Annotated in this window: 51 protein-coding genes and 1 pseudogene (1 of these 52 only partly in view); 14 read left to right on the top strand and 38 right to left on the bottom strand. The window is 72.6% G+C overall.

Going from position 1 to position 56,892, the window contains the following annotated elements:
- Positions 1-117, top strand: the 3' end of a protein-coding gene (gene uraH, locus DPA01S_RS07260; RefSeq protein WP_198150722.1) for a hydroxyisourate hydrolase. The gene continues 210 nt to the left of window position 1, outside the view; only the last 117 of its 327 coding nucleotides appear in the window; its start codon lies off the left edge, out of view; the stop codon is at positions 115-117.
- Between the two features lie 52 nt (positions 118-169).
- On the opposite strand, the gene DPA01S_RS07255 is transcribed toward uraH, so the two are convergent.
- From DPA01S_RS07255 to DPA01S_RS07200, 12 genes are all read right to left on the bottom strand, one after another.
- Positions 170-1,519 (bottom strand): amidohydrolase family protein, encoded by a 1,350-nt coding sequence (locus DPA01S_RS07255; protein WP_061915011.1) that lies wholly within the window; start codon positions 1,517-1,519, stop codon positions 170-172.
- Entirely contained in the window at positions 1,516-4,170 is a 2,655-nt protein-coding gene (locus DPA01S_RS07250) for a molybdopterin-dependent oxidoreductase (RefSeq protein ID WP_061914924.1), read from the bottom strand. Before DPA01S_RS07250 ends, DPA01S_RS07255 begins: the two co-directional genes overlap by 4 nt.
- Positions 4,164-5,036, bottom strand: a complete 873-nt coding sequence (locus DPA01S_RS07245) for an FAD binding domain-containing protein (protein ID WP_061914921.1) — start codon at positions 5,034-5,036, stop codon at positions 4,164-4,166. The genes DPA01S_RS07250 and DPA01S_RS07245 overlap by 7 nt, the downstream gene beginning before the upstream one ends.
- A gap of 6 nt (positions 5,037-5,042) precedes the next feature.
- Positions 5,043-6,416: an 8-oxoguanine deaminase gene (locus DPA01S_RS07240; protein ID WP_256386747.1), complete on the bottom strand. Its 1,374-nt coding sequence runs from the start codon at positions 6,414-6,416 to the stop codon at positions 5,043-5,045.
- Positions 6,413-7,822, bottom strand: coding sequence for an amidohydrolase family protein (locus DPA01S_RS07235; RefSeq protein WP_061914918.1), 1,410 nt, complete (start codon positions 7,820-7,822; stop codon positions 6,413-6,415). The genes DPA01S_RS07240 and DPA01S_RS07235 overlap by 4 nt, the downstream gene beginning before the upstream one ends.
- A 43-nt stretch (positions 7,823-7,865) precedes the next feature.
- On the bottom strand, positions 7,866-8,495 hold the full coding sequence (locus tag DPA01S_RS07230) for a pyridoxamine 5'-phosphate oxidase family protein (RefSeq protein WP_061914915.1): 630 nt from the start codon (positions 8,493-8,495) through the stop codon (positions 7,866-7,868).
- Positions 8,492-9,322, bottom strand: a complete 831-nt coding sequence (locus DPA01S_RS07225) for a creatininase family protein (protein ID WP_061914912.1) — start codon at positions 9,320-9,322, stop codon at positions 8,492-8,494. Before DPA01S_RS07225 ends, DPA01S_RS07230 begins: the two co-directional genes overlap by 4 nt.
- On the bottom strand, positions 9,310-10,638 hold the full coding sequence (locus DPA01S_RS07220; RefSeq protein WP_141763928.1) for an FAD-binding oxidoreductase: 1,329 nt from the start codon (positions 10,636-10,638) through the stop codon (positions 9,310-9,312). The genes DPA01S_RS07225 and DPA01S_RS07220 overlap by 13 nt, the downstream gene beginning before the upstream one ends.
- A gap of 46 nt (positions 10,639-10,684) precedes the next feature.
- Positions 10,685-11,884 (bottom strand): ABC transporter substrate-binding protein, encoded by a 1,200-nt coding sequence (locus DPA01S_RS07215; RefSeq protein ID WP_232303054.1) that lies wholly within the window; start codon positions 11,882-11,884, stop codon positions 10,685-10,687.
- A 143-nt stretch (positions 11,885-12,027) separates the two neighbouring features.
- Positions 12,028-12,981, bottom strand: a complete 954-nt coding sequence (locus DPA01S_RS07210; protein WP_239550511.1) for an ABC transporter permease — start codon at positions 12,979-12,981, stop codon at positions 12,028-12,030.
- Positions 12,981-13,778 (bottom strand): ABC transporter ATP-binding protein, encoded by a 798-nt coding sequence (locus DPA01S_RS07205; RefSeq protein ID WP_061914909.1) that lies wholly within the window; start codon positions 13,776-13,778, stop codon positions 12,981-12,983. Before DPA01S_RS07205 ends, DPA01S_RS07210 begins: the two co-directional genes overlap by 1 nt.
- Positions 13,775-15,214, bottom strand: a complete 1,440-nt coding sequence (locus tag DPA01S_RS07200) for an amidohydrolase family protein (protein ID WP_061914907.1) — start codon at positions 15,212-15,214, stop codon at positions 13,775-13,777. Before DPA01S_RS07200 ends, DPA01S_RS07205 begins: the two co-directional genes overlap by 4 nt.
- 214 nt (positions 15,215-15,428) lie before the next feature.
- Between DPA01S_RS07200 and DPA01S_RS07195 the strand changes: the two genes are divergently transcribed.
- Both DPA01S_RS07195 and DPA01S_RS07190 read left to right on the top strand, forming a co-directional pair.
- Entirely contained in the window at positions 15,429-16,022 is a 594-nt protein-coding gene (locus DPA01S_RS07195; RefSeq protein WP_061914904.1) for a helix-turn-helix domain-containing protein, read from the top strand.
- 370 nt (positions 16,023-16,392) lie between these two features.
- Positions 16,393-18,030 (top strand): HNH endonuclease signature motif containing protein, encoded by a 1,638-nt coding sequence (locus tag DPA01S_RS07190; RefSeq protein ID WP_084374721.1) that lies wholly within the window; start codon positions 16,393-16,395, stop codon positions 18,028-18,030.
- A gap of 13 nt (positions 18,031-18,043) precedes the next feature.
- Here the strand turns inward: DPA01S_RS07190 and DPA01S_RS07185 are convergent, their stop codons facing one another.
- From DPA01S_RS07185 to DPA01S_RS07155, 7 genes are all read right to left on the bottom strand, one after another.
- On the bottom strand, positions 18,044-19,579 hold the full coding sequence (locus DPA01S_RS07185; RefSeq protein ID WP_061914898.1) for an NAD(P)-binding domain-containing protein: 1,536 nt from the start codon (positions 19,577-19,579) through the stop codon (positions 18,044-18,046).
- A gap of 226 nt (positions 19,580-19,805) precedes the next feature.
- The gene (locus DPA01S_RS07180) at positions 19,806-20,984 is read right to left on the bottom strand and encodes an isopenicillin N synthase family dioxygenase (RefSeq protein ID WP_083324357.1); all 1,179 of its coding nucleotides are present in this window, start codon (positions 20,982-20,984) and stop codon (positions 19,806-19,808) included.
- Complete coding sequence (locus DPA01S_RS07175) at positions 20,974-22,191, bottom strand: XdhC family protein (protein WP_084374719.1); 1,218 nt, start codon at positions 22,189-22,191, stop codon at positions 20,974-20,976. The genes DPA01S_RS07180 and DPA01S_RS07175 overlap by 11 nt, the downstream gene beginning before the upstream one ends.
- 76 nt (positions 22,192-22,267) lie before the next feature.
- Positions 22,268-23,293, bottom strand: coding sequence for an allantoicase (gene alc, locus DPA01S_RS07170; protein WP_061914895.1), 1,026 nt, complete (start codon positions 23,291-23,293; stop codon positions 22,268-22,270).
- A complete protein-coding gene (gene allB / locus DPA01S_RS07165) occupies positions 23,290-24,690 on the bottom strand; it encodes an allantoinase AllB (RefSeq protein ID WP_061914892.1) in 1,401 nt (466 codons plus the stop codon). Before allB ends, alc begins: the two co-directional genes overlap by 4 nt.
- Positions 24,687-26,006: a DUF6986 family protein gene (locus tag DPA01S_RS07160; protein WP_061914890.1), complete on the bottom strand. Its 1,320-nt coding sequence runs from the start codon at positions 26,004-26,006 to the stop codon at positions 24,687-24,689. The genes allB and DPA01S_RS07160 overlap by 4 nt, the downstream gene beginning before the upstream one ends.
- A 93-nt stretch (positions 26,007-26,099) precedes the next feature.
- A complete protein-coding gene (locus DPA01S_RS07155) occupies positions 26,100-26,387 on the bottom strand; it encodes an ArsR/SmtB family transcription factor (protein ID WP_061914887.1) in 288 nt (95 codons plus the stop codon).
- Between the two features lie 95 nt (positions 26,388-26,482).
- On the opposite strand from DPA01S_RS07155, the gene DPA01S_RS07150 reads away from it, so the two are divergent.
- The 4 genes from DPA01S_RS07150 to DPA01S_RS07135 are packed head-to-tail and all read left to right on the top strand — an operon-like array spanning position 26,483 to position 31,443.
- Complete coding sequence (locus DPA01S_RS07150) at positions 26,483-28,195, top strand: ABC transporter substrate-binding protein (protein WP_061914884.1); 1,713 nt, start codon at positions 26,483-26,485, stop codon at positions 28,193-28,195.
- Positions 28,159-29,187: an ABC transporter permease gene (locus tag DPA01S_RS07145; protein ID WP_232303053.1), complete on the top strand. Its 1,029-nt coding sequence runs from the start codon at positions 28,159-28,161 to the stop codon at positions 29,185-29,187. The genes DPA01S_RS07150 and DPA01S_RS07145 overlap by 37 nt, the downstream gene beginning before the upstream one ends.
- Positions 29,180-30,811 carry an ATP-binding cassette domain-containing protein gene (locus DPA01S_RS07140; protein ID WP_061914882.1) on the top strand — a complete coding sequence of 544 codons (1,632 nt, stop codon included), beginning with the start codon at positions 29,180-29,182 and terminating at the stop codon, positions 30,809-30,811. The genes DPA01S_RS07145 and DPA01S_RS07140 overlap by 8 nt, the downstream gene beginning before the upstream one ends.
- Positions 30,808-31,443, top strand: a complete 636-nt coding sequence (locus tag DPA01S_RS07135) for an ATP-binding cassette domain-containing protein (RefSeq protein ID WP_061914879.1) — start codon at positions 30,808-30,810, stop codon at positions 31,441-31,443. The genes DPA01S_RS07140 and DPA01S_RS07135 overlap by 4 nt, the downstream gene beginning before the upstream one ends.
- Positions 31,444-31,454: 11 nt before the next feature.
- Here the strand turns inward: DPA01S_RS07135 and ccsB are convergent, their stop codons facing one another.
- The 4 genes from ccsB to DPA01S_RS16295 form a co-directional block, all read right to left on the bottom strand.
- Positions 31,455-32,495, bottom strand: coding sequence for a c-type cytochrome biogenesis protein CcsB (gene ccsB, locus DPA01S_RS07130; protein ID WP_061228001.1), 1,041 nt, complete (start codon positions 32,493-32,495; stop codon positions 31,455-31,457).
- On the bottom strand, positions 32,492-34,180 hold the full coding sequence (gene resB / locus DPA01S_RS07125; protein WP_061228019.1) for a cytochrome c biogenesis protein ResB: 1,689 nt from the start codon (positions 34,178-34,180) through the stop codon (positions 32,492-32,494). Before resB ends, ccsB begins: the two co-directional genes overlap by 4 nt.
- Positions 34,181-34,542: 362 nt before the next feature.
- Entirely contained in the window at positions 34,543-36,243 is a 1,701-nt protein-coding gene (locus tag DPA01S_RS07120) for a hypothetical protein (protein ID WP_061914877.1), read from the bottom strand.
- 218 nt (positions 36,244-36,461) lie between these two features.
- Positions 36,462-37,055, bottom strand: coding sequence for a DUF3558 family protein (locus tag DPA01S_RS16295; RefSeq protein ID WP_181366039.1), 594 nt, complete (start codon positions 37,053-37,055; stop codon positions 36,462-36,464).
- Between the two features lie 254 nt (positions 37,056-37,309).
- On the opposite strand from DPA01S_RS16295, the gene DPA01S_RS07115 reads away from it, so the two are divergent.
- Positions 37,310-38,686, top strand: a complete 1,377-nt coding sequence (locus DPA01S_RS07115; RefSeq protein ID WP_084374723.1) for an HNH endonuclease signature motif containing protein — start codon at positions 37,310-37,312, stop codon at positions 38,684-38,686.
- Positions 38,687-38,727: 41 nt separating this feature from the next.
- On the opposite strand, the gene DPA01S_RS07110 is transcribed toward DPA01S_RS07115, so the two are convergent.
- From DPA01S_RS07110 to DPA01S_RS07065, 10 genes are all read right to left on the bottom strand, one after another.
- On the bottom strand, positions 38,728-39,588 hold the full coding sequence (locus tag DPA01S_RS07110; protein WP_061227998.1) for a cytochrome c biogenesis CcdA family protein: 861 nt from the start codon (positions 39,586-39,588) through the stop codon (positions 38,728-38,730).
- Positions 39,585-40,193 carry a TlpA family protein disulfide reductase gene (locus DPA01S_RS07105; protein WP_061227997.1) on the bottom strand — a complete coding sequence of 203 codons (609 nt, stop codon included), beginning with the start codon at positions 40,191-40,193 and terminating at the stop codon, positions 39,585-39,587. Before DPA01S_RS07105 ends, DPA01S_RS07110 begins: the two co-directional genes overlap by 4 nt.
- A 3-nt stretch (positions 40,194-40,196) precedes the next feature.
- On the bottom strand, positions 40,197-41,105 hold the full coding sequence (locus DPA01S_RS07100) for a histidine phosphatase family protein (RefSeq protein WP_106385056.1): 909 nt from the start codon (positions 41,103-41,105) through the stop codon (positions 40,197-40,199).
- A complete protein-coding gene (hemL, locus tag DPA01S_RS07095) occupies positions 41,102-42,412 on the bottom strand; it encodes a glutamate-1-semialdehyde 2,1-aminomutase (protein WP_061914871.1) in 1,311 nt (436 codons plus the stop codon). The genes DPA01S_RS07100 and hemL overlap by 4 nt, the downstream gene beginning before the upstream one ends.
- Before the next feature lie 84 nt (positions 42,413-42,496).
- Positions 42,497-44,422: an alpha/beta fold hydrolase gene (locus DPA01S_RS07090; protein ID WP_232303052.1), complete on the bottom strand. Its 1,926-nt coding sequence runs from the start codon at positions 44,420-44,422 to the stop codon at positions 42,497-42,499.
- A 282-nt stretch (positions 44,423-44,704) separates the two neighbouring features.
- On the bottom strand, positions 44,705-44,947 hold the full coding sequence (locus DPA01S_RS07085; protein ID WP_061914868.1) for a hypothetical protein: 243 nt from the start codon (positions 44,945-44,947) through the stop codon (positions 44,705-44,707).
- Positions 44,944-45,495 carry a transport-regulating membrane protein Mce1N gene (gene mce1N, locus DPA01S_RS07080; protein ID WP_061914981.1) on the bottom strand — a complete coding sequence of 184 codons (552 nt, stop codon included), beginning with the start codon at positions 45,493-45,495 and terminating at the stop codon, positions 44,944-44,946. The genes DPA01S_RS07085 and mce1N overlap by 4 nt, the downstream gene beginning before the upstream one ends.
- The gene (locus DPA01S_RS07075) at positions 45,482-46,117 is read right to left on the bottom strand and encodes a hypothetical protein (protein ID WP_061914866.1); all 636 of its coding nucleotides are present in this window, start codon (positions 46,115-46,117) and stop codon (positions 45,482-45,484) included. Before DPA01S_RS07075 ends, mce1N begins: the two co-directional genes overlap by 14 nt.
- Entirely contained in the window at positions 46,114-47,154 is a 1,041-nt protein-coding gene (hemB, locus tag DPA01S_RS07070) for a porphobilinogen synthase (protein ID WP_061914978.1), read from the bottom strand. The genes DPA01S_RS07075 and hemB overlap by 4 nt, the downstream gene beginning before the upstream one ends.
- Before the next feature lie 51 nt (positions 47,155-47,205).
- A complete protein-coding gene (locus DPA01S_RS07065; protein WP_061914863.1) occupies positions 47,206-47,853 on the bottom strand; it encodes a maleylpyruvate isomerase family mycothiol-dependent enzyme in 648 nt (215 codons plus the stop codon).
- Between the two features lie 92 nt (positions 47,854-47,945).
- On the opposite strand from DPA01S_RS07065, the gene DPA01S_RS07060 reads away from it, so the two are divergent.
- Positions 47,946-48,383: a MarR family winged helix-turn-helix transcriptional regulator gene (locus tag DPA01S_RS07060; protein WP_232303051.1), complete on the top strand. Its 438-nt coding sequence runs from the start codon at positions 47,946-47,948 to the stop codon at positions 48,381-48,383.
- Positions 48,384-48,450: 67 nt separating this feature from the next.
- On the opposite strand, the gene DPA01S_RS07055 is transcribed toward DPA01S_RS07060, so the two are convergent.
- The 3 genes from DPA01S_RS07055 to DPA01S_RS07045 form a co-directional block, all read right to left on the bottom strand.
- On the bottom strand, positions 48,451-50,094 hold the full coding sequence (locus tag DPA01S_RS07055) for a bifunctional uroporphyrinogen-III C-methyltransferase/uroporphyrinogen-III synthase (protein WP_061914859.1): 1,644 nt from the start codon (positions 50,092-50,094) through the stop codon (positions 48,451-48,453).
- Between the two features lie 62 nt (positions 50,095-50,156).
- Positions 50,157-51,221, bottom strand: a complete 1,065-nt coding sequence (gene hemC / locus DPA01S_RS07050) for a hydroxymethylbilane synthase (protein ID WP_061914856.1) — start codon at positions 51,219-51,221, stop codon at positions 50,157-50,159.
- A complete protein-coding gene (locus DPA01S_RS07045) occupies positions 51,218-52,561 on the bottom strand; it encodes a glutamyl-tRNA reductase (protein ID WP_198150720.1) in 1,344 nt (447 codons plus the stop codon). The genes hemC and DPA01S_RS07045 overlap by 4 nt, the downstream gene beginning before the upstream one ends.
- Positions 52,562-52,957: 396 nt before the next feature.
- On the opposite strand from DPA01S_RS07045, the gene DPA01S_RS07040 reads away from it, so the two are divergent.
- Complete coding sequence (locus DPA01S_RS07040; protein WP_061914848.1) at positions 52,958-53,299, top strand: HNH endonuclease; 342 nt, start codon at positions 52,958-52,960, stop codon at positions 53,297-53,299.
- 45 nt (positions 53,300-53,344) lie between these two features.
- On the opposite strand, the gene DPA01S_RS07035 is transcribed toward DPA01S_RS07040, so the two are convergent.
- Positions 53,345-53,614: a glutaredoxin family protein gene (locus DPA01S_RS07035; RefSeq protein ID WP_061227988.1), complete on the bottom strand. Its 270-nt coding sequence runs from the start codon at positions 53,612-53,614 to the stop codon at positions 53,345-53,347.
- Positions 53,615-53,685: 71 nt separating this feature from the next.
- Between DPA01S_RS07035 and DPA01S_RS07030 the strand changes: the two genes are divergently transcribed.
- From DPA01S_RS07030 to DPA01S_RS07020, 4 genes and pseudogenes are all read left to right on the top strand, one after another.
- Complete coding sequence (locus tag DPA01S_RS07030; protein WP_232303050.1) at positions 53,686-54,765, top strand: HAD family hydrolase; 1,080 nt, start codon at positions 53,686-53,688, stop codon at positions 54,763-54,765.
- Between the two features lie 90 nt (positions 54,766-54,855).
- A pseudogene (locus DPA01S_RS17700) lies at positions 54,856-55,014 on the top strand (site-specific integrase); the annotation flags it as partial.
- Positions 55,015-55,098: 84 nt separating this feature from the next.
- Complete coding sequence (locus tag DPA01S_RS07025; protein WP_198150719.1) at positions 55,099-55,998, top strand: tyrosine-type recombinase/integrase; 900 nt, start codon at positions 55,099-55,101, stop codon at positions 55,996-55,998.
- A 218-nt stretch (positions 55,999-56,216) separates the two neighbouring features.
- The gene (locus DPA01S_RS07020) at positions 56,217-56,453 is read left to right on the top strand and encodes a helix-turn-helix domain-containing protein (protein ID WP_061914842.1); all 237 of its coding nucleotides are present in this window, start codon (positions 56,217-56,219) and stop codon (positions 56,451-56,453) included.
- Positions 56,454-56,610: 157 nt separating this feature from the next.
- On the opposite strand, the gene DPA01S_RS17275 is transcribed toward DPA01S_RS07020, so the two are convergent.
- Positions 56,611-56,892: hypothetical protein (locus DPA01S_RS17275; protein WP_232303049.1), on the bottom strand; the 282-nt coding region annotated here is incomplete at its 5' end.

Below are 56,892 nucleotides of genomic sequence, written 5' to 3'. Positions count from 1 at the left end.
GTCAGCGGCTTCTACCCCGAGGCCGTGGTGTGTTTCGAGGTGACGGACCCGGCCGCGCACCATCACGTGCCGCTGATCCTGTCGCCGTTCGGCTACAGCACCTACCGCGGCTCCTGACCTGCGGTGCCCTGAACGGGCCCGGCAGGGCACCGCAGGTCAGCGGCGCAGGTCAACGGCCGATCCCACGCCGCCCGCATTCCCTTCGCAGGCCGCCGGCGAGCTCGCGCTCGTCGGCGGCGACCAGTTCGAAGTCCCGCACCACCACGCGGCCGCCGACCACCACGTGCCGGGGTCGGCGCCCCGGGGCGGCCCACAGCAGGCCCCGGACCGGATCGGCCACGCCGGCGTCGGCGACCCCTGAGACGTCCCACACGACGAGGTCCGCGGCCGCCCCCGGCGTGAGCCGACCGAGTTCGGGACGGCCGAGTCCGTCGGCGCCGCCGGCGGTGGCCATCGTCAGCACCTCGAGGGCGTCGAGGGGCCGCCCGGCGAGCGGCGCGACCTGCATCGCCAGGCGGGCGTCGGCGAGCAGGTGGCCGGCGTCGTTGCTCCCGCCGCCCGAGGTCCCCAGCCCCACCGTCACGCCGGCGTCGAGCAGCCGGGCCACGGGCGCGACACCCCAGCCCATCGGTAGGTCGCAGGCCGGGGCGTGGGTCGCCGTGATGCCGCTTCGACGCAGGAGCTCGACTTCGGACCCGGTGATGTCGCACAGGTGCGCGAGCGTCACGTCGGGGGCGAGCCAGCCCCACTCGTCGAGCAGCTCGATCGGTCGGCGCCCGTACTTCTCGGCGGCCCGGGCCACATCGACCTGCTCGTTGGCCTGGGTGCGCCGCCGCAGACCGAGCCCGCCCGCGACCTCGCCCAGGGCGGCGAACGTCTCGGGGCCGTCCGCGTGCACACCCGACGGGCCCACGGCGAGCTGCCGCATCCCGTCGCCGGTGACCCCGCCGGTCGCGCCGGGCAGGTGCGCGGCGTGGATCGCCTCCACCGACGCGGCGGCCGCGTCCGGATCGTCTCCGGCGGTGCCGCGGACGAAAGCCACCCGAGCGCCGAGCGCCTTCGCCCCGGCGAACGCGGCCCCCGCGATGCGCACCGGGTCGGCGCCGGCCGGCCACGTGAGGTGGTGGTCGGCCACGGTGGTGACGCCGCACAGCAGCGACTCGGCCAGCGCCACGCGGGCGGCCGCCTCGACCAGCTCCGGGTCGACCCGCGCCGCCACATAGGCCTCGCGCATCCGGGCCAGCCACACCGCCATCTCCACGCCGCGCGTACCGGGCAGGGTGCGGAACGCGCTCTGCAGCAGGTGATGGTGGGCGTTGACCAGGCCCGGGGTGACCACGCCGCCGGCGGCGTCGAGGGTCTCGACAGAGCCGTCGGCGGGGACGGCCGCAGCCGAGCCGTCGGGGCCGGGGCCCGCGACCCGCCCGTCCACGCACTCGGTCACCACGGGATCGATGCCGGCGCGGTCCGGGGACCACACGGCCGACGCCCCGGTCACCCGGAGAACGCGGGCGCTCACGCGCTGACCCCGGCCGTCTCGGGGGACCCGACCGGTGCGAACGACCGCATCCACACCTGGTCGGGCGTCAGCGGGATGAGGTCCTGGCGCACGCCGGTGGCCCGCCGCACCGCGATCCCCACCGCGGCCGCGACCGGGCAGTACGGCGCCTCGGACATCGATTTGGCGCCCAGCACGCCCCGGGACTCGACGGTGTCGGCGAAGAAGACCTCGGTGCGCGGCACGTCGCCCATCCGCGGCGGGTGGTAGTGCCGCAGGGTCCCGTTGGCGACCGCGCCGGACTCGTCGAGCATGACCTGCTCGTACAACGCCGCGCCCAGCGCCTGCGCGACGCCGCCCTCGACCTGTCCCCGCAGCTGCTGCGGGTTGAGGACCCGCCCCGCGTCGACGGCGTGGACGCTGTGCAGGACCTTCACCGTCCCGGTGTCGGGACAGACGGCCACGCGCACCCCCTGCACGGTGAACGCGGCCTGCCGGGCCAGCCCGTCGGCCGAGCCCTCGGCAGAGACCGGCAGGCTCGCGCCGGCACGCAACAGCTCGGCCACCCGGGTCGCCGCCCGGTGCAGCGCGCGCCCCCCCACCACGGTGCCGGCCGAGCCGAACGCCCCGGTGTCGTGGGTGAGCAGCGCGGTGTCGGCGGCGTGCAGGACCACCTCGTCGGACGGCACGCCCAGCACCTCGGCCACGATCTGCGTGTGCACGGTGGCGGTGCCGTTGCCGAACTCGGCCGTGCCGACGTAGGCGTGGACGGTGCCGTCGGCGTCGATCTCCACGCGCGCAGACCCGTGGTGGCCCCCGGGCGGGTTGGTGGCGATCATGCACAGCGCGACACCGGTGCCCTCGGCCCAACCGTCCGGAGCTACCTCCCCGCGACCAGAGGCCAGGGCCCCTGAGACCAGGTCCAGGCAGTCGTCGAGGCCGTAGGAAGAGAGATCGAGCTCGTCGTCGTCGCCACCCGAACTCACCAACGCCTCACCCGGGCGCACCACGTTGCGCCGCCGCAGTTCCACCGGGTCCAGACCGGCGGCGTCGGCGAGCTCGTCCAGCGCACTCTCGAGCGCGAACCCCACCTCCCCCAGCCCGTACCCGCGGAACGCCCCCGACGGCACGGTGGTCGTGTACACGGCCTCGGCGGTGACCCGCTTGGCCGGGCAGCGGTACAGCTCCACGGACTCGGTGATGGAGTGGAACATCACGCCCGCCGAGTGCCCCCCGTAGGCCCCGGCGTCGGACAGCACGTCCAGGTCGAGGGCGGTGAGCCGCCCGTCGTCGTCGCAGGCGACGGTGACCGTCGTGCGGTACGGGTGCCGCACGGTCGCGGAGGTGAACTGCTCGGCTCGCGAGTACTCCCACACCACGTCACGGCCGGTGCTCAGGGCGGCGAGCACGCCCAGGTCCTCGACGATCATCTCTTGCTTGGCGCCGAACCCCCCGCCCACGCGGGCGGCGTGGACGCGCAGGTCCTCGCGGTCGAGGCCGAAGATCCACGCCAACTCGTCTCGGACGAGGAACGGCACCTGCGTCGACGAGCGCACGTCCAGCGTGCCACCCACCCGCGGCCCGCCGTCGACGTGCCGCACGATCGCCGCGTGCGTCTCCAGGTGCGTGTGCTGGACGCGCGAGGTCCGCCACGTCCCGGACACCACGTGCGCCGCGCGCCGCACCCCGGCGTCCACGTTCCCCACGTGACCGCGCCACCGCGCCACCACGTTGCGGGACGGGTCGGCGATCCGCGCCGCCCGCCCCCGGTCGCCGCGGTCCTTGTCGCCGTGGATGGCCGGAGCGCCGGGAACGCGCGCGGCCTCGGGGTCCAGCACCGACGGCAACACCTCGTACCGCACCTCGATGAGCTCGCACGCCCGGCGCGCCAGCGCGGCGGTCTCCGCGACGACGGCCGCCACGCGCTGGCCGTGGTAGCGCACGATCCGGTCGAGGACGCGGGTGTCGTCGGGGTCGTCGGTGCGTCGCTGGTGGCGGGCGGTGGAGAACAGGACGCCGGGGTCGTCGCGATGCGTCAGCACCGCCACCACGCCGTCCAGCGCGAGCGCCCGTGAGGCGTCGATCGTCACGATCCGCGCGTGGGCGTGCGGTGACCGCAGCACAGCCAGATGCGCGCACCCGGTGGTGTCGGTGTCCAGCGTGTACGGCTCGGCGCCGCGGACCACGCGCTCGGTGGCCGGCGCGGCGACCGGGCTGCCGGTCCGCCCGGCCTCGCACGTGTTGCTCACGCCGTCGAGGGCGTCGGAGATCGCCCGGTAGCCCGTGCAGCGGCACAGGTTGCCCTTCATCGCGGCGGTCCGCGGCGCCGGCCCGCCGTCGCGGGCGCACGGGGCGTGGCCGAGCCCGGTGACGGTGGTGACCATGCCCGGAGTGCAGTACCCGCACTGGAACCCGGCCGCTCGCGCGAACGCGGCCGGCACGGCGTCGGGGACCCCGGCGGCGGTGCGCACGTCGGCGCCCTCCGCGCGGTGGGCGGGCAGGACGCACGAGTGGGTGGGCACGCCGTCGACCAGCACGGAACACGCGCCGCAGTCGCCGGTGTCGCAGCCCTTCTTCACCGCGTGCACCCCCGACTCGCGCAGCAGTGTCCGCAGGCACTGTCCGGGGCGCGGGTCGGTCTCCAGCGCGCGTCCGTCGACGGTGATCAGCATGGTGCCTCCCGGTAGATGGGGTGGGTGAGTTCGGCGACGACGGCGAGGGCCGCGATCCCCGCCACGTGTCGCCGCCAGCTCGGATGGCCCTGGGGGTCGTCGTGCCACAGGGGCAGTCCGCGGACGGCGGCCGCGGCCGCGTCGGCCATCGGGGGCCGGTCCCAGGTGAGCACCTGCGGCGCCGGGACGGCGGCGGTCACGACGAGGGTGCAGCGGCCGGCCGGATCCAGTCGCCCGGTGACCACCGAGCCCGAGCGGCCGCTGGGCACCAGCGAGTGGCGGCGGACCGCGTAGCGGGCGCGGGTGGCCGAGGCGGGGATGAGCAGGGCCCGCAGGATCTCGCCCGGCGCGAGGCAGGTCAGGCCCGGCGCCAGCACGAACTGCGCGGCGGGCACGGTGCGGATGTCGCCGTCGGGGGTCCAGATCTCGGCGGTCGCGCCGAGGGTACACGCGGCCGCCGTGCCGGCGCCGGCGGGCAGGGCCGCGCAGAGGTTGCCGCCCCACGTGGCGCGCCCCCAGATCTTCCACGAGGCGAGCAGGCAGGAGAACGCGTCGTGGAGGAACGGGCGCAGGGGCGCGGTGAGCGGGTGGTCGAGCACGGTCCGCAGGGTCGCGGTCGCGGCCACCCGCAGCCTGCCGTCGGGCAACGGTTCGACGTCGGGCCACCGCAGGTCGAGCAGATCCACGAGCGCGGTCAGCGGCGGGGTCGCCTCGCCCGGTGGGGCGGCCGCGCCGGCGGGGTGCAGGTGCGCCTCCCCGTGCAGGGCGGTGCCGCCGGCCAGTGCCCTGGCGCCGGCGACCAGGGCAGCGTGGGCGTCGGCGCGGGAGGCGGGGCGGTGCAGTTCGGTGACGCTGACCAGATCCATCGCCGCTCACCCCGCCTTCGAGAGCAGGCGCCTGCGGGCGGCCACCACGTCGCGAGCCACGGCGTCGGCGTCCACGGTGACCACGCGGTCGTCGGCCACCACCCGGCGGCCCTGGACCCACACCCCGCGCAGCGGCGGCCGCGAGCCCAGGACCAGCGCGACGACGGGATCGTCGATCCCCGCCAGCGCCGGGGTGTCGAGGCGCCACAGCGCGACGTCGGCCAGGTAGCCGGGGGCGAGCCGCCCGATCTCGTCGGCGCGACCGAGCACGGTGGCCCCGCCGACGGTCGCCATCCGAAGCGCCGTGCGCACGTCCATCGCCCGCGGGCCGCCGGTGGCGCGGGCCAGCAGCAGCGACGTGTGCATCTCCTCCCACAGCACGCTCGACTCGTTGCTCGCCGCGCCGTCCACCCCGAGCCCGACCGGGATCCCCGCCGCCAGCATGTCCGGCACGCGCGCGATCCCGGCGCCCAGGCGGCCGTTGGAGACGGGACAGTGCGCGGCACCCATCCCGCCGGCTGCCATCGCGGCGATCGCGGCGTCGTCGAGGTGCACGGTGTGCGCGAACCACACGTCGGGACCCACCCACCCCACGGACTCCATGTACTCCATGGGCGTGCTGCCGAAGCGCTCGCGGCAGAACACCTCTTCGTCGTCGGTCTCGGCCAGATGGGTGTGCAGCCGAACGCCCTTCTCGCGGGCGAGGTCAGCGCTGGCGCGCAACAGGTCGCCGGTCACCGAGAACGGTGAGCAGGGCGCCACGGCGATGCGGCACATCGACTCCGGCGAGTCGTCGTGGAACCGGTCGATGACGTCGGCCGTGCCGGCGAGGATCGCGTCGGTGCTCTCGACCACCGAGTCCGGGGGCAGGCCACCGTCGCTGCGGCCCAGGTCCATCGAGCCGCGACTCGGGTGGAACCGCAGGCCCACCGCGGCGGCGGCGCCGATCTCGGCGGCGAACACGTCCCCGGCGTCGGCCGGCACGACGTAGTGGTGGTCCGTGGTCGTGGTGCACCCGCCCAGCGCGAGCTGCGCGAGCCCACCGAGTGCCGCGGTGCGCACGTCGTCGGCCGTGATGCCCGCCCACACCGGGTACAGCGTGGTCAGCCACTCGAACAGCGTCGAGTCCGCCGCCAGGCCGCGGGTGAGCCACTGGTAGAGGTGATGGTGGGTGTTGATCAGGCCGGGCGTGGCGACGCAGCCGGTCCCGTCGACCCGCTCGACGTCGGACGGTATGAGCGCCGGGTCGCACGGGCCCTCACCCACCGCGACGATCCGCGAGCCGTCGAGCAGCACGTGCCCGTTCGCGTACTCGGCGCCTGCGGTGCCGGGGCCGTCCATGGTGACGACCGCGCAGTTCTCGATGAGCACGGTGGTCACGACCGCACCAGCCCCGACTCGGATACCCGCGCGAAGGCGGGCGTGAAGCCCCGCACGCGCGCCGAGCGGATCATGCGGTCGGTGAGCTGCGCGTCGGCCTCGTCGGCCAGGGGGTGCAGGTTGCGCGCGCCCTCGGCGACCAGGCGCCCGCCCACGTAGACGTGGGTGAGGTTGCGCAGTGAGCAGGCCAGGACGTACGTGGCGACCGGGTTCCAGATCGGGCCGGTGGCGGGCCTGGTGGGGTCGACGACGACGAGGTCCGCGTGTTTCCCGACCTCCACACTGCCGATCCTGCCGGACAGGCCGAGGGCCTCCGCCGCCCCGAGGGTGTGCATCCGCAGGACCTCGCGGGCGGCCAGGACCGCGGCATCGGAGTGGACGGCGCGTTGGGTGTACAGGCCGATCCGCATGTTCTGGAACGGGTCGGACACGTCGGTGCAGGACTGGTCGTCCAGGCCCATGCCGACGCGGATCCCGGCGTCGCGGTAGCGGGTGATGTCGGCGATGCCCGAGCCGAGCCGGCCGTTGGAGGTGGCCTGCCAGATCACGGCCGAGTCGGTCTCGGCCACGCGGTCGACCATGTGGTCGGTGGGGTGCACGAAGTGGCCGAACGCGAAGTCCGGTCCCAGCACCCCGGCGCGGTCGTACCAGTCGAACTTGGCCCGCTGCACCTCGAGGTGCTCGGCGGTCTCCACGAAGTGCGCCTGGTTGCCCACGCCGTGGGTGGCCATGGCGTGGCGCTCGCGTTCGGCGGTGACCGGCGACGACGACCACTGCACCGACCCGAACACCGACCCGCCCAGGTCCAGTTCCCGCGGCACGGTGCGCAGGCGGTGGTCGGTTATGTGGGCGAACGCCTCGAAGCACTCGTCCTCGGGGAGCTGCTCGTCGTCGAGCCGCGTCGAGGTGACGCAGCGGAGTCCGGAGTCGGCCTGGGCGTCGATCTGCCGGGTGAGGAAGTCGACGTCGTGGACCCGCTCGGCCTTCAGGGTGGAGCTGGAGTGGTCGAACACGGCCACCACCCGGCTCTGCGTGAAGTTGTAGGCGCTGGTCACGCCGTTGCGCAGGAAGTCCAGGCAGCCGGCGAGGGTGAACCAGTACAGGTCCTCGGCCTCCGCGCCGACCATCATCTCGCCCATCCGCGAGACCCACCCGTACAGCGTGTCGTCGGGGGCAATGCCGCGCATGCCGGCCGTGAACAGGTGACTGTGCGCGGAGACGAATCCGGGTGCCAGGATCGCGCCGCCCAGGTCGTGGACGTCTCCCGGCAGGCCGGGCGGCGGGTCGTCGGGGCCGAGTCCGGCGATGAGGCCGCCGTCGTCAACATGGACCCAGCCGTGGAACCAGGCGGGGGCTGCCGGGTCGGCGGACACCGGCAGGACCAGCGCGTCGGTGAAGGTGATCATGGGGGCTCTCTCGTTCTGTAGTGTGCTCGCTCCGGCCGGCTGCTCAGCCGGGCAGTTCGACGGCCCGCCACCGCTGCCCGTCCGACACGAACCGACGGCGGTGGGACGGTTCCGCCCGTCCCGCGGCCCAGAAGGTCACCGTCTCGGGGCGGATCCGCATGCCCAACCACGTCTCGGGGGGCAGCACCGGCGACGGGCCCAGTCGGTCGACGGCCGCCGCCCACACCCGGCGACGGCCGGGCGGTCCGAGCTCGGCCGTGGCATCGTCATTGGTCCAGGCCAGGAGCTTGAGGTACTCACAGCGGGCGTCATAGCTCTGCAGTCGCTCGGCCCGGTCCGTCGGCTCGGCGACACCGGTGACGGTGAGCTGGCGGGTCCGGTCCGGGGCGACCACCACGAGCGTCGCCCGCGGATCGGCCGCCAGATCGAGCGACTTCTGCGACCGCGAGTCCGTGTGGAAGGTCGGTCCCTCCGCCGTGGCCCCCGAGACCAGCAGGTGCCGACAGTGCGGGGTGCCGTCGGGGCCGACGGTGGCCAGGACGCCCAGCGGCGGGTCATCGGGATCGATCGCCAACCACGCGACCATCGCCTCGAGCGGGTCGTCGGTGGGCCCGGGCATGGTGACCACGGGCGCGACGTCGGGCGTCATGTCGGAGGCCTCGGCGGCGGTCATCGGGTGCCTCGACCGACAGAGTGAGCAGCGGCCGCGGTCGCGACGGCCGTGACGCCTCGCGCCGGGTCGAACGCGGCGATCTCGCCCAGCGCGCCGACCACGGTCTCCACGTGCCGGGCCACCAACCGCACGCCGGTGTCGGCGTCGGCCCCGGTCGGATCGCCGATCACCCCGGTGTCGGACAGGTCATCGGCCAGCCAGCCGAACTTCACCGGGCCGGTGAACCCGATGTGCTCGCAGCCGGCGATCCCGTCCGGCACCCTCGCCTCAGCCGCGGACATGTCGACCAGCTCGGGATGCAGGTGCAGCATCATCGACGTCTCCGCCCACCCGGCGTGGATACCCATTCCCAGCTCGGTGGGGCCCGGTTCGGCCCGGCCGGCGTAGAGGAAGGTCCGCAAGCCGGAGCGGCGGCGCAGTTCTCGCAGCGCCACCTCGAGTAGCGCCGAGTTGCCGCCGTGGCAGTTGACGAACAACACCCGCCCGAACCCACTGGCCCGCAGCGCCGACCCCAGCTCAACGACCTGCCGGAACAGTGTCTCGCCGCTGATCCACAGGGCCCCGGTGAGGTTGGCGTGCTCGTCGCTCTTGGTGTATCCGAGCGCGGGCATCAGCCAGGCATCCACGCCCGCCTCACCGGCGGCGGCCACCGCGCGGGCGGCCACGTGCTCGGCGACGAGCAGGTCGGTCGCCAGCGGCAGGTGCGGGCCGTGGGGCTCGATCGCGCCGGCGGGGATCACGGCGATCGGATCCTCGACCCCGACGCGAGCGGCCTCGACGGTGGTGAGGTCGGCGTAGCGCCGCTGCCGCCCGATCACGCGTCCCACCGGCCCGGGTTGAGCAGGCCGAACGGGTCAGTACGTGCCGCCAGGGCCCGGACGGCCTCGGTGCCGTGGTCCACCCGGTACTGGTGCGGCGAGTGCACGCGCACCCCGAGGGCCTCGAGCGCGGGCACGCCCTCGTATGCCGCCTCGGCCGTGGTGAAGTGACCGTTGAGCATCCCGAACATCCGCCCGTGGCCGGCCTCGAGGTGGAGGGTGCCGCCCGGGTAGACGGCCTCCACCTCGTCGAGTCGCTCGACCAGTGCGTCGCCCTGGCATTCCATGTGGAACCACGTGTCCGGTTCGGCCTTCTGCAGCCAGTGGGTCGGGTGGTTGTACGACAGGGTGGAGACCTTGATCGACTCGTTGACCCCCTTGCGGACCGCCTCGACCACTCCCCCGGCCTCGACGACGACCGCCTCGACCTGCTCGACCGCGGCGGCGTCGACGATCGTCCGCAGGCTCGCCCGTCCCGCGGGGATCGCGTCGTCGTCGGGCAGGCAGGACGCGACGTGCGCCCCGTCGGCCGAACACAGGCGCGGCGCCGGCTCGACCCGGTGCACCCGCCGCACGGCGTCGAACGCCTCGTGGTGGTCGGCGAAGCTCGCGTACACGCACCGCCAGTCCTGAAGCGGCTCGATCCGGACCGTCGCGCGCACGATGATCCCCGCGACGCCGTAGGTGTGGACGAACGGCTGGGCGTCCGCCCCCTCCAGGTGGACGATCTCGGCGTCCTCGTGGGCGAACACCACGTCGAGCGCCTCGACGAACCCCTCGTGGTTGCGGCCGTGCACGATCGTGCCGGTGCCGGCCGACCCCCCGGCGAGGAAGCCGCCCAACGTGGACTGCACGGTCGAGGGGTACATCCACAGCTGTCTGCCGTGCCGGTCGGCCAGCCGCTTCTCCAACGTGAGCATCCGGACGCCGGCCTCGGCGGTGACCACACCCGCCTCCGGGTCCACGTGGTCGATCCCGCGCAGCGCGGTCATGTCCAGCACGAGCCCGCCGTGCAGGGGGACGACCTGCCCGTAGTTGCCGGTGCCCTTTCCCCGCGAGGTGATAGGCACGCGGCGGCGCACGGCCGCGCGGACCACGGCGGACACCTGCTCCACGGTGGTCGGTCGGCACACCACCTCGGGGCGGCCGATCGGCCACTGGGCCCGCAGGATCGGGCTGAGGTAGGAGCCGTCCCTGGAGGCCCTGTCCAGGGCATGGTCGTCGGTGCGGACGGCGTCGGGGCCGAGCAGCTCGAGCAGGTCGTCGACCAGGCCGGCGACATCGGCGGTCGCGTGGGTGGTCGCGTCGGTGGCTGTCGCGGTCACGAGGGTCTCCGTTCGGATAGGGCGGCAGGGCTCACTCGAGCACCGGTCACTTGAGCCCGATGGCCGGGTCGATGAAGCGGTTGGTGGCGACGGTCTCGGGCGAGACGTCGGCGGCGATCTCGACGTTCGCGGCCTCGTAGACGCCCTTGACCTTGGAGACCATGTCGGCGAGGCGGTCCTCCTCGAAGTCACCGATCGTGGCGTTGGGGCCGTTGCCAACCAGCTCGCGCTCGAGCATGGCCTCGACCGCGAAGTCGGCGAGCTCGGCGCTGTAGACCCAGCCGGTGTTGAACTGCTCGACGGCGTCGACGATCACCGCGTTGGTGCGCGCCGGGTCCTCGAAGTACTCGACCTCTGCCTGCTGCAGCACGGGCACCAGCTTCTCGAGGCACGCGGCGTCGTCCTCGAGTTCGGCGCTACGGACGGCCATCATCGACTTGTAGATCGGGTAGCCGAGGTCGTGGAGCAGCTGGTAGGCGACCGGCTTTCCCCATTCGGGGACCTCGTTCTCGTAGATGAACGGTTCGGCGCTGGCGAAGCCCTGCTGGGCGACCGCGCCGCCGGAGGCGACGAAGTTCGAGGGCGAGCCGTCGTAGCTGCCGTCAACCTGGGCGGGGTCGAGGACGCCCTCACCGAGGAGGTAGTCCATGTAGGCGTTGCCCTCGAAGTACAGGACCCTGGTGTTCTCGTCCTTGAGGTCGGCGACCGTCTCGACGTCCGGGTAGGTCTCGGGGTCCCACATGATCATCTGCGGGTTGATGTCGAGCGGCGCGAAGACGCCGATGGTGGGGTTGTTCAGCGAGTTCTGGACCGCCTGGTCGGCGTCCACGTAGCCGAGCATGATGTCGGGGTCCTGGTACATCTGTGCGGTGACCTGCTGGAACCCGATGGCCGGGCCGCCGGCTCTGACCTCGATGTCCACGCCGGTGTACTCGCCGGAGGCGAACAGCGGCCCGGAGACCGACTTGGCGCCGGCGTCGATGGTCGGCTCGGGGCCCAGCAGTTCGTAGAGGTGGCCGTGCTCGGCCTCGGGGTTCCAGTCGGTCTGGACCACGATCTTCTCCGCGCACACGTCGCTGAGGTCGACCGCGCCGATCTCGCCGCTGTAGCCGGAGGCCTCTGCGGACTCGGAGCCGCCGCAGGCGGTGAGGGTGACGGCGCCGAGGGCGCACAGCGCGGCCACGGAGACTGCGGACCGGGGCGCGGTGGGACGGGGGGTGTCGGTGCGGGTGACGGTTCGTCGCATGGGAACTCCTGGATCGGATGGCGGGTGAAGGGTGCCGATGGGCGTATTGATGTGATCAATAACGAAGAGTGAACATCGGCCGTGTTTCGGCGGTGTTGCGGGTTCGGTCGTGTGTCGTTACGGCTGGTGACGCACGGTAGCGACTAGCGATCGGTGTCCGGGTTGTACCAACTCCCCACGACCCGGCGCGAGAGCAGGCCGAAGAACAGGAACACGGCCACGCCGAGCAGGGAGGCCAGGATGATCGAGGCGAACAACTCCGGCGCCTGCAGCCGCGCCCGGAAGGTGTCGATGAGGATGCCGATCCCCGGCTCCCCCTGCTTGAAGAAGAAGTCGCCGACGATCGCGCCGACCACCGACAGCCCGGCCGCCACCCGCAGACCCTCGAACAGCGCCGGCAGGGCGGCGGGGGCCTCGAGCTTGCGCAGCACCGTCAACCGGCCGGCGTGGTGCAGCGTGAAGAGCCGGCGCAGGCCCGGGTCGACGGACTTCAGCCCGAACAGGGTGTTGGAGACGATCGGGAACAACGCGATGAGCACGCACACGAACACCCGGGCGGTGAAACCGAAGCCGAACCAGAACCCGATGAGCGGCACCAGCGCGAGGATCGGGATGCACTGCAGCACCACCGCGTACGGGAACAGCGAGCGCTCGGCCCACTTCTCCTGACTCATCACGACCGCCCACACCACTCCGATCACGAACGCGATCGCCAGCCCGGTCAGCGCGACGGTCGCGGTCCGCCCGAGCGCCTCGAGCATGTCCGGCATGTCGGGCCCGAACAGGCCGTCAGTGACCACCACGTGCGGCGCCGGCAGCAGGAACCGCCGCGACGGTTCGAGCACCGCGTAGCTCACGAAGTACCACAGGCCCAGCACCGCGGCGAGAACCGCGAGCGGCCCACCGTAGCGCACCGCGGGTCCGTCGGCCGACAGCCACTGCCGGCTACGGACCACCGGGGGCGTCTCCGCTCCCCCGGCCGGTCCCGTGACGGGGTCGCTGCCCACGTCGGAGGTGATGACCTCGTCGTCGCCGTCGGTACCCACAGTCGGCCCGGAGGCGCGGGCGGTGATCCCGTTCATCAGTGTGCCTCTCATCAGTGTGCCTCCTCGAGCGCCTGGGAAACCTCGCCGACGAGGTTGATGTATTCCGCCGTGTAGCGGATCTCGGGGTCGCGCGCCGGGCCGAACGGCACGTCGACCGAGTGGACGATGCGCCCCGGCCGGCCGGACATGACCACCACACGGGTGGACAGGTACACCGCCTCCGCGACCGAGTGGGTGATGAAGAGCCCGGCGAACCGCTTGGCCGCGAACAGCCCCAACAGCTCGTCGCCGAGCCGCTGGCGGGTGATCTCATCGAGCGCCCCGAACGGCTCGTCGAACAGGAACAACTCCGGATCCAACGTCAGGGACCGCGCCAGGGAGACGCGCATCTTCATGCCGCCGGAGAGCTCGCGGGGCAGCGACTGCTCGAACCCGGCGAGGCCCACCAGTTCGATCGCTGCCGCCGCGCGGTCGCGCCGCTCGACTCGGGGGATGCCGTCGAGTTCGGCGAGCATCTCCACGTTCTGCGCGACGGTGCGCCACGGCAGCAGGGTCGCGTCCTGGAAGACGTAGCCGATGCGGTCGGTCCCGGTCTGCATGTAGCCGTCGGTGTGCGTGGCCAGCCCAGAGGCCAGGCTGAGCAGCGTCGACTTGCCGCAGCCGGAGGGGCCCACCACGCTGACGAACTCGCCTGCGCGGATCCGCAGGTCGACGCCGTCGAGCGCGCGGGTGCCGTTGGGGTAGGTCACGCCGACGTCGGAGAAGCCGAGGAGCTCGGAGCCGGGCGAGGCGGTGGGTGGTGATGTGGTCGGCGCAGTGGACTGGGTGGTGACCGAGGGCGTGGTCATGGGGTCTCCTCACTCGTGGCGGGGGTGGTGGTCGCGGGGGTCGGGGCGGCGCTGGACGGCGTGAAGGGGTCGACGACGAGGGCTGCCCTCGCGGACACCACGCGGCCTGCTCGCAGGACGATCCGGTCGGCGGGCGCGTCGGCGATCACGTCGTCGATCCCACTGGCGCGGACGAGCAGCAGATCGGCGCGGCGACCGACCTCGGGGCCGGCGGGCGGCAGGCCCATGACCTCGCGGGCGCCGTCGGTGACCAGGTGCCACGCGGTGTCCATGTCGAGGTGGGCTGCCACGACCAGCAACATCGCGGTCTCGGTGGCGTCGGAGCGGCCCACCGGGTTGAAGGGGTCGCGGACGTTGTCGGCACCCGCCGCCACGGTGACGCCGCCGTCGAGGAGTGTGCGGATCGGCGGCAGGCCGCGCGGAGTGGACGTGCACTCGGCACGGCCCTGCAGGTAGAGGTTGGTGATCGGCAGCGTCACCACCCCGACGCCCGCCCCGCTCAGCGCGACGGCCGCGCCCGCCTGCCTGGCGGCGTCCAGGGCGCCGATCCGACAGCAGTGCCCCGCGGTCCGGATCCGACCGGGCTCCCACGCCGCTACCCTGTCGGTGAACGGGCCGAGCATGGCGTGGTCCCCGTCTAGGAACTCGTCGACGTGCAGGTCGACGCCTGTGCCCAGTTCCTCGGCGAGGTCGACGAGCCGGTGGGTCTCGGCGGCGGTGTCCGTGGCCAGATGCGGGGCGCCGCCGATGAGGTCAGCCCCGGCCGCGATCGCGGCTCGGACGCGGGCGCCGCTGTCCTCCTCGCGGACCATCACGGCAATCTGGAGGTCCAGCACCTCGGCGAGCTCGTCACGGACCCGCACGAGGGCCCGCACGCCGCGGAGCGGGTCGCCGTCGGAGTGCAGATCCACGTGGCTCCGGACCGCCGTCGTGCCGTTGGCCACCAGGCGCCGCGCGGCGATCAGGGCACGGGCGTGGATCTCGTGGGTGTCCACGGTCGCGGCGTGGGCCCGCCAGGCCTCGATCGCTTCGCCGAGGTCACACCCCGGTGGGCGGGTCGAGCCCCAGCTCAGCGCCTTGTCGAGGTGGGCGTGCGGCTCGGCCGGCGCCGTCAGAGCGAGAAAGCCGCGGCCGTCGATGATCGCCGGGCCCGGAGCCGCCGCGGCACCGGTGAGACTGGCGGCGCAACCGCCGACATCGCCGGCGCCGCCTGGGGCGCGGACCGCCACGACCGTGTCGCCGACGATGTCCAGGTCGACCACGCGACCGTCGACCAGTCGCACCCCGGCGATGCGGTCGACCTGCCGCGGGTGTTTCGTCGTACCGGGGGCGGTGGCGCGCGCCGGTGCCCACTGCGCCGGCGCAGGTGTCTGGGCCAGATTCGGGGCCGGGGTCGTAGGCGCGGCGGTCCCGCGCTGGAGGGTGAGTATGTCCACGGACCCTGTTCTCCTGCTCTGCCGAACGGTCCCGCAGCGGCCGCTGGAGTAGCGCTTGTCATTCCGAGCCAGACGCGGGATATTGACCTCGTCAATAGCGCTGAGTCTGGTGGTTCCGTGTTGCCGGGCGATTACCTCATGGTTCCGGTGTGTAACCGACCCGTCCGTCCACCGACCGCCAGACCGCCAGACCGCCAGCCCGCCAGGAGGACAGATGAGCACCGCTCAAGGCGACGGCCAGGAACGCCTCGGCGCGCGCATCCGTCACCACCGCCGCCAGCTCGGACTAACGCTCGTCGAGGTAGCGGGTCAAGCCGGGATCTCGCAGCCGTTCCTGAGCCAGATAGAGCGGGGCAAGGCCGCCCCGAGCATGGCCACGCTCGAGGGCTTGGCCCACGCACTCGGCACCACGCAGGCCCACTTGTTGGAAGCGGTCAGCTCCACCACTGACCCCGCAGCGGGCCCCGGCTCCCCCGATCGCGGCGTGGACATTCGTCGCGCCACAGAGGGGGCTGTGCTCACCCGCTCGGAAGGCACCGTCGGCGGACACACCCGCCTCCTCCCCGGCGGCCCGAACGGTACCCAGTTCCTCGAGTTCGTCGAAACCAACCACGTCCCCGGCCGGCTCTTCGAGCACCCCGGCAACGAGTGGCTCTACGTCACCCGCGGCACCATCCTGCTCGACGTCGGCGGCGCGACGAGCCGACTCGACGTCGGCGACGTGGCCCGTTACGACGGCACCCTGCCCCACCGCTGGTATGTCCCCCAGGGCGAGCAGGCCTGCCTCATCGTGGCCAGGCCCGGCTGAGGGCACCGGTCCGGCCGCATGCCTCAGCACCCCAGGCGCTCGGGGTCGCCCGGTCGCCCGAGGCCGCGACCTGGGGTGCCCTGCACACCGCGAGCAGGGCACCCCAGGTCGGACCCTTGGGCAGGGCTGCGGCATGCCCCCATCCGCCGACGCACCTACCGAGTGGTCGCGACACGGCCCTCCCCTGCCGCGCCACCCGCCGGGAAACCTCGGCGACATTCTGACCTGGGGTGCCCTGCGCGGCGTCCGCAGGGCACCGCAGGTCAGCGCACGCACGCGCCATTTCGGCGGTCCGTCCGACAGGGTCCGGTCGAGCCCGCTCCGGCCGATGCCGCCAGACGATGTCGTATCTCGAACATAGCGTCGAATCATGGCTACGAAAGACACGCGCGCGTCCGAGTCAGAGGGACAGCACCGGGACCGACCGAGCCGAGCCGGCGAGGAGAGCCCCGCAGTCCATCCCGGGCCCGAGGACACCGGGGACCCGCCCTTTCCTCCACCGGGGTTCCGCACCGCGACCGGGCCCGAGTTGGAGGTCATCGTGCCCGACGCCTTCAGCGAGTGGGACGTCAACCAGCGACACGGCTACCTGGCGCAACGAGTCATCAACGCCGCCGAGGGCCGCTCGCTCGCCTTCGCCTACGACTGCGTGCAACTCGCGGGCGATCGAGACCGGTACCGCGATCCCTGGGAAACTGCGGCCTCCATGCTCGGCGTCTCGATGGGTATGTCTCGCCACCGGGCGACCAGGCTCGTCACCACTGCCGTCGAGCTCACCGAACGGCTCCCCCGCACCGCGGCGCTGGTGGCGACCGGGTGGATCGGGCTCCTCGCAGCCCACACCATCGCCGAGGAGACGGCGATGGTCGCCGACCACCTGATGCCGGAGCTCGACCGGAGGATTAGCGAGGGGCTGGCCCCCACGAGACGCCGCACCCATCCGCCCCGGCCCGGGCCCCTGCGCAAGATGCTCGGAAAGACGGTCCGGGCCTGCGATCCGGTGGGGGCCGACGCCCGGGCCCGCCAGGCGCGGCAGGACGAGGACGTGGAGATGATCCCGCTGGCCGACGACCGGGCACTCATCTCCGCCACTCTCACCGCGGAATCGGCTGTGGAGATCGCGGACCGTATCGAGGCCATCGCCCGGACCGCCTCGAAGGACGATCCACGGTCGATCGGGCAACTCCGTGCCGCCGGGTTGCTGGCCCTCAGCCGCGGGTGGGCCTGCCTGCCCGATCCCGACGGCGAGCATCCCACCGACCCAGAGGCCCGCACCGCCGCACGGCGCGTGATCATCAACGCCTACGACGACGGCACCCCGGACAACCGCGGCGTGACGCTGGCTGGATACGGCCCCGTCACCGGCCACACCGCCGACGAACTCGAGCGCAGCGCCCGCCGCAGGATCGATTCCCTCGCGGACCTGGCCGACCCCGACTCCGACGCCGCCCTCCGATACACCCCCTCGGGAGCCCTCGCACGTTTCTGTCGGGGGCGCGACGGCACCTGCGTCTTCCCCGGATGTCAGACGCCCGCCGAGAAATCGGACCTCGATCACATCATCCCGTTCGACCACGACGATCCAGACCGGGGTGGCCACACCACATCCGATGACCTGGGATCACTGTGCCGATGCCATCACCGACTCAAGACCGACGGCATCTGGGCGTACTACCGAGACGTGGACGGCACCTACATCTGGATGCACGGGCCGAACCATCCGGACCCGGACCCCGGCACCCGCGTCGCGAGTCAGCCCACCGGGCCACTGGCGGGTCTCGCCGCGCCGCGGCATTCCGAGTCCAGTCACCGACAGCAGGAGGCCGCCGAAGCGGGCCGGACCGGCAGCGGTTCAGCGATCGCGCGGCGGCGGCCGCACCTGCGGCACCGGCGCGCTGCTGACCGCCGCCGGTTCCGCGCGATGGCCGAGACCGAACGACAGCGTCCTCGTCGGGAGCCCGAGATTAGACCACCCGGACCGGTCGACGATGTCCCGCCACCGTTCTGAGGCCATCGCGATGTCAGTACCTCGGCCGGGTGGGATACGGTCCGTCCGTGGGGCCGTGCGGGCCGACCGTGTGCACCTCGCGGAACTCGAAGTCGGCGAAGTCGGAGGCCAGGCGACCCCAGTTCTCCCGGGTGATCGCCGTCGTGACGGTCCCCGCGATCCGGCTGATCCCGCCGTAGATCCCCGAGAGTTGGTTGCCGGTGACCCCCATCGAGGTGCGTGCGCCGGTGGAGAAGTGGTGCAGCCGCGTGATCCACGGCGCGGTCCCCGGGTGTCGCTCGGTGAACTCGAAACCCGGCCCGAGGTAGGGGCTGCGGCCCGCGGGGTGGTCCGCGGCGAAGTCGTGGACGTCCGCCCACAGCGCGATGTCGTCGACGAACTCGGACAGCTCCGGGCGACGCCGCAGGTCGACCTCGTATCCGGTGGCGCTGATCACGACGTCGGCACGGACACGGCCGGCGTGGGTGTCGATCGCAAGCTCGCTCCCGCCCGCGCCGTCGTCGACCACCTCGACGCCGTCCCACCCGCAGCCGGTGTGCAGGGCGAAGTCGGGGTGGGCGAAGCAGCGCCACACCGTGTGCTGGGTGGGCGGCTGCGGCAGACCGCCGCTGAGGAGGGTGAAGTCCCACTTGGCCCGGTCGTCCAGGTCGTAGAAGCGTTCCTGCATCCCGGGGAACTCCATCCAACGCAAGGGGTTGGAGCCGGGGACGGTCTCGCGGCGCAGGAACACGTCCGCACGCGCGGCACCGTGGTCCAGCGCGGTGGCAGCGTTGTCGAATCCCGAGGCCCCGCCACCGAGGACGGCCACCCGCAGGCCGCGCAGGGCGTCGAAGTCGATCGGATCCTCGGTGTGGAACCACCGCTCGCGTGGCAGCGACCGGACGACACCCGGCACGCGCTGCCCGCCGCCGCCGGCCAACCCGAGCGAGAAGACGATCCGCCGCGCGGTCACCGACGTGCCGGCCGCATTGCCGCCCGTGCCAGCGCCCGTCAGCTCCACGGTGAAGGGGCCGTCCGGCGTCGTGGGCCGGTGCACGGCGGTCACCCGAGTGTGGTGGCGCACCGTGAGGCCGGTGATGTCGCGATACCACCGCAGGTAGTCGTTCCAGTCCAGCCGCGGCACGAGGTCGATCTCCGCCCACGCCTCCTCGCCGTAGACGGCCTCGAACCACCGGCGGACGTGCAGCGACGGGACGTCGAACTCGATGCTGCGCATGTGCTTGGGGCTCCGCAGAGTGTGCATGCGGGCGTAGCGATCCCAGCAGCCCACGCGGTCTGCCGGGCCGTCGTCCACCACGAGGACGCGGTCGATGCGTTGGCGCCCCAGCGCGAACGCGGTTCCCAGCCCGGCCTGACCGCCGCCGATGACGAGGACGTCCAGGTCGGGCGAGCTGTCGTCGCGGGGGATCCAGTCGCGGACGTGGCTGGTGGTCTCGATGTCCTCGCGCACGCGCGCGGCGAGCCGCGCCAGTCGGGCGTCGGCGTCGGGCAGGCGACGGGACCCGGTCGCGTGGTCGAGCTGGGGGATCTCGGAGATCACGGAGGTCATGGACGTCTCCTGTGGCGTCTGGCCCGGGGCTTCCGGGCGTGCCCGGGTCCTGCGCCCGGGCGGACTCCGCGCCGCTGCCTGACGAATGACTCGTCCGTCGGGGCGTCGGTCGCCCCGCCGGCCGGGTCGGCGGGGCCGACCGCACCGTCGCGGTGTCGATCCTGAGTCTGGCAGCGCCGCTTTTCGGTGGTGTTACGGCGCCGTGAGGCCGGTGTGGCGGCGGTGGTCACCGCCCAGCCGACGGCCCGTGGACGGCCGGGGCCGCGGAGAGGGGTGGGTGCGCTGCCGCGCGGACTCTGGCTGCCTCTCGGACCGCCGCGGTGTTGGCCTTGCCGTGACGGGAGCCGGCGAGCTTCGCGGCGATGTGGTCTCGGACCGTGACGGGGTCGTAGGCGTCCCCGCCCGGGCCGGCGAACTCGGGCAGGGTCTCTACGACGGCGTCGACGTTCCCGTCGTGGAAGAACGCGGCCGAGCGGCGGCGCATGATCCGGCCGTCGACGACGGGCGGGGCGACGCGGTGCAGGGTCGACATCCACCGGTCGTTGGTGAGGCGGGCGGTGAGGTCCCCGAGATTGACCAGCAGGCCGCCCTCGACGGGCTGCACGTCATGCCAGACCCCGCCGGGGCCGAGAACCTGCAGGCCCGCGACCCTGTCGGCCCAGAGGACGGTGACGAGGCCGAAGTCGGTGTGCTCGCCCATCCCGCGGAGGTCGCCGTCGAGGGTGACCGGCCCCTCGTCGAGGGCATAATTGACCATGCGGAGGACGTCGATCGAATGGTCGGTGAGCCGGTCGAACAGCTCCGGCGGCTGGCCCAGGGCATCGGCGAAGACCCGCGTGAGCACGCGCGCGACGCGGGACGCCTCGCTGAAGTAGGTCTCGACGCGTTCGCGGAAGTGCGCTACCTCGGGCCAGACGTTGATGCCGTAGTCGTCCTCCGACAGCCCCAGTCCGGTGAACGAGCGAGCCTCCACACCGACGTTGAACGCCTCGAAGAAGTCGTTCATCCGGTCGGCGGACTCCACCCCCAGGCTGAGACTGAGGGATTCGCTCTTCGGCGGGCTGTACCCGCGGTTGGCGCCGGCCACGCGGTAGGCCTTCTTCGTCTCCAGCGGCAAGGCGAAGAAGTCGTCGATAGCGCCCGCCAGTCCGTCGATCACCTCCGGTGGGATGCCGTGACCGACGATCTGGATGAATCCGACCGTCGAGCACGCGTCGTCGATCTCGCGGGCGACGCGGGTTCGATCGTCGGCGGTCCCCTCGGCGGCCCCCTCGTCAGACCCGGTGGCGACGTACGGCGTCAGGTCCACGATCGGTACGTGGAAGGCGGTCTGGTCGGGGACGGTCTGGTCGGGGACGTTCTGGTCGCGGACGGCCAGGTCGGGGACGGTCTGGTCAGTGGTCATGTGTTTCCTCCCGGAAGTGCGTCGGTGGTGTCGGTCGAAGGCAGGGGGGGGGCGACGGCGGCGACGGCGGGTCAGGGGCCGGGACAGCAGAACTCGGCGCGCGACGGTGGATCGACGTGTCCATCTCCACCAGTCGCGCGCCGGTGCCGCCCCTGCGGCGGGCCACCAACTCGGCGGCGATCGACAGGGCGGTCTCGGCAGCAGTACGGGCGCCGAGGTCGAGACCGATCGGCGCGGAGAGTCGGCTCAACTCGGCCTCACTCACGCCGAGCTCGGAGAGCCGCGCGACCCGCTCGGCGTGGGTCCGTCTGCTGCCCATCGCACCCACGTACCCAGCTGCGGTGTTCAGGGCCGCGAGCAGCAGCGGGATGTCGAACTTCGGGTCGTGCGTCAGGACGCAGATCGCCGTGGTGGCGTCCACCGGGGTCCGCCGCAGGAACTCGTCCGGCCAGCACCGGACGACCTGTTCCGCGGCGGGGAACCGCCCGGCCGCGGCGAAAACCGGCCTCGCATCGCACACCGTCACCCGGTATCCCAGCCCCGCCCCCAGTGGGACCAGCGCCTCGGCGAACGCGGTCGCGCCGAACACCAGCAACCGCGGGGCCACGAGCGGGTGCACGAACACGCGACTCGCCCGCCCGGCGATCTCGGCGGGCACCACCGCCGGTCCCGCGGCGCCGGCGTCCGCCGCCGCCATCGGCCCGCGCGCCCACGGCGGCACCTCGTCGTCGTCCCTGTCGTCATCCCTGTCGCCGTCACCGCCGGGGGCACGGACCGCCCACTCACCGGCGCGGGGGCCGTCGAGGACGGTCGCCGCCACCGCGGGCCGGCCCTCCCCCACGGCGCGCGCGAGCACGTCGACGGGGTGGGCCGCGCGCGAGCCCTGGCCGGCGCGCGGCGGGAGGAGTTCGACGAACACCTCCAGGTTCCCACCGCAGGTGGGGCCGACGCCGAGGAGCTCGTCACCGTCGGGACCGAACACCGTGGTGACCGGGCGCCCGTCGTCGAGGACCTGCTGGCACAGCGTGAACACGGCACCGTCGACGCAGCCCCCGGACACCCCGCCCGCCACCGCGCCGGTCGCGGCGACGACCATCGCCGTGCCGGGCGCGAGCGGAGCCGACCCGCCCGTGGCCACGACACGGGCCAGGGCGCACGGCACGCCCTCGGCCCGCCATCTGCTCAAGGTCTCGAGGACGCGCTCCATGCGCTCATCGTGGCGCGGCCGGGTTGCCGCGGTGTTTCGCGCGGGGGCGCGGGCTGTTACGGCGCGTGGGCGCAGATCAGCCCCGCGGCAGCCGCGCCGCCATCGCCTCGAGCGCGTCCGAGGTGAGCCGGCCGTGCACACGAAGCCGCGCGATGCCGCCGTCGGGGAAGACGTCGAGGCGGACGAACCGCACCGGTTCGGTGTGAGGCACGAGGAACCGGTGACGGGTGTCCGGCTGCAGCGGGGTTCGGGGCACGAGCTCGACCCACGCCTCGGGTCGCTCGAGGTCCTCGGCCCTGCGGATGCCGTGCAGGGACCCCGAACCGGGGGCGTTACCGATGTAGTAGGAGGTGTCGATCTCCACGTGGTCCACCGTGCCGGCGTCCGCGAGTGCCACCGTCACGTGGTCGTTGCCGTTGTCGCGGCGGCGCGCGTTCTCCCAGCCCTCGCCCATGTGGCGGGACCGGCCGGGCGCGATGATGTTGGCCGGCGACGAGTAGAACAGGTCGGAGCAGTCCATGACCCGGCCGCCGTTCTCCGCCGCCGCGAGGTCCACGGTCCCGGCGAGGAAACGCGGGTCAGGGGTCGGTTCGCCGTGCACGCGCAGCCGGGCGACGCCGCCGTCGGGGATCATCCGCAGCCGCACGTGCGTCACGGGGTGCTCGTCGGCCACCGCGTACGGGTTCCGGGTGTCGCCCTGCGCGGACGACGGTTCGACCAGCGGCCGCCACGGCGCCGCGGCGAGCTGCCCGAGGTCCGGATAGCCGTCGATCCACGCCCCGTCCAGCGCGACCTGCGGCGGGTAGTTTCCGCGGAAGAAGGCGGTGTCCACCACGACGCCCCGGACCACGCCCGGCACGCCCAGCCGGATGATCGCCGCGTCGTGGCCCGGCGTGCGCCGCCGCCGCGTCTCCCACCCGTCGTAGATCTTGCCCTTGTGCCCGAACAGGGTCGGGTCGAACAGGGGCTCCCCGGGCAGGATCAGGTTCTCCTTCTCGGCGAAGAACTCGTCGTCGGCGTACACGACCGCGCCGGCCAGGGCACGCGAGGCCAGGTCCGGGAGGGCGAGGAAGGCGGGCGTGGGGGGTGAGGCGGCGGTCATGTGGGGATCTCCGTTCGGGCGGGCGGGGTGGCGGGACTGAGTTCCGGGGCGCCGGGCCTGGTCACCGGCCGACCGGCGGCGGGCTGGCCGAGGTCCACGCGCCGGCCGGCCAGGTAGACCTCGCGCACCACACCGGCGAGGGCGCGTTCGGCGTAGGCGGTGACGGGGTTCTTGTGTTGGAGCCGCTCGGGCAGCACGACGAACGCGTCGTCGGGCGAGAGGACCACCAGGTCGGCGCGGGCGCCGGGACGGATCGCGCCCCGGTCGGACAGGCCCGCGAACGCGGCGGGCGCCGAGGCCATCCACCGCACCACGTCGGCGAGGCCCATCCCTCGCCGGCGGGCCTCGGACCACATGATCGGCAGTCCCAGCTGCACCGAGGCGATCCCGCCCCACGCCTGCCCGAAGTCGCCGGTGTCGAAGCGCTTGAGCTCGGGCACGCACGGCGAGTGGTCGGAGACGACCAGGTCGATCGTCCCGTCGCGCAGCCCTTCCCACAGCGCCTCGCGGTTACCGGCCTCGCGGATCGGCGGGCAACACTTGTAGTGGGTGGCGCCGGGCTGGATCTCCTCGGAGAACAGCGACAGGTAGTGCGGGCACGTCTCCGCGGTCAGCGGCAGCCCCTCGGCCTTGGCGTCGCGGATGAGCGGTAGCGCAGCTGCGGCGGACAGGTGCAGGATGTGGGCGCGGCACCCGGTGCGGCGGACGCCGTCGATGACCTGCGCGATCGCGCGCACCTCGGCGTCGACGGGCCGCGAGGCGAGAAACCCGGCGTACGCGGGACCCGACGGCGGCGTCTGCGCTGCGATGGTGCCGGCGTCCTCGGCGTGCACGATGAGCAGCCCACCGAACCCCGCGATCTCGGCCATGGCCGCCTCCATCTGCGCGGGGTCCAGTGGCGGGAACTCGTCGATGCCCGAGTGCAGCAGGAAGCACTTGAACCCGAACACGCCGCGGTCCCACAGTGCGCGAAGTCGACCGAGGTTCTCCGGCACCGCTCCGCCCCAGAATCCGACGTCGACGTGCAGTGTCCCGGGCGTACTGGCGAGCTTGGCGTCGAGCGCGGCGGGGCTGGTGGTGACGGGGCTGGAGTTGAGCGGCATGTCGATGAGGGTGGCCACGCCGCCGCACGCCGCGGCGCGGGTGGCGCTGGCGAATCCCTCCCAGTCGGTGCGGCCGGGTTCGTTGACGTGCACGTGCGTGTCGACCAGGCCGGGCAGGAGGACGGTGTCGCCGGGCAGGGTCACCGTCCGGGCACCGGTGGGTGGCCGGTCGAGGGCGCCCGGCGCGGTGTCGACGGTGGTGATGGTGCCATCGGCGACGACGACGAGGGCGGATCTCTCCGCGCCGTCGACGATCGCCCGGGGCGCCCGGATCACGAGGTCGGGGTGGGTCATCTGCTCTCCTGTGGTCGGGCTCCCGGCCGGGTCAGGGTGACCAGGTCATCCCGGCCGAGTCCGGCGCGGGTGGTGATCTCGTCGGCGGTGACGGCATCGCAGTCGAGGGCGCGCAGGCAGAACGCGGCCAGGGCGCGGGCGGTGGCGGGTTCGTCGAGGTAGCCGGCGTCGGGTCCGGTGCCGAGGTAGGCGGCGAGCCGGGCGCACGCGTCGGGCACCGAGCGGCGGTAGAAGGCGTAGGTCGCCACGTAGCGGGAGACGAGCTGGGCGGGGTGCAGGTCCCACCCCTGGTAGAAGCCGCGGCGCAGGGAGCGGTCGACGAGCGTGGCGTGTAACCGCCAGGCGTCGTGGACCGCGTCGGCCTCGCCGACGGGCAGTCGGTTGGTCGACCCGTCCGACAGTGCGACGCCGGTGCCGGCGGCGGCGACCTGCATGACGGCCTTGGCGTGGTCGGCGGCCGGGTGGTCCATGGCCTGGTACGCGGCGGCGATACCGAGGGAGGCCGAGTAGTCGTAGGTGCCGTAGTGCAGCCCGACGCAGCGGCCGTCGGCGGCGTGGACGAGCCGCGCGACCAGCGCCGTGCCGTCGGGGCCGCAGATCGACTGGGGGGTCTCGATCTGGATCTCGAACCGCAGCGTGCCCGCGGCCAGACCGTGGGCGGACTCGAGGTCGCGGCACAGCGCGGCCATGACGCGCACCTGCTCGACGGCGGTGACCTTTGGCAGGGTGGGCCGGAACCCGGCCAGCAGGGAGTCGCGGTCCGGCGCGGCGGCGAGACCCTCGACCACCCGGACGAAGGTCCGGATTCCCCGGCGCCGGGTGGTCGGGTCGAAGGAGCCGAAGCGCAGTCCCCAGAACGGCGGCAGGGCGTCGCCGGGCCGGGTCACCACCTCGGCGAGCACCCGGTCGACGTGGGCGTCCTCGGCGCAGTCGCGCAGCACGGCGGGTATGCCGCGCTGGGTGAAGCCGTCCTCGAAGTCGATGCGCAGGTCCTCGATCGGCTCCCGCTCGAGCTTGGCCCGGACCAGTGCGTGGAGCTCCGAGGACTCTGTCTGGCCCTCCGCACCACCGCTGACCAGGCATGCCCTGAACACCCTCCGCAGGGCACCGGGGTTCGGCAGGTGCTCGTCGAACGCCGCGAGCGCGGCCGCCCCCGTCTCGGCCACCACGCCGGCGCCGACGCGGTCGGCGGGCAGGTACAGGGTGTGCACGGGCTGCCGGGTGGGTGGCGTGTCGGGGAATCGCCGCACCGCCGCGGCGTCGACGGCGGCCAGAGCCAGATCGGCGCGGGTGTACAGGCGTGTGAGCGAGGGCATGGGTTCTCCTGGAGGGCCGGCGATGCGCTCCATGTGTATCCAGACCGGGTTCCGCGGCGGTGACCCGCTCATGTCGCCCGTGTTACGCCGCGCTCAGTCGTGTCGCGCACCCATGAGGTGCAGGATCCGGTGCACGGTCTCGTCGACGAGGGTGTAGCGCACGATCCGGCCGTCGGTCTCGTCCCGGGTCGCGGACACCCAGCCCTGCTCGCGCAGGATCCGCAGCGCCTGGGACGCGGCGTTGCGGGTGATGCCCACGGCGCCAGCCAGGTCGGACACCGTCGCGACGCCCGGTCCGGCGTGGTGCATGTGCGCGAGGAGCCCGAGCCGGGTGGGGTCGGCGAGCAGGTCGAACCGGGCGGCCCAGTCGTCGACGTCCATCGGTTCCTCCGTAACAGCGGCGACACATTCCGTCTCTACGCTCACCGCAGTATGTGTCCGGGCGGACACGTATCCCCCGCAGGCAGGAGCTGCTCGTGAGACCGTTCTACGCCGCCGCCGGCGCCGCCGTCGCACTGGGCGTGCTCGCGTCGGGCTGCGCGATGCCCGCGGCCGGCGGGGCGGGTGGGCCGGGCAGCGGGACCGGCGCCGGCCTCGGTACCGACGCCGGCGACCGCGTCGTCCTGGCCGACTCCGCGCCACTGGGCGAGTTCAACCCGGTCTCGGGATACGGCTCCACCGGAGTCTCCCCGCTGTACGAGGGCCTGCTACGCCCCTACGCCGCCGACGACGAACACCTGCCCGACCTCGTGCCGGCCCTGGCGGCGGCCGAGCCCGAGGTCAGCGCCGACGGCCTGACCTGGACCATCCGCCTCCGCGAGGGCGTGCGGTTCCACGACGGCAGCGCCCTGGACTCGAGCGACGTCGCCGCTACCTACCGCGCGGTCGTCGACCCCGCCTCGGGCTCGCCCATCGCCTCGGACTACACCTCCATCGCGGGCGTCGAGACCCCAGACCCGCTCACCGTGCGGTTCCGGCTCGACGCCCCCGACCCGGGCATGCCCGCCCGTCTCCTGCTGGGCATCGCTCCCTCCGAGCGGCTCGCGCCCGGGCCGGCGGCGGCGTCGACGCTCAACACCGATCCCGTCGGCACCGGGCCGTACCAGCTGGAGCGCCTGTCCCCGGGCGAGGCCGTCCTCACCGGCAACCCCGACCATCGCGACGGTGCGCCCGAGGTCGACACCCTCGTCCTGAAGTCGGTGCCGGACGAGAACGCCCGCGCCCAGATGGTCCTCACCGGGGAGGTCGACGGCACCGTCCTGCCGCCGACCCTCGCCTCCGGTCTCGCCGGCCGCGACGGCACGGAGCTGGTGTCGGTCAACTCGGCCGACTGGCGGGCCGTCGCGCTGCCCATGGCCCACCCGTTCACCGGCGACCCGGCGGTGCGCCGGGCGCTCGCGGCCGCCATCGACCGCCACTCCCTGGTCGAGCACGTCCTCGCCGGCCACGGCCGGCCCGCTTCCTCCCCCATCACCGACGCCTACCCCGAGCACGAGCCGGGCACCGACGCCGCAGTCGGCGCTGACTCCGACCCCGCCGCCCGGCGGGCCGAGGCCCGCGAGCTGCTCGCGGCCGCCGGGTGGCGGCCCGGGCCGGACGGGGTGCTCACCCGCCGCGCGGGCGCGCCAAACGGCACCGCGCCAAACGGCACCGCGCCAGCCGGCGCCCCCGCCCGCGCAGAGTTCGTCCTCGCCTACCCCGCCGCCGACTCCCTGCGCCGCGAGCTCGCGTCGGCGGTCGCCGACCAGCTGCGCGGGCTGGGCGTGGCCGTCGAGCTGTGGGGCGCGACGTGGGACGAGATCGAGGCGCGACGCTCCGAGGTCGCGATCCTGCTCGGCGGCGGCGACAACCCCTTCACCGTCGACACGCAGGCCCACCGCACCCTGCACTCGGCCACCCGCACCTCCAGCCCGCTCGACAACCCCGGCGGCTACGCGAACCAGGACGTCGACCGCGCCCTCGGCGCCGCCCGCCACACCGCCGACCCGGTCGAGCGGACCCGCCTGTACCGCCGCGCCCAGCAGGCGTACCTGCGCGATCCCGGCCACCTGTTCCTCGTCACGCTCGAGCACACCTACCTCGTCCGCGACACCGGCCACACCGGCCCCGCGCCGATCCTCGAACCGCACGTCCACGGCGCGACCTGGGGCCCGTGGTGGGCGATCGCCCGCTGGACGGCCCGCCCGTGATCCGCCGCCTGCTCGAGCGCCGCGCCGAGCTCACCCGCCTCACCGCCCGCCGCGCACTGGCGGCGCCGGTGGTGGTGTTCGCCGTGACGCTCGCCGCGTTCACCCTGGCCGGCGCCTCGCCGCTCAACCCGCTGACCGCCCACTTCGGCTCCGGCTACGAGCGGATGACCGACGCCGACCGCTCCGCCGCCGCCACCGCCCTGGGCACCGATCTGCCCTGGTGGCAGGCCTGGGGCCGGTGGATCGCGGGACTCGCGACCGGCGACGGCGGCTATTCCCCCACCTACCGCCAACCCGTCGTGCAGGTGCTCGCCGAGCGGATCCCGTGGACCGTGGGGCTGTCGGCGGCGGGGGTGGGCATCGCGCTCGTCGTCGTCGTCATCTCCGGTCTCGTCGCGGCGTGGCGCCCCCACGGGACGGTGGACCGCGCCCTGGCCGGGCTCGCGGTGGCGCTCAGCTCAGTGCCGACGTTCGCGCTGGCGCTCGGCTCGGTCGCGGTGTTCGCGGTGGCGCTGCGGTGGCTGCCCGTGGCCGGCGCCGCCCCGCCCGGCGAGGCCGCCACCATCGGCGGGGTCGTGCGGTACGGGCTGCTGCCGGCGTGCGTGCTGGCGGCGGGGCAGGTGCCGTGGTTGCTGCTCGCGTTCCGGCGCGCGGTCACCGAGGCCGCCGACTCCCCGCCGGTCGCCGAGGCGCGCGCCCGCGGCCTCGCCGAGTGGACCGTCCTGACCAGGCACGTCGCACCGGTGGCGTGGGCGCCGCTCATCGCGTTGGTCGGCGCCCGCGTGCCCGAGGTGATGGTGGGCTCGCTCGTCGTGGAGACCGTGTTCGCGTGGCCCGGGCTGGCCGCCGCGACCGTCGACGCCGCGCTCGGGGCGGACTTCGCGCTGCTCGCCGCGGTGACCGTGGCCGCGTCGCTGACCGTGCTCGCCGGCACGTGGTTCGCCGACTGCCTGCTGCTGCTCGCCGACCCGAGGGTGCGGATCGATGCGTGAGGTCCCGGCCGCGCGGCGGGTCACGGTCCGGCCGGCCGCCCGGCGGATCGCGGGAACGGCGATGCTCGCGGCGATCGTGGCGTTCGCGCTGCTCTGGCCGGTGTTCGCGCCCGACGCGATGACCGCCTCCGACTACCTCACCGCCGACCTGCCGCCGACGCCCGCGCACCCGATGGGCACCGACGCCCTCGGCCACGACCTGTCCGCGCTGGTCGCGCGGGCGCTGCGGGTGTCGCTGGCGGTGGCCGCCGGGTCCGCGGCGCTGGCCGGGGTGCTCGGGGTGGTCGTGGGGACCGCGGCCGCGGCGGGCGGGCGGCGCGTCGACGCGGCGCTGATGCGGGTCACCGACGCCGTCGCCGCCGTGCCGCACCTGCTCGCGACGGTCGTGGTGGTGGCGCTGTTCCGCGGATCGCTCGCCGCGATCGTGCTCGCCCTGGCGCTCACGCACTGGCCCGGTGTGGCGCGCGTGGTGCGGGCCGAGGCGCAGAAGGTCATGGCCACCGGGTACGTGGCGGCCTCGCGCGCGGCGGGCGCGTCCCCGGCGCAGGTCGCGCGGTGGCACGTGGTGCCGGCGGTCGCGGGTCAGGCGGGGCTCGCCGTGGTGCTCATGGTTCCGCACGCCGTGTGGCACGAGTCGACGCTGTCGTTCCTGGGGATCGGCCTGTCCCCCGAGCGGGCGAGCCTGGGGACACTCGTCGCCATGTCCCAGTCCGGCGTGCTGGTGGGCCGGTGGTGGCCGCTGGCGTTCCCGACCGCCGCGCTCATCGCCGTGACCGTGGCCGTGGCCCTGCTCGGACCCGGCAGGGCGGGGCGGGGGGTGGGGTCGGCCGGCGGTGACGACGACGAGACGCGCACCACCCGGGCGGCGCTCCGCGTGGACGGTCTCACGGTGAGGCATGCGGGCAGCGGCGCGGACGCCGGGGAGACCGCGGTGGACGGGGTGTCCCTGCGCGTCGAGCCCGGTCGGGTCGTGGCGATCGTCGGCCCGTCGGGCGCCGGCAAGTCGAGCCTGCTGGACGCGTGCGCCGGGCTCGTGGCGCTGGGCTCGGTGGTCGCCGGCCGGATCGAGTTGGGTGGGAGCGGGGTGGGTGGGCACAGCCGCGGCGTGACCGGCCACGTTCCGCAGACCGCCGCCGACGCGTTCACCCCGACCCGGCACATCCGTGGGCAGCTGGAGGAGTCAATCGCGGTCGCGGCAGCCCGCGGCAGCGCGGGCGGCACCGGCAGCAGCTCGGCCGACGTGGACGCGCTGTGCCGACTGGTGGGCGTCGACCCCGCGCTCGCCGACCGCTACCCGCACCAGCTCTCCGGCGGCCAGCTGCGGCGGATGGCCATTGCCGTCGCGCTGGGCACCTGGCCGTCGGTGCTGCTCGCCGACGAACCCACCGCCGGACTCGACCCCGCTCTCGCACTCGCCGTCCTGAGGCAGCTGCGGCGCCTGGCCGACGAGACCGGTGTCGCGGTGCTGCTCGCAACGCATGACCTGGTGGCGCTCGAAGCCAGCGGTGCTGCCGACGAGGTCGTGTCGATGCAGGCAGGGCGCCTGTGCCCTGCGGACCCCTCCCAGGGCAACCGCGCCCCCGCGGACGCCACCGCACCCGCCGGGGAGCTGGTGACACCGTGACCCTCGTCGCCGCCGGCGTCGCGTTCCGCTACCCGGGTGCCGACGCGGAGGCGCTGCCCCCGACCGACCTCTCCGTCGCCGCGGGCACGATCACCGCGCTCGTCGGCCCCTCGGGTAGCGGCAAGACCACCCTCGCGCGGCTCCTCGCCGGGCTCCTCGCGCCCACCTCCGGGTCGGTGACCGTGACCGAGGCCGGCGTGGCGAGCGAAGTCCGACCGCGGCGGGGGCGCCTGCCCGGACACACCGCGCTGCTCGACCAGGACCCGGCGGCCGCGGCGGACCCGCGACTCACGCTCCGGCGGATGATCGCCCTGCCCGGGCGGAGCCGGCGGATCGCCGTGGACGTGGACTCGCTCGCCCGGGAGGTCGGGCTGGAGGCGTCGCTGCTGGATCGCAGACCCGGCGAGGTCTCCGGCGGTCAGCTGCAGCGCGCGTGCCTGGCCCGGGCCCTCGCGCAGCAGCCGCTCTACCTTCTCACCGACGAGGCGACGGCCCACCTGGACCCGGACAGCGCCGCCCTGGTCCTGCAGGTGCTGCGCGCGCGGGCCGACCGCGGCCTCGGCGTTCTCGCCATCACCCACGACCGCGACGCGGCCGCCGGCTGGGCGGATCACGTCGTGACGCTTCGATGACTCGCCAGAGGCTAGTTCAGCCCGGCGTAGGAGTGCAGGCCCGAGACCACGATGTTGATGAAGAACAGGTTGAACACCAGCACCGCGAAGCCGGCGATGTTGATCCACGCCGCCTTCTTGGGGCCCCAGCCCGACGTCGCCCGGGCGTGGAGGTAGCCGGCGTAGAGCACCCAGGAGATGAAGGACACCGTCTCCTTGGGGTCCCAGCCCCAGAAGCGGCCCCACGCGCTCTCCGCCCACACGGCGCCGAGCAGGATGCCCACGCCGAAGATCGGGAAGCCGATCACCGTGACGCGGTACGCCACCCGGTCGAGGGTCTCGGCGGCGGGCAGCGGGCGCGCCAGGCGCGCACCCCAACCCCGCTCCTCGCCCTGCGGCTGCCACACGCGGATGAGGTACATGATCGACACGACGCCCGGGACGAGCAGGATTCCCGAGCCCAGCGAGATGATCGTGACGTGGATCGGCAGCCAGTACGACCGCAGCGCCGGCACCACGGGCGCGGCCTCCGAGTACAGGTGCGTCCCGCCGAAGAACAGCAGCACCAGCACCGGCACCAGCATGAACGGCCACGCGGTCTGCAGTGCCGGCTTACGCAGGAACACCAGCCCGGCGCCCACGGCGAGCAGGGTGGTGCCGAGGATGAACTCGTACATGTTGCCGAACGGGAACCGGTCCGTGGCCAGCCCGCGCGTGATCATCGACCCGGCGTGGAACAGGAACGCCACCACCACGAACAGCTGCGCGATGCGCGCCCACCGCACGTTGCCCTCGGACACCCGGTTCTCGTCACCGGTGTCGGTGAGCGACCGCGACTCCGTCAGGCCCACGTCCGAGCCACCGACTGTTCCCGACCCGCCGGCGGCTGCGCCCTGCCTGGCCCCGACCAGCTGCTGGTGCGAGACCTTGGGGACGCGGAAGCCCGCGTAGTAGATCAGCGACGCGACGAGCGCGAGGGCGTAGATCCCGAACGCCGTCCGGAAGGCGAGGTCCGAGTACGTCGACAGGGTCTCGTCAACGGGCAGTCCCTGCGCGAGGGTCCAAGTGATCACCGGGTGTCGTCCTTCCGCACGTCGTCGCCGGCGGTGCCGCGACTAGATGAAGTGTGGTCCTTATCAGCCCCACCCGGCAAGACGGGTGTGACGGCCGACGCCGCGACCAGCCGATCGCGGAGCTCGTCGAATTCGCTCCCCCAGCCGGACCGGTCCGTCTTGGCGAGGCCTCCCAGTTCGACGCGGGTGACCTCGTCGTCGTCGACACTCACCCGCGCCCAGATCCGCCGGCGCCGCACCATCAGGCTCAACACCAGCCCGCCCATCATGACCGCGGCGGACACCCCCACCCAGATCTGCGTGGGGTCGGAGGAGACCTGGATGTTGATGAACTCCTCCGCGCCGTCGAAGCGGACCTCGGTGCCGTCGGCGAGCGTGGTGGACTCGCCCGGCCTCAGGTTGACGCGTGCCTCGCGGTTGAGGACACCCGACTCGATGAGGTCGGAGTCCAGGGAGAAGATCGACTGCGGGCGGCCCGTGTCGAGGCCGGCGTCGCCGCGGTGGACGTCGATCGCCACCGCCGGGTCGTCCATCCTGGGGAACCGGGAGCTGAGCAGCGTGCCGTCGAACTGGGCGGTCGGGGCGAAGAGGCCCTGGATCGCGATCTGTTGCGTGCGCCGCTCGGCCAGGTCCGGGTACATGCCCGCGGGCGGGTCGAAGCGCATGATGCCCGACGACAAGAAGGTCTGCAGCTCGGTCGGCTGCCAGTGCTGCGTGTCCGTGCGTGTCTCGCCGTTCGGGAACGTCACCGTGAACGTCGGCGCGTAACCGTGGCCCTGCAGGTAGACGCGGGTCGATCCGATGCGCAAGGGGTGGTTGACCCGCATCTCGTACGGCTCCCACGTGTCGGGGTCCGTGGTGGTGACCTCTTCGCTGTAGCGCACGTTGGAGGTGAACATCTCGGCCTGGCCGTTGGGCAGGTAGTCGGCGCGGAAATCCTCGACCTTGATGCAGAACTGCTCGAGGTCCGTGCCGTCGACGAGCAGGCCCGCGCGGAACGAGTCGTACGCGCTGGGCGTGGTGTTGCAGAACGCCGGCGACTCGGCGTTGGCGACGATGACGCGCATGCCCTCCGCGTAGACGAACTTGCCCGCCGCGAACATGATGAGCAGCGCCAGCAGGCCGAAGTGGAAGACGATGTTGCCGACCTCGCGGGAGTATCCGCGCTCGGAGGACAGCTCGATGGTGCCGGGGACGCGGCCGTCGCCGTCGTTGCGGCGGACCCGGCCTTTGAGTTCGCGGCGGATCTGCTCGGCGGCCTGCTCGGGGGTGGCCGTGGTGCGGTAGGCGGCGTGGTGCGGCAGGCGCGACAGGTTGCGCGGGGTGAGCGGCGGCGGGGTGCGCAGCTGCTTGACCAGGTCGATCGAGCGCGGCGTGAGGCATCCGATCAGCGAGATGAACAGCAGGACGTAGATCGCCGTGAACCACCAGCTGGAGAACACGTCGAACAGTTGCAGGCGGTCGTAGAGCTCGCCGAGCCAGCCGTTTTCGGCGATGTACTCGTTGACGTTGCCCTCGTTGAGGCTGCGCTGCGGCAGCAGTGCGCCCGGGACGGCCGCGACGGCCAACAGGAAGAGCAGGATGAGCGCCGTGCGCATGGCGGTGAGAGTGCGCCAGGCGTTGCGGAGGTAGCTGGTGACGGTGCCCAACGGTGAGCGGGCAACGGCAGTTCTGGGCTCTGGCATGGGGTCCATCTGCGGGTCGCGGCGCGCCGAGGCGACTCGGCGCCGGTCGCACCCAGGCTAGCCCGGTGATCCTGAGCGGAACCTGGCAGGGTGGGGCCGGGTGTGCTGCCGCCTCCGGGGAGGTCAGGGCCGGTGTGGCGGGGGTCTCTCGGTGCCCCGCCGCGGGAGACCGGGCGTCGATCATCGTGCGGGTGCCGGTGGGTGGGCGTAGGACACGGGTGGGGTGCCTCCAGGCGTGCTGCGGTGGGCGGTCGTACGGCGTCGAGTCTGGGCGGGCTGTGTGTCCGGACCGTGTCTCTGTTGTGTGGATCGGTGGCTCATTGCTCCCCGCGACGCGGCGCGCTGCTGAGGGCGGTTCCGGTCTAGTCTCGTGTCGCGCCTCCGCCGGTGTAGTCGCGGCCGAGGGTGCGTCCGCGGTATGGGGCGGCGGCGTCGTCCGTGGGCGCGGGTTCCTCGGCGCGCGGGCGGCCGAGCACCGCCGGGGCGACTTTGACCGGGTCGCCGATGATGGCGGTGGTGTTGGTGGCGTTGGTCAGGTAGCTCGCCGGCGTGTGACCGCGCCGGTCACTGTTCTGGCCGGCGTTGGCCGCGCCCATCATCCCGCCGATCGGCATCGCCCCGGCGCGCCCGGCCTGGGCCGTACCGGTCGACGACGACGAGAGCGCCCCCGCACCCGAGCTTGCCGTCCCTCCGGGCGCGGGACCTGCCCCGGGAGCGCCCGCGGCCGGCCCGCCCCCGCCCGGGCTGGCCGCGCCGCCGGCACCGAACCCGGCCAGTGTCCCGGCACCACCCACTCGCGATGCGCCCACGCCCACCCCGGTCGCGGCGGCGCCGCCACCGCCGAGCAGGCCACTGGTCGAGCCGAAACCGCGATCACGACCCCGACCGTCCCCGTTCGCCCCGCCCCGGATCCCCCGGATGCCGCCCGCACCGGCGCCTGCCGCGCCGCGCTGGCCGTTCACCCCGGTCATCGGCGTCATCGGCGCCCCGGCCGGGGCGGTGGCCGCGTTCACGCCACCACCCGCAGCCCCGTGCCCCGCGCCCGCCTGTCCGGCCACCGACTGCCCGGCGCCCGCCTGCCCTGCACCGGCGGTGGCCGTCCCACCGCCGTCGGCTGCGCCCGTCCGCGAGGCCAGAAGTGCCTGCTCGGTGGCGGCATCGCGGCCCGCGCCCGGCGAGTTCGTCGTCGTCCCGCCACCTCCGGCCCCGCCCGCCGGGCCGCCGGCCTCCCCGGCGCCCGTGGTGAGCGCGGCGAGCGTGGCCGGGTTCGGCGCGGCCGGCCGCGCCGGACGCGCGATGCCCTCGGTGTTCCAGACCCGCGCCATGTCGATGCCCTCGGGCCCGCCCAGTGCGGTCGTGGAGACCACCCGGTAGGCGGCGGTGAAGTCCAGATCGTCGAGGTTGGCGTCCATCACCGCGGGGCTGTACTCAGTGTTGACGATCGCCCGCGCCTGCTCTTCCGCCGCGGCCTGCTGGGCTCGTGACGCGGCGGCCGCCGACAGTCCGGCCGGTCCGAGTTCGCGCCCGGATAGCTGCGCGAGCTGTGCCTGGGCCGCCTGCTCGGCCACGTTCGTGCGCGTGGTGACGAACCCCTGGTGTGCGCGCCCGGCTTTCTCGGCGACCTTCTCCAACTCGCCAGACAGCGCAACCGCCGAGCCGACAAGGCCCCTCACCGAGTCCTGGGCACTCACCGCGAACTCGCCCTGCCACCCGTGCCCGAGCACAGTGCTCAGGTCGGCCTGAAGTTGCGTGGCCGCGGAGTGAAGCGCTTCGGAGACCGCTCCCGCCCGCTGCTGGATCTCGCTGAACTGCTCGGGCTGCAGTGCTTGCGCACACTGGGCGATCCGCTCCAACGGCGAATCCGACACGTCCTCCGGACCCACCCGCCCGTAGCCACCCATCACGCACGCATCCTCGAGAATGAACCCCTCATTCTCCCCGGCACGAATCACACCCAGGCTCTGCAGCCCCGCCGGCTCCTCGGCCGCCTTCGATAGCGCCCCCGCCAACGCCTCATCCTGCGCCTCGATCAACCCGCCCGCGGCGGCGAAGAGGAGAGACATCGCGCGCGCCTGACTTATGAATCCATTCAGGAGAGTGTCAAGGTCCTCAGTTGCGAACAAAGAAAAGACGGTTTGAATCTGACGGGCAGTTTCGAATGACCCAGAGGCGGAGCGGAATCCATCAAACCGGGACCCCGCAGCTAAATCGCGGATCGAGTCGATGAACCGACTGCATGCGGCATTACATTCGTGTGCCGCGCTCGCCTCCAGGTGGGTTATCATACAAAGTCTCCTTCCGGGATGTAATCCAGAATTGGCTCAATGACTTCGTCAAGGACTTCGCAAGCCTCAGCGAACTGGACATCTTGGAAGGTGCCCAACGAATCAATGAGGTTGATATTGAGGACTACCGCGCCCCGCGATGTAAAAAACACTTGGTAACACGTCGTATCGAACTGATCTCCGCGGTCACGAGCGCGGATTCCGGGCCGTCCGGCCACCATCGACTGGTTGTCAATTGCTTCGAAGGCACGATCAGAAAGGAACTCGTGTCTCGCTCGCCACGTTCCGGCTACACCGAAGAGAATCTCGTCGTTCTTCCAACCGCATGAGAACAGCTCGCCTTGGTCATGGTTACGTAGGTTTTCAGCAGAATCGACTGGAGTGCCCACTACCCCCTCTACCGCTTCAACCGGGATCTCAGCACACGGGTCGAAAAGGGCAGGCCTCTGCGCGACCGGCAGATCCCACGGATTGCCGGAATCTTCGGGGGCGGCTGCGCTCGTCGTCGTCGTCGGCGGCGTCTCTTCTTCCCCGTCCGCCGACGCGCACCCGGACAGCACCACGAGGGCCGCAACGAGCGCGCCGCACACAGCTCTACTTCTTCCCACAACCTGTACGACGCCCCGCCCGGCCGAACGGTTCCACCGTCGCCCTGAGATCTCGAACTGGAGGCATTGCGGCGAGTTTTCCGGGCCATGTTTGAATCGATGCGCGGTCACAGCCAGTGATCTTTGCAGCTGGGCGGGGCCTGCGGGTGGGTCATCCGACGCGCGGCCACGTCGCGCCGGTCGGCGTGACCTGCGGTGACGGGTTCGTGTCGTACTCGGATGATCTAATCGAACGCATGAGCGACAGGATGAGTGGTGCGGGCAGCGCCTTCACGGCGAGTGGTGAGCTGGCGGCCGTGCTGTCCGCGCTCGATGCGCACCTTGGCCGCGACTGGTCCGAGGCGGGCGCGGCGCAGGTGCACGCCGAACTCGTCGCTCTCGAGCAGGCCCAGCGTCGCCTGCGCGCCACCCAGGCGCGCGTCATGGCCGAGGCGCGGAGAACCGGGGCCGCCAGACAGATGGGCTACATCAACGAACGGCAGATGCTCACCGGCGGGCTCGGCCTGGCACCCGGCGAGGCACGCGGCCGCCTCGAGGACTCCTTGATCGCCGACACCGCCCGCATGGCCGCCACCGCGGCCGGACGAATCTCGGCCGGGCACCTGAAGATCATCAACACCACCCTGGCCGCGCTACCGGACGAGGTCGACGACGACGAGCGCAACCGCCTCGAAACCGAACTGATCGCCCTGGCCGCCGAACGGGCCACGACCCGCCGCCTACAAGAGAACGCCCACCGCCTGCTGGACCAGATCGACCCGGGCCGCACCGAACGCGGCGCCGCCGAACGGGCCAGGCGTCGATCGGTCACCTGCTCCGGACAAGGCCTGGACCTCATGGCCAGGGCGTCGATGACCATGGACCCCCAACTGGCGGCCCTGATGCGCGAAGTCCACGCCCGCTGGGCACAACCCGGACGCCTATGGCCCGACGAGCAGACCCCCGATGAGCGCAGCGACGGTCAGCGCATGCACGACGCCCTCGTCCACGCCCTGACGCTCGCACTGAACACCGACGCGCGCAAGACCGGCGCCGCGGCGGCGATCGTCGTACGCATCGACCTCGACCAACTGGCCACCCTGGCCGGATGCGGCCAGACCGACTCCGGGATCCGCGTGCCCGTCGACCAGGCCATCGCCATGGCCGCCGGCAACCACTGGTTCCTCGCCCTGTGCGACCAGGAAATCGACCTCAAGCTCTACCGCAGTCGCCGCACCGCCTCCCGCTACCAACGCCTGGCACTGTTCGCCGCCTACGGCGGCTGCACCCACCCCGACTGCGACCAGGACGCCAGACACAGCCAAGCCCACCACGCCGGCAAACCCTGGGCCGCCGGCGGGCAGACCAACATCGACGAGCTCGCCCTGACCAGCGCCGACTGCCACGCCATGATCCACGACACCGGCTGGACCACCACCCCAGACCCCACCGCACCCCAAGGCGTCAGATGGACCCCACCCACCGCAACCCCACGCGCGACCAACCCACCACCACCCAAACCAGGCCCACCACCACTCGGGCCCCTCCACGCACCCATCCTGCCGTTCGCCCTCCTCCACGACCTCGACCACACCATCGCCCAACACACGGCCAACTCCAAGGCCGCAGCATGACCACACGCGACCAAGGCGCGACGGCGGCCAGCTCAAGTGGGTCAGATGGGCAGAGTGGTGTCCGAGATGGCGAAGTCGCGCAGCCAGTCGATGAACAGCGCCCATCCGCCCGAGAGCAGCAGCAGACCCACGATGATGAGCATGACGCCGCCGAACACCTGGATGGCCCGGGTGTGCTTCTGCAGCCACCCGACCGTGCGCATCGCCCACGTGGAGCCGAACGCCACCACGATGAACGGCAAGCCGAGACCCAGGCAGTAAGCCACGATCAGCAGGACGCCCCGGGCCGCGTCGACGCCCGTACCGGCGGCAACCGACAGCGCCGCGGCGAGCGTGGGACCCAGGCACGGGGTCCAGCCGAGGGCGAAGACGGCGCCGAGCATCGGCGCGCCGAGCCACGTCGAGAGCGCCTTCGGCTGCATGCGGGTGTCCCGCTGCAGGGTGGGCACCAAGCCGATGAAGACCAGACCCATGAGAATGGTCACCACGCCGCCGAGCCGCTGCAGCAACTCCTGCTGCGGGGCCAGGTACTGCACGGTCCCCAGCACCATGGCACTGAGCAGCACGAACACCACGGTGAACCCACCCACGAACAGCAAGGATGCGCCGACTACGCGGGTACGGGAAGCGCGGCGGGTTCGCCGTTCCTCCACGGTCAGTGTGGCGGTGGCGGCGCGCTGCCGTTCAGCGGCGGCCGCGGTGACCGGCGGGCGCTCGGCGCCCACCACGCTGGCCAGGTACGCCATGTAGCCGGGCACCAGCGGGATCACGCAGGGCGAGGCGAACGACACCAGTCCGGCCAGCACGCACGCGCCCAACGCCAGCAGGATCGGGCCGCTGGCCACAGTCTGCTGGAAGGTCTCCCCGACGCTCTGGGCGAGCAGGATCACTTCGGGGGTCACGTCTGCTCGACCTCCTCGGCCAGGATCCTGTCGACGGTCTCACTCAGCTCGTCGTCGGTGATCTCGGCAAGGTACACGGCGGCCACCCGATGCTGCTTGTCCAGGATGATCGTCGCCGGCACCACCGACGTCGGGAAGCCACGTAGGGCGGCGACGGCCGCGTTGCTCGGGTCCCAGATCGACGGGTACGTGATGCCGTTGTCGCGGACGAAGTCGACGGGCTTCTGCCGGTTGGGGTCGCGGAGATTGATGCCGAACACGGTCGCGCCGCGGGGCTCGTACTCCTCCTGCAGGCGCTGCAGGTCGTCGGATTCGGCGCGGCACGGACCACACCACTGGCCCCACAGGTTGAGGATCACGACCTGTCCAGCGAAATCGTCCTGCACGGTGAGCGTGCGGTCGGGGTCGAGCAGGTCGGGCCCGGCGATCGTGGCGACGGGCTTGCGCTCAGCCGGGGGGTCGTAGTGGATCTCGATCTGGCCGTCGGGACTGACGAACTCGAACGTCTCCGGGCCCACCACCACAGCGTCGTTGCCGGTGGCGCAACCGGCGGCGAGCGCGCCGGACAGAAGCAACGCGCCGAGCGCGGCCTTGGTCTTACGCATGGATCATGCTCCAGTCTGCGACGGGTCGGAGGCGCCCGCCGGTTCGGAATAGACGATGTCGCGCAGCGTGGTGCCCTCGAACACCAACGAGGTGACCGACGCCAGGGAGCACTGCCGGGAGCGCGGGTCGTGCCACAGGCGCCGACCCTCGAGGAAGCGCCGCGTGGTGTACACGGGCAGCTGGTGGCTCACCAGGACGGCCTCGTGCCCGCGGGCGGTGTCGAGGGTCGAGTACACGGCGCCGATCATGCGGTGCGCGATCTGCAGGTACGGCTCGCCCCACGACGGCCGCAGCGGGTTGACGAGAATCGGCCAGTACTGCGGGTCGCGGAGCGCACCGCCGGGGCCGCCGACCTTGCGCCCCTCGAAACGGTTCTCCGCCTCGATGATGTCGGCGTCGATCCCCACCGGCAGTCCGAGGGTCTCGGCGAGCGGGGCGGCGGTCTCCTGGGCGCGCTGCAGCGGGGAGGCGACGATCGACACGATGTCGTGCCCCTTCCCGAGGACGCGGGCGACGGTCTCCGCCTGGCTGCGTCCCAGCTCCGACAGCCGGTACCCGGGCAGTCGACCGTAGAGGACGCCCTCGGGGTTGTGGACCTCGCCGTGGCGCACGAGATGCACGATCGTCTGCGTCTCGTTGGCGCGGGCCGACGTGTCACGGGGGGTCGACGACGACGAGGTCGGCTCTCCCGGAACGGCGATCGTCCCCGGCTCGGCGCCATAGGTCGCAGACCCCTCGGGCTGCGTCTCGACGGGCGCCTCCACCGGGGCCGCGGCGGCCGCGGACCCGCCCAACGACGGCGGCGCCGCGGCGGGGGCGGGATGGTCTCCGCGCAGGGGGATCGGCAATGAGGTGGGGCCGGTGGCGGGGACGGCGAGACGTCCCCGGAGCCCGCGGCCGCTGCGGCTCATCGGCCGTCTCCGGGGGCGGTCGCGGCGGCGGCCGCCTCGGCGGCGACGGGCAGGGCGTCGGCGATGTGCTGGAAGTCGTCGTCGGTGAGGGCCGTGGAGACGAACCAGGTCTCGAAGGCGCTCGGCGGGGCGTAGATGCCCCGGTCCAGCAGGGTGTTGAAGAAGGGCGCGTACCGGAAGGTCTCGGCGGCCTTGGCGCCGGCGTAGTCGGTGACCTGCTCTTCGGTGAAGAACACGCTGAGCATCGTGCCCGCCCGCTGGATGGTGTGGGTGACGCCGGCGCCGTGCAGCGCGTTGCCGATGAGGGCCTCGAGCCGGTCGGCGTTGGTCTGCAGGGTGTAGTAGCAGGCGTGGTCCGCCAGACGGAGCGAGGCGAGGCCCGCGGCCACGGCGACGGGGTTCCCGGACAGGGTGCCCGCCTGGTAGACGGGTCCGGCCGGCGCGAGGGCGGCCATGACGTCGGCGCGGCCGCCGAACGCGGCGGCGGGCAGTCCGCCGGACATGACCTTGCCGAAGGTGGTCAGGTCGCCGGCGACGCCGTCGATGCCCCACCAGCCGCGGTCGCCGGCGCGGAAGCCGGTCATGACCTCGTCCATCACCAGGAGCGCGCCGTTGTCCGAGCACAGGGCGCGCAGCTCTTCGTTGAACCCGGGCAGCGGCGGGACGGTGCCCATGTTGCCGGCGGCGGCCTCGGTGATCACGCAGGCGATCTCGTCCCCGTGGTTGGCGAACGTTACGCGCACGGCCTCGATGTCGTTGTACGGCAGCACGATCGTGTCGTGGGCGGTCGCGCCAGTCACGCCGGGCGAGTCCGGCAGGGCGAAGGTGGCCAGGCCGGAGCCCGCGTCGGCGAGGAGGGCGTCGACGTGGCCGTGGTAGCAGCCGGAGAACTTGACGACCTTCGAACGGCCGGTGAAACCGCGGGCCAGGCGCACGGCGCTCATGGTGGCCTCGGTGCCGGAGTTGACGAGCCGCACCTCTTCGACCGAGGTGCGGGCGATGATCTCGCGCGCCAGGTCGACCTCGCCCTCCGTGGGGGTGCCGAAGCTGAGGCCGCGGGTCGCGGCGTCGCTGACGGCGTCGACGATCTCGGGGTGGGCGTGCCCGTGGATCATGGGGCCCCACGAGCAGACGAGGTCGATGTAGGTGTTGCCGTCGACGTCCGTCATGCGAGAACCCCGCGCTTCACGGATGAAGCGCGGGGTTCCGCCGACGGAGTTGAAGGCGCGCACCGGGGAGTTCACTCCCCCGGGGATCAGCTCGCGGGCCTCGGCGAAGAGCTCGGCCGATCGGGCGGTCCCGGACATGCCGGACGGGGTCGGGAAGGCATCACTCGCAGACGTCACTCCCCCAGTGTCTCAAAGTCCCGCCACGAGTACCCCCTCGCGGTGTCAGACCTGCGGCTGCGCGGGCGGGGTGGGCGGCGCGAAGGGAGCGAACAGCGACCTGGCGGCAGCGTCGACCTGCCCGGCGAAGTCCTGCACCGCCTTCTCCGCCTGCTGCTGCAGCTGCTGCGGGCTGGGCAGCGGCGCGGGGGCCGACACCGCAGCGGGTGCGGCGGCAGGCGCGGCAGGGGCGCCGAGGGACCCGGTCGCGGGGGCCGGCGCGTCCACGGGGGTGCCGACGGAGCCGGTCGCCGGGGCGCCGACGGAACCGAGCCCCGCGGCGTCGGTGACGCCCGCGCCGACGCCGGCGTCGCGGTGGGTGCCGTACCAGTCGTCAGCGCCCGCGACGGGCGCGGACATGCCCTGCTGGGCGGCGGCGATGCGCTCGGCCTCGCCCCAGCGGGGCAGCGGCTCGGGCGACGGCTTGCCGTCGACGTGGCCCGGGGCCGCGACGCCGGTGCGGAGGAAGTCCATCACCAGCTTGTCGACGGCCTCGTTGCCGGTGCGGAAGGTTCCGTGGTCGCCGCCGCCGACGGTGACCAGGGCACCACCGAGCGCCTCGACCACGCGGTGCGCGCCGGCGATGGGCGTGACGGCGTCGTCCTCGGAGTGCAGCACGAGCGGCTTCTCGTCGAGCGCGTCCCCGTTCGGGCTGATGGTCCGCGCGACGGGCGCCCAGCCCACGCAGTCGTCCCCGGCGGCCTCGACGGCGGCGCGGGTGGTGAGTCGGTTGCCGCCGGTGAACTTGTCGACCTTGGCGGACATGACGCCCAGCTGGTCGGCCGGCGCCGCGGTCTCGTTGCACGTGATGATCGAGTTCATCTCGACGTCCGTGCGGTAGACGGGCGAGCGGTTCTCCTGCGCGGCGAGCATCAGGCCCACGGTCTCGTAGTCGACCCGGGCGATGTTCCCGCCGTCGTTGTAGTACTTGAGGATGTGGGCGAGCATCGGCCACGCCTGCTCGGAGTAGGTGGCGCCGACCGTGGCGTCGTAGAGCCCGGTGGTGGCGTTGTTGGTCAGCCCCTGCAGGGCGGCGGCGCGGGCGAAGCCCTCGACGCGGGCGCGGGCGGGGGCGGTGCCGTTGATGACGTCCAGTGCGGGGCGCTCGACCGGGGTGCCGCGCAGTTCGACGGGCAGGTCGCGCGCCTCGGCGGGCGGCGGGGTGAGGTTGGCGGGGCCGCCCACCTCCTGATCGGTGACCCACTTCCAGGAGTGGAACACCTTCAGCGGGGTGTCGCCGAGGCCGTAGTAGTCGTCACGCTCGGCGATCCAGGCGAAGATGTCGTTGATCCGCCGCTCCTGGGCCAGTGCGCCCTGCTCGGCCTGCTTCGACCAGCGCCAGTCGGGGTGTGTGTTGGAGTCCAGCACCATCCGCCCGGTGTGCTCGGGGAACAGGGTGGCGAAGTCGGTGCCGATCGCGGTGCCGTACGAGACGCCCACGTAGTCGATCTCGGCGAGCTCGAGCGCCTCGCGGACCGCGTTCATGTCGCGGGCGGCGTTCTCGGTCGTCATGGACGCCATGTACTCGGGGTCCGTGCCGTAGCAGGCGTCGTGGAGCGCGTTGACGGCGTTCGGACCGACGAAGTCGACGTTGCAGACCATCGGGTTGGATCCGAACAGGCCACGCGGCTGGACGGCCACGAGGTCGTGGTTCTCGTAGAGCCCCTCGGGACCGCTGCCGTCGGGGGCCGGGTTCCAGAAGTTCAACGCGTAGACGCCGGGGCCACCGGGGTTGCCGAACACCGTGGAGCGCGCCTGACCGGAGGAGGCCTTGATGCGCGTGAGCGCGACCTCGGTCTTGGCGGCGTCGGGGGCGTTGTAGTCGACCGGGACCTCGACGGTCCCGCACTCGAGACCGGCGGGCACGTACTCGGCCTCGATCCCGAGCATCTCGGCGCAGTCCCGCCATTCGACCTGCGTGGCCGAGGCCACTCCGGTTCCCAGAAGTGCGATCGCCCCGACGACCGCCGTGGTGCCAACAAAAGTGCTAGACGGCTGCACCGATCCCCGATTCCATGTGCTGTAGGTGTCTCTCCGGCGAATCGGACGCAGCAACTGCTCGATTTCACGAGCGTCACATGCGTCCGAACCGCGACAAATGTAGCCCGTGACACCCGCCACGCGGTGGAGCCCCGTGCGGACTCAGGGAACCGTCACACGATCGTTACCGGGGCTTCCGGGTCGCCTGGAAAGTCCCATCTAGAAGTAGATATGTCACGCCCCGCGACGGGGGGAGCGCCGGAGGATGGCGAGCGTGGTGAGAACCAGGGTCAGGCCGGCCAGGACGGTGGCGGCGAACAGCAGCCGGGTGTCGGTCCGCACCCGCTCGATGGGCCCCTCGACAGGCGGGTCGACCACCGGCGGCAGGACGGAGACGACGTCCCGGGACAGCCACCACAGCAGCACGGCGAGTGCGGCGGTGACGACGGCGGCCACCGCGAGGCGACGCGAACTCACGCCGGGTCCGACCCGCCGCGTCTCGCCCCGCCGCGTCCCGCCCCGCCGTCGGCCGCCGCGACCGCACTGCTGAGGGCGGCGTGCAGGCCCGAGCGGTCGCGGGCCCAGGCGCGGACCTCGGCGCCGGAGTCCAGGCGCAGTCCGACCGCGCCCCGGCGGCGCGGGACCTCCCGCAACTCGCCGAGCGTGCGGGCGGTCTGCCATGAGGCCTCGGGCGCTCCGGCGGCCGGTAGCGGCAGCACCGCGTCGATCCGGTCCAGGCCGAGCTCCTCGGTGCCCTGGATGTACACCTGCGGGGTGAGCCGGACACGGCCGTGGACGCGGGTGGCGGCGATCATCACGCCATGGCAGAGCGCGGACGCGACCGCGCAGACGGTCAGCATGATCCAGTGCACGGGAGCATCGGTGATCAGCTCGAAGGCCGCGGCGGCCGCGCAGAACACGGGGGCGGCGAGGATCCACGCCCAGCTCCAGCCGTCCTCGGCGTACAGGATGGGGCCTCGGGGCTCTATGCCCGGCCGTGTGGCGGCTGTGTCACTTGCCGGCACGCGCGCCGCCACCCGGGGTCGTGAATTTCATGGCCTCGGCCGTGTGTTGGCGCCAGACGGCGGTGGCCGCGCACAGACCGGCCAGGATCCGCAGGGCGATGACGATGAAGCTGACCACGTCGCCCCGCTCCCCCGCGAGCGCGATCCCGCCGAACACCCCGACGATCACGGACACCGCGTCGACGATCAGGAAGACGGCCACGATGTCGAGCATCGTGCGAGCCCAGCCCTTCCCTGCCCGCAGGCGGAAGGCCAGCCACACGGTGACCGCGGCGGCGAGCAGCGCAACCACGGCACCGACCACCAGGGAGATGGAGAACATGCCCTCGACCGAGATGTCGATGGGTCCGGTGTCGGCGACGGCGTCGCGGAACGCGTCCCGGGTCGCGGCCGGCAGGTCGCTGAAGCTCGCGGTCGCGGCGTTGAGGAGCATGCCGACGAGCCCGAACGCGGCGGCGGCCAGCCAGAGCACCCACGCCGTGTGGATCTCCTCAGGCGGCGGCCCCACGGGGTCGGTGGCCGAGGTGGGCGAGCCGGGCCCGGTGGGTTCTGCGGACCCGGCCGGCGCGCCCGACTGCTCTGGCCGGGCGGGCGGTCGCCAGGGACCGCTGGCGCGTGTCACCGCGCGCCCCAGCCCTCGGAGAGCAGGCGGGCGGCGTGAAGGGCCCAGTAGGTCAGGACGATGTCGGCGCCGGCTCGCCGGATCGAGGTCAGGGACTCCATGACGGCCGGGTCGTGGTCGATCCAGCCGCGCTCGGCGGCGGCGGAGATCATCGCGTACTCGCCGGAGACCTGGTACGCCGCCACGGGAACGTCGGAGATCTCGGCCGTCTGACGCAGGATGTCGAGGTAGGACATGGCGGGCTTGACCATCACCATGTCGGCGCCCTCGTCGAGGTCGAGCTGGACCTCACGCAGGGACTCGCGCATGTTGGCGGGATCCTGCTGGTAGGTGCGGCGGTCGCCGCGCAGCGACGAGCCGACGGCCTCGCGGAACGGGCCGTAGAAGGCGCTCGCGTACTTGGCGCTGTAGGCCAGGAGGGCCACGTCCTGGTGCCCCTCGCGGTCGAGGGCTTCGCGGATGGCGGCGATCTGGCCGTCCATCATCCCGCTGGGCGCCACGACGTGGGCGCCGGCGGCGGCCTGGGACACGGCGAGGTCGTTGTAGGCGACGAGGGTGGCGTCGTTGTCGACGATCTGCTCACCGCGCGGGTCGGTTCCGAGGACACCGCAGTGCCCGTGGTCGGTGAACTCGTCGAGACAGGTGTCGGCCATGATCACGAGGTCGTCGCCCACCTCGGCACGGACGGCCGCGAGGCCGCGGTTGAGGATGCCCTCGGGATCGGCGCCACAGCTCCCGGTGGCGTCCTTGTCGGCGTCGAGCGGGACGCCGAACAGCATGATGCCGCCGAGCCCGGCCTCGGCGGCGGCGGCTGCCTCGCGGCGCAGCGAGTCGACGGTGTGCTGGACGACCCCGGGCAGCGACGAGATGTCGCGCGGCGCGTCGATCCCGTCGGCGACGAACGCCGGCAACACCAGCTGACGCGGCGAGAGCGTGGTCTCGGCGACGAGCCGACGCATGGCCGGCGTCGAACGCAGTCGACGCGGTCGCACCAGCGGCGCGGGGACGGAAGCGGTGTGGTCAGGCGGTGTCGTCACGGTTCCCACTGTACGAAAGTCGCCGGTGGAGCGGCGCGGCGCGGACCCGCGCTACGCTGCGATCCGCTCGCGCAGCGCCGCCGCACCGGGGCCGCCCAGCCGGTTGAGGTGAACGGTGCGGCCTGTCAGCAGCAGGAACAGGTCCCGCATGGTGCCGTCGACCTCGGGGCCCTCGCCGCTCGCCCAGTCCGCGTCCGTGGCGGTCAGGCGCACGGCTCCGGTCGGCAGGGCGCGGAACACCCTGGCGTTCCCGCGGCCCCCGTAGGACACCACGTGATCCGCTGCGGCGGTGATCTCGGCGGTGGGGACCGGGATCTCGCGCCCCAGCGGCAGGGTGATGTCCTGCGTGTGCCTCACAGCGTCGACGAGCGCCTCGCGGCAGGTGAGGCCGGGGAACGGCCGGTGCAGCCCGACCATGTCGCGCAGGGCGCCGACGATCTGCTGGTCGGTCATCCGCCCCGCCAACGCCACCGCGGTGTCGCGGATCAACCGGTTGGTCCCGCCCGGGTGGCGCAGCGCCGGGGCCGCGAGCCGGCGGCGCGGGAGCCCGGCGAGGGTGAGGTGCGCGGCGACCTCGCGGATGGTCCACGCGTCGCACAGCGACGGTCGGTCCCAGTCGTCGGGCGGCAGGGCCTCGAGGTAGTCGGCGATGTCGCTGCGGCGCCGGTCGACGGCCGCCCAGACCTGGGTGTCGTCCATGACGACCCCTCTCTCCGGTGCGGCCCGGCCCTCCGGGCCGCGACTAGTACCATCATAGGACTATCTGGTGCGTCCGAGCCTGAGGAGTTGCCGTGGACGACGACATCGCTGCGCCGACCAGCCTGCTCATGTGGCTCGGGTACCGCGCGGCCGAGGACCGGATCGTCGGCGCGATCGCCGAGGCGGGGTTCGGGGACCTCACGCGCGCGCAGATCCGGCTGTTGGCGGGGATCGACGACGACGAGGGCAGCCGGCTCGTCGTGTTGGCCGAGCGCGCCCGGATCGCCAAACAGACCGCGACCGCGTTGGTGGACCGGTTGGCGGCGGCGGGGTACGTCCGCCGTGAGCGGGATCCGGAGGACGGCCGGGCCCGGTTGGTGCGCCTCACGGACCGCGGCCGGGGGATCATTCCGGTCGCTCGGGCGGCGGAGCCTCAGATCGACGCCGAGTGGCGGGAGCATCTCGGGCCGGAGCAGATGGATCGGTTGCGAGCCGCGTTGGTGGAGTTGCGCGCGCTCGTCGACCCCTGAGACACCTCACCCCGCCCGGCGGTGCGGCGGGCGGGGTGAGGACGGCGCGCGGGGCGGGCGGCGCGGGTCAGCGCCGGCGGGCGCGGCGACGCGGGGGCGGCAGTTCGCCGGCTGCGCGCAGGTGGTCGGCGTGCGCGGCGAGGGCGTCGACCAGTTCCAGCACCGACGCGTTCTCGGGCTGCACGTCCACGCGCAGGCCGAACTCGGCGGCGGTCTCGGCGGTGCGCGGCCCGATGCAGGCGATGAGCGTCCGGGCGTGCGGCTTGCCGGCGATGCCGACGAGGTTGCGCACGGTCGAGGAACTGGTGAAGCAGACGGCGTCGAACCCGCCGGTCTTGATCATCTCGCGGATCTCGGCGGCCGGCGGGGCGGCGCGGACGGTGCGGTAGGCGGTGACGTCCTCGATCTCCCAGCCGCGGGCGGTCAAACCCTCGGCGAGGGTCTCGGTGGCGATGTCGGCGCGCGGCAGCAGGACGCGGTTGACGGGGTCCAGGACGTCGTCGTACGGCGGGAACACCTCGAGCAGGCCGAGGCTGGACTGCTCGCCGCTGGGCAGCAGCTCGGGCTGGATGCCCAGCTCGCGGACGCGGGCGGCGGTGCCCTCGCCGACGCAGGCGATCTTCACGCCGGAGAAGGCGCGGGCGTCGAGGCCGAACTCGACGAACTTCTCCCACACGGCGCGCACGGCGTTGGAGGAGGTGAACACGACCCACTGGTAGCGGCCGTCGACGAGGCCCTTGACGGCGCGCTCCATCTGGGCGGGGCTGCGGGGCGGCTCGACGGCGATGGTCGGCACCTCGACGGGCACGGCGCCGTGCTCGGCGATGCGCTCGCTCATCTCGGCGGACTGGGCCTTGGTGCGGGGCACGAGCACGTTCCAGCCGAACATGGCACGCGACTCCCACCACTGGTGGCGGTGCCGCTCACCGGCGGACTTGCCGATGGTCACCACCAGGTCGCCCTCCATGTCACGCCCGACCTCGGCCATGGTCGCGAGGGTACCGTCGGCGGACTTCTGGGCACAGAGCGAGCCGGAGCAGGTCACGGTGACCGGCGTGCCCGCGGCGAGGCCCTGCTCGGCGAGGTTGGAGGCGGCCTCGGCGAGGTGGCGGGTCGTGGTGCGCAGGACGATGGGCCCGGGCGAGCCGACGAGGGCCGCCCAGTCGACCTTGCCGCGGCCGTCGGCGAAGACGTAGCCGGAGCCGAGTGCGATGCCGGCGAAGGCGGGCACGGCGGTGGCCTCGGCGACACCGGGGACGACCTCGAACGGCACGACGGTGCGGCCGACGGCGGCGATCTCGGTGACGGTCGCGTCGGTGGTCATGGGGTCGCCGGTGACGAGGCGGACGACGTCGCGGCCCTTCTTGGCCTCGGCGACGAGCTGCTTGGCCACGGCGGCGGGCTCACCGAGGACGGGCCGGACGTCGGCGGCGGTGGGCGCCGGGAGGGCCTTGAGTCGCTTGACCTCGGCCTTGTCCTCGGCGGCCACGGCGGCGTCCATCTCGGCCTGACGCGCGTCGAGCAGCTCCTGCGGGACGGGGACCTCGGTGGCGACCAGGGCCAGTACGTCGGCCGACACGTCGGCGTCGGCAAAGACCAGCGCGTTGCCGGCGAGGACCTCGCGGGCCCGGCAGGTGAGCATCCCCGCGTTGCCTGGACCGCCGCCGACGAAGCGGACGGTTCCGGGGCGGGTGGTGCGTGCTCGAGTCATTGTTCGTCTCTCCGTCGGGTGGGTGTCGCGCACTGGCTGCGCGCGAGGTGGGAGTTCGGGGGTCAGGGGTCGGTGACGGTCGGTGGGGCCGTCGTGGATTCCCTGGGTACGAGCGGGGGTCGTTGCTCGGGGGATTCGGCGGACATGAGGTCGCTGGCGCCGCGGTCGAGCAGTTCGGCCGCGAGGCGGCGTCCCAGTTCCTCGGCGGCGGCGACCGGCCCGTCGGGATGCTCGGCGGGGACGGTGGTGCCCGAGGTCCGCAGGACCGTGGTGCCGTCGTGGGCGGCGACGACGGCGTGCAGCGTGAGTACGGCGTCGGCGGCCGGGGTGTCGGCACCCGGGTCGGTGCCGGCGAAGTCGGACCGGGCGGAGTCGGTGCCGCTGAGTTCGGCGCGCGCGCCGACGGGCGCGGTGCACCCGGCCTCGAGGTCGCGCAGGAGGGTGCGCTCGGCGGCGATGCGGACGCGGGAGGGGAGGTGGTCGACGACGGCGAGGGCCTCGATCGCCTCGGTGTCGTCGGCGCGGGCTTCGACGGCGAGAGCGCCCTGGGCGGGGGCCGGCAGCATCTCGTCGATGCCGAATCGGTGGGTGGCGCGCTCTCCGGCCCCGGTGCGGTCGAGTCCGGCGGCCGCGAGGACGACAGCGTCGAGATCGCCGCTGGCGACGTATCCCATCCGCGTGTCGATGTTCCCGCGCAAGGGGTGCAGGTCCAGGTCGGGGCGCAGGGCCGCGAGCTGGGAGCGCCGCCGCGGGGCGGAGGTGCCGACGCGGGCGCCCTGCGGGAGGGTGTCCATCGTGAGCCCGTCGCGGGCGATGAGCACGTCCGACGGGTCGACGCGCGGGGGCACGGCGATCGGGGCGAACCGGTCGTCGCGTGCGGTCGGCAGGTCCTTGTACGAGTGGACGGCGATGTCGCAGTCACCGCGTTCGAGGGCGGCGCGCAGTTCGAGGGTGAACACGCCCACGCCGATGCGCTCGACGGGGGCCATCACCACGTCACCGCGGGTGCGCACGATCACCAGCTCGGCCGGGTACCCGGCGGCGATGAGGGCGTCGCGGACGTGCCCGGCCTGGGTGGTGGCCAGGGTGCTGCCGCGGGTTCCCACCTTCAGGGTCCTGCTGCTCATGACGCCTCCTCCTCCACGTCGCGGTCCAGGTCGAACAGGGTGCGCACGACCGCCGCGTAGTTCTCCCCGTCGGGTTGGGCGGCGAGTTCCTTGAACCGCACGGTGGGCGGGTGCAGGAGCTTGTCGACCACGCGGCGGACGGTGTTGGCCACCTCGTCGCGGACCTTGTCGTCCATGTCGGGCAGTCGCGACTCGAGCCGGCGCATCTCGGCGGCCACGACCTGTCCGCCGCGGCCCCGCAGCTGGCCGATGAGCGGGCCGACGCCGGCCATGCGCTCGGCCTGCGTGTACGCGGTGAGCTCGGCGTCCACGATCGTGCGGGCGGCGTCCGCCTCGGCCGCGGCGGACGAGGTGGCGGGGTCGGCCTTGAGCGCCTCGATGCCCAGCAGGGTCACGCCGGGCAGGCCGGCGACGGCGGGGTCGACGTCACGAGGCATGCCGAGGTCGCAGATGACCAGGGGCCCGCGGTCACCGCGGCTGGCCAGCGCGGTGTGGATCTCGCCGAGCGAGACGACCGTGCCGACGGCCCCGGTGCAGGTGAAGAGGATGTCGGCGCGGGCGACGGCGGTGGCGAGCTCGTCGAGCGGGAACGCGGTGGCGGGCGTTCCGGAGTCGCGGGCAATCTCGGACAACCGGTCGGCGCGCTCGGGGGTGCGGTTGGTGATCTCGATGTGCGAGATCCCGCCGCGGCCGAGGTGCGCGACGGCCAGGCCGCCCATGGCGCCGGCGCCGAGCACGACGGCCTGCCGACCGTCGAGGCGGCGGGAGGCCGGGGCGTCGGGGGCGTCGGGGGCGTCGGCGCTCGCGTTGAGGATCTCCGCGGCCCGGTCGAGCGCCACGGAGACGACGGACGCGCCGGCGGAGTCGATGCCGGTCTCGGTGTGGACGCGCTTGCCCACGTGCAGGGCCTGCTGGGCGAGGCGGTGCAGGGTGGTGCCGGCCGCGCCGATCTCGGAGGCGGACTGGTACGCGGTGCGGATCTGGCCGATGATCTGCTGCTCGCCCACCACCATCGAGTCCAGGCCCGAGGCCACGGAGAACAGGTGCTCGGCGGCGGACTCGGAGTACCGGATGTACAGGTGCCGACTGAGCTCGTCGACGGACAGGCCCGAGTGGCGCGACAGGAGGTTGACGACGTCGTCGAGCGCCGGGTGGAACGCGTCCACGGCCGAGTACACCTCGACGCGGTTGCAGGTGGTGACGATCATCGCCTCGTCGACGTTCTCACCGGCGATGAGTTCTTCGGTGAGCGCGTCGCGGTCGACCTCGGACACGGCCACGGCCTCGAGCAGCCCCACCGGCGCACTGTGGTGGGACACACCCACCAGGAGGATGCTCACAACCGACCCCCGGACGTCAGGGCCTGACGGGCCCATGCCAGAATGGACGCCAGCTCGTCAACTCGGGGAGAAACCACTCGGGAGAAGGACGCAGGCCCGCCGGACGAACTCGCGGAACGCTGGTCCACAGTCGGTCGTCTCCTGTCGGTGTTCACGGCTGTGCACAGGGCACTCCCGGATCGGGAACACTCTGCCGGGACGGCCGTGGCCCTCAAGCCTGCGTACGACCCGTAACGGGATCCACCGTAACCCGCATGACACCCCGGGACAAAACCGTCATCGCACGGGATGCTATGTCCGTGCAGCGCCTCACGCCGCCCGTGAACAGCGCGGACCGGAGGCCGACCGCCCGAGTACGGTGACACCGTGCCCCCGCGTCGCAGGTCCTCCGCCACGATGTCCGCCGCCACCCGCGCCCGGTACGCGAAGCGTCGGCAGCGGCGCCTCGCCCGAGTCGACAACGACCTCACCGACCCGCAGTGGGCGCGGATCCTCGACGCGTGGGGCGGTTGCGCCTACTGTCACGCCGTCGGGCCGGCCCTGCAGCGGGACTGCGTCATGCCGATCTCCCGAGGCGGGCGCTACACACTGGAGAACGTGGTCCCGGCCTGCGCGTCCTGCAATGCGAGTAAGCACAATAGCGAGGTCACCGGCTGGATGCGGCGCAAGAAGCTCGACGAGGGAGCGTTCCTGCTCCGGCACGCCACCATCCTGCGGGCCCTGCGCACCGACGCCTGAGCCCCGGCGGGGCCGTCACCGGTCGCTCACCGTGCCCGTCCGGCTCTAGTCCCATCCGGCGAACGGGTCGGGCCCGGCGAGTGTGGCGAGCAGCTCGTCGTCGTCGACCTCCCAACACGAATGCTCCGCACCGTCGACCAACACGACCGGCAGGCGGTCCCCGTACTCGGCGGCGAGGTCGGGGTCGTCGGCGCGGTCCACGTCGGTGACCTCGAGGCGCGCGCCGGCCCCCTCGCACAGGGGCAGCAGCTGGCCGTGGACGCGGACGCAGCTGCCGCAGCCCTCGCGGGTCAGCAGGGTCACCGTGTGCGCCATGCCTCGATAGTGCACCACCCCTCCGGCGCTCCCCTAGGATGGGGTCGCAGCCCCCGAGGAGGTCCCGCCCGGTGAACGACTCCCACCCGGAGAACGACCACGCCAGCGACGAGCACGCCGACTCCCCGCGCCGCCGGCGACTGCCCGGTCGTGCCGATGTGATCACGGCGCTGGGAAGGCTCGTCTGGAGACGCCGCGACGCGCGGGTCCAGCGGGTCGCGGGCGAGGCCTCCGCCGAACATGCGGTCAAGCTCGAGCCGGGTGCCGAGCCCGGGCCCCCGCTCGCCGGCGCCGACGGTGCCGCTGTCGCTCCCACCGCCCCGCCAGCCGCCGGCACCGTCGAGGAGACCGCGGACACCGGGCCGTTCGTGGCGGACCCGCGTGTCGCCGCGTTCTTCGACGTCGACAACACCCTCATCCAGGGTGCCTCGATCATCCTGCTGGCCCGCGGGCTGGCCAAGCACCGCTTCTTCACCGTGCGCGACATCGCCGGGCTCGCGTGGTCGCAGGCCAAGTTCCGGATCTCGGGCGAGGAGAACGCCGACGACGTCGCCGCCGGCCGCGACAAGGCCCTGAGCTTCGTCAAGGGTCGCACCGTCGCCGAGCTGACCGCGCTGAGCGAGGAGGTCGTGGACACCTCGATGCTCGACCGGGTCTGGCCCGGGACCCGCTCGCTCGTGCAGATGCACCTCGACGCCGGGCAGCAGGTCTGGCTGGTCACCGCGACGCCCGTGATGCTGGCGCGCGTGATCGCGACGCGACTGGGACTGTCGGGCGCGCTGGGGACGGTCGCCGAGGAGCACGACGGCGTCTACACGGGCCGCCTGGTGGGCGACATCCTGCACGGGCCCGGCAAGGCACACGCGATCGCCAAGCTCGCCGAGGCCGAGGGGTTCGACCTGTCCCGCTGCTACGCGTACTCGGACAGCTTCAACGACATGCCCATGCTGACCATGGTCGGCAACCCGGTGGCCATCAACCCGGATTCGCGGCTGCGCAAGTACGCCTCGGAGAACGGCTGGGACGTCAAGGACTTCCGCACCGTCCGCAAGGCAGTGAAGCGAGCAGCTCTTCCAACCTTGCTGGTCAGTAGCCTGGGAATGGCCTCTACCAGGGCATACTCCGCTTGGGGACCCAACAAGGCGAACTGACTACAAGCGAGCACTAGGTAGCACGATCTGACACGAGTACCCTCTCAAGTGACACGTTTCTGACACGTTTCGACCAGAGGACTCAGTCCGATGCCTCCCAGAGGGACTCGCCGCAGCTTCGGCTCCATCTCCAAGCTCCCGTCAGGTCGGTATCGCGCTCGCTACACCGGGCCGGATCTCGCTTGGCACAACGCTCCGCACACCTACAGCGCGAAGGTCGACGCTGAGGGCTGGCTCGCTGCCGAGCGCCGACTCATCGACCTCGACCAGTGGACCCCTCCGAAGGAGCGCAGTAAGCGCCGGGAGTCATCGACACGGACCGTGGCCGATGCGGTGACCGACTACATCGAGAACCGAGACGTTCGTCCCGGCACGGTGAGGAACTACAGGTCCGTCTCCGAGCACAGGATCGTCCCGTATCTCGGCTCGACCCCAGTCGGCAAGCTCACGAAGTCGGACGTGAGCTCGTGGGTGACCCAGATCCGCAAGGACCACCCCGAGACCCGGTCTCGGAACTCGCAGGCGTACGGCTTGCTCGCCTCGGTCATGAAGCGAGAGGTCGAGGAGGGGACCATCGAGGTCTCTCCCTGCCAAGTTCCACAAGCCCGTAGGGCACCCAAGCCCAAGCGCAAGCCTCTTCTGGAGTCCCAGGAGTACCAAGCCCTCCTCGATAACCTCTCCGACCGGTACCGATTCATGACCGAGCTCATGGCCGGGTGCGCCCTCCGGGTAGGCGAGGCCACCGAGCTTAGAGTCAGCGACATCAGGAAGACCTCGTCTGATCCGCTCGTGGTCACCGTGAGCGTCTCTCGCACCATCTCGTGGCTCAAGGGTGGGCCGGTGATCGGAGAGCCCAAGAGCGAGGCCGGGATCAGGACTGTGACCGTCCCACCACACATCGCCCCCCGTCTGATCGAGCTCGTTGCCGAGCGCAAGCGAGAGGGCGGGAAGGACGCTCTGTTGTTCCTCAATCGGGAAGGTCGGCAGGTGCGAGCGACCAAGTACCGCGAGGTTCTCGTCCGAGCAGCTCGGAAGGTTGAGAGGGGCGACCTCTCCCCTCATCAGCTCCGGCACTACGGGGCGGTCCAGGCTGCCCGTACCGGTGCGACCATCCGCGAGCTCATGGACAGGATCGGTCACGAAACCCCGGACATGGCGATCCACTACCAGCACACCGCCCAGGGCAGGGACGCCGAGATCGCGGCTCGCATGTCGGAGATGTTCGACGAGTAGGTGCGAACTTTTCGGTAAAAGTTGCGGAATGTGAAGTAATGCGCCATAATGCCGCCTTCTTATGGACAGGCAAGCTCCGTAGCAGGTAATATAGGGACACAACCGAATAGACATAGCTACAAGCGCCCCTGCCAAGCAGCGCGGGTCGGGATTAACTCTCGGGACTCGCCCACCACCGTGACGGACACGGTGGACAGCTTGGAAGGGGCGCTACATCTATGTCTGATCCGCATCAGGACCCTCTCGTCGAGAGGCGGTCGCACCAGCGTTTGCTGGCAGAGCGAACCATCCCTCTCGAAGAGGCAGCCGAGCTCTACGGGCTCTCCACCTACACGCTCCGGCGATGGATCGCTGACGGCAAAGTCAAGGGCTATCGCTTCGGTCCCCGAATGATCCGGGTCGAGACCGACGCCCTGGAGGCGATGTTCACCGAGATCGGTCCGGGTTGGACCTGATGATCGTTGAGCGAGTCGCAGGGCGTTCGACAAACTCCGAGATCGCCCCCGATGACCACGACTCCAACGAGCACCGCATCCGGACCGCGGTTGCAACGGGCCACACTGCCCCGATCGGAAAGGCGATGTCCAAGCGCTTGATCGAACGAGTAGCTGATCAAGGGCGTATAAGTGCGGCCAAGTGCGTGGATTGTGCCGTCGGTGAGGAAACCACATGAACGACCCAGCTGTAATCGAGCCCCGTTGCGCCGTCTGTAGGCACGAAGACGTCCGCGAAAAGGTGAATGTACTGCTCTCCCAAGGACGTAGCTTCGCCGACATTGCCCGCCTGGTCACGCGTCCAGATACCAGCATTTCTGCGGACTCTGTCCGTCGGCATGCGGACCGCCACTTCCCCGTCCAGCACCTTGCTGGAGCCACGTATCGCGAGATCATTGAG

Source organism: Dietzia papillomatosis NBRC 105045 (assembly GCF_001570845.1).
GTDB lineage: Bacteria > Actinomycetota > Actinomycetes > Mycobacteriales > Mycobacteriaceae > Dietzia > Dietzia cinnamea.
This window is presented reverse-complemented; position numbering and strand designations above follow the sequence as displayed.

Excerpts from the sequence above, each read along its gene's own strand:
- DPA01S_RS07205 (WP_061914909.1), bottom strand. The coding sequence starts at position 13,778 with ATGACCACGCCCTCGGTCACCACCCAGTCCACTGCGCCGACCACATCA.
- DPA01S_RS07235 (WP_061914918.1), bottom strand. The coding sequence starts at position 7,822 with ATGATCACCTTCACCGACGCGCTGGTCCTGCCGGTGTCCGCCGACCCG.
- allB (WP_061914892.1), bottom strand. The coding sequence starts at position 24,690 with ATGACCCACCCCGACCTCGTGATCCGGGCGCCCCGGGCGATCGTCGAC.
- DPA01S_RS07180 (WP_083324357.1), bottom strand. The coding sequence starts at position 20,984 with ATGACCACTGACCAGACCGTCCCCGACCTGGCCGTCCGCGACCAGAAC.
- DPA01S_RS07250 (WP_061914924.1), bottom strand. The coding sequence starts at position 4,170 with ATGCTGATCACCGTCGACGGACGCGCGCTGGAGACCGACCCGCGCCCC.
- DPA01S_RS07245 (WP_061914921.1), bottom strand. The coding sequence starts at position 5,036 with ATGGATCTGGTCAGCGTCACCGAACTGCACCGCCCCGCCTCCCGCGCC.
- DPA01S_RS07115 (WP_084374723.1), top strand. The coding sequence starts at position 37,310 with ATGAGCGACAGGATGAGTGGTGCGGGCAGCGCCTTCACGGCGAGTGGT.
- DPA01S_RS07230 (WP_061914915.1), bottom strand. The coding sequence starts at position 8,495 with ATGACCGCCGCCGAGGCCTCCGACATGACGCCCGACGTCGCGCCCGTG.
- DPA01S_RS07190 (WP_084374721.1), top strand. The coding sequence starts at position 16,393 with ATGGCTACGAAAGACACGCGCGCGTCCGAGTCAGAGGGACAGCACCGG.
- DPA01S_RS07100 (WP_106385056.1), bottom strand. The coding sequence starts at position 41,105 with ATGAGCCGCAGCGGCCGCGGGCTCCGGGGACGTCTCGCCGTCCCCGCC.
- DPA01S_RS07160 (WP_061914890.1), bottom strand. The coding sequence starts at position 26,006 with ATGCCCTCGCTCACACGCCTGTACACCCGCGCCGATCTGGCTCTGGCC.
- DPA01S_RS07185 (WP_061914898.1), bottom strand. The coding sequence starts at position 19,579 with ATGACCTCCGTGATCTCCGAGATCCCCCAGCTCGACCACGCGACCGGG.
- DPA01S_RS07055 (WP_061914859.1), bottom strand. The coding sequence starts at position 50,094 with ATGACTCGAGCACGCACCACCCGCCCCGGAACCGTCCGCTTCGTCGGC.
- DPA01S_RS07035 (WP_061227988.1), bottom strand. The coding sequence starts at position 53,614 with ATGGCGCACACGGTGACCCTGCTGACCCGCGAGGGCTGCGGCAGCTGC.
- resB (WP_061228019.1), bottom strand. The coding sequence starts at position 34,180 with ATGCCAGAGCCCAGAACTGCCGTTGCCCGCTCACCGTTGGGCACCGTC.
- hemL (WP_061914871.1), bottom strand. The coding sequence starts at position 42,412 with ATGTCCGGGACCGCCCGATCGGCCGAGCTCTTCGCCGAGGCCCGCGAG.
- DPA01S_RS07215 (WP_232303054.1), bottom strand. The coding sequence starts at position 11,884 with ATGCGACGAACCGTCACCCGCACCGACACCCCCCGTCCCACCGCGCCC.
- DPA01S_RS07195 (WP_061914904.1), top strand. The coding sequence starts at position 15,429 with ATGAGCACCGCTCAAGGCGACGGCCAGGAACGCCTCGGCGCGCGCATC.
- alc (WP_061914895.1), bottom strand. The coding sequence starts at position 23,293 with ATGACCGCCGCCTCACCCCCCACGCCCGCCTTCCTCGCCCTCCCGGAC.
- DPA01S_RS07120 (WP_061914877.1), bottom strand. The coding sequence starts at position 36,243 with ATGTCTCTCCTCTTCGCCGCCGCGGGCGGGTTGATCGAGGCGCAGGAT.
- hemC (WP_061914856.1), bottom strand. The coding sequence starts at position 51,221 with ATGAGCAGCAGGACCCTGAAGGTGGGAACCCGCGGCAGCACCCTGGCC.
- DPA01S_RS07065 (WP_061914863.1), bottom strand. The coding sequence starts at position 47,853 with ATGGACGACACCCAGGTCTGGGCGGCCGTCGACCGGCGCCGCAGCGAC.
- DPA01S_RS07210 (WP_239550511.1), bottom strand. The coding sequence starts at position 12,981 with ATGAGAGGCACACTGATGAACGGGATCACCGCCCGCGCCTCCGGGCCG.
- DPA01S_RS07020 (WP_061914842.1), top strand. The coding sequence starts at position 56,217 with ATGTCTGATCCGCATCAGGACCCTCTCGTCGAGAGGCGGTCGCACCAG.
- DPA01S_RS07155 (WP_061914887.1), bottom strand. The coding sequence starts at position 26,387 with ATGGACGTCGACGACTGGGCCGCCCGGTTCGACCTGCTCGCCGACCCC.
- DPA01S_RS07105 (WP_061227997.1), bottom strand. The coding sequence starts at position 40,193 with ATGCGTAAGACCAAGGCCGCGCTCGGCGCGTTGCTTCTGTCCGGCGCG.
- DPA01S_RS07040 (WP_061914848.1), top strand. The coding sequence starts at position 52,958 with ATGTCCGCCGCCACCCGCGCCCGGTACGCGAAGCGTCGGCAGCGGCGC.
- DPA01S_RS07175 (WP_084374719.1), bottom strand. The coding sequence starts at position 22,191 with ATGGAGCGCGTCCTCGAGACCTTGAGCAGATGGCGGGCCGAGGGCGTG.
- DPA01S_RS07140 (WP_061914882.1), top strand. The coding sequence starts at position 29,180 with ATGCGTGAGGTCCCGGCCGCGCGGCGGGTCACGGTCCGGCCGGCCGCC.